The organism is Vibrio sp. 10N.237.312.B06 (assembly GCF_041464685.1).
GTDB lineage: Bacteria > Pseudomonadota > Gammaproteobacteria > Enterobacterales > Vibrionaceae > Vibrio > Vibrio tasmaniensis_A.
This window is the reverse complement of sequence record NZ_JBFSPI010000011.1, coordinates 1-57671: the sequence shown is the minus strand read 5'-3', so window position 1 is coordinate 57671 and position 57671 is coordinate 1. Positions and strand designations below refer to the sequence as shown.

The 57671-nt window shown below is 44.2% G+C and carries 51 protein-coding genes and 1 pseudogene (1 of these 52 running past the window's edge); 30 read left to right on the top strand and 22 right to left on the bottom strand.

Annotated features, from left to right (window positions below):
• The 9 genes in view from AB6C75_RS04965 to AB6C75_RS04925 are tightly spaced (at most 24 nt apart) and all read right to left on the bottom strand, a layout consistent with a single transcriptional unit that may run on beyond the window.
• A protein-coding gene (locus AB6C75_RS04965) for a type II secretion system F family protein (protein ID WP_017099664.1) crosses the window boundary here: on the bottom strand, window positions 1–125 show its start. 781 nt of this gene lie to the left of the window's left edge; 125 of the gene's 906 nt are visible here — the first part of the coding sequence; its start codon is at window positions 123–125; the stop codon falls past the left edge of the window.
• Window positions 125–1045 (bottom strand): type II secretion system F family protein, encoded by a 921-nt coding sequence (locus AB6C75_RS04960; RefSeq protein ID WP_371728283.1) that lies wholly within the window; start codon window positions 1043–1045, stop codon window positions 125–127. Before AB6C75_RS04960 ends, AB6C75_RS04965 begins: the two co-directional genes overlap by 1 nt.
• 9 nt (window positions 1046–1054) lie before the next feature.
• Complete coding sequence (locus AB6C75_RS04955) at window positions 1055–2338, bottom strand: CpaF family protein (RefSeq protein ID WP_372107116.1); 1284 nt, start codon at window positions 2336–2338, stop codon at window positions 1055–1057.
• A 9-nt stretch (window positions 2339–2347) separates the two neighbouring features.
• Entirely contained in the window at window positions 2348–3571 is a 1224-nt protein-coding gene (locus AB6C75_RS04950; RefSeq protein WP_372049845.1) for a P-loop NTPase, read from the bottom strand.
• A 24-nt stretch (window positions 3572–3595) separates the two neighbouring features.
• Entirely contained in the window at window positions 3596–4114 is a 519-nt protein-coding gene (locus tag AB6C75_RS04945) for a hypothetical protein (RefSeq protein WP_372107114.1), read from the bottom strand.
• A complete protein-coding gene (locus AB6C75_RS04940) occupies window positions 4111–5430 on the bottom strand; it encodes a type II and III secretion system protein family protein (RefSeq protein ID WP_009848145.1) in 1320 nt (439 codons plus the stop codon). Before AB6C75_RS04940 ends, AB6C75_RS04945 begins: the two co-directional genes overlap by 4 nt.
• Window positions 5431–5440: 10 nt before the next feature.
• Entirely contained in the window at window positions 5441–6229 is a 789-nt protein-coding gene (locus tag AB6C75_RS04935) for an RcpC/CpaB family pilus assembly protein (protein WP_017103126.1), read from the bottom strand.
• 7 nt (window positions 6230–6236) lie between these two features.
• Window positions 6237–6674 carry a prepilin peptidase gene (locus tag AB6C75_RS04930; RefSeq protein WP_372107112.1) on the bottom strand — a complete coding sequence of 146 codons (438 nt, stop codon included), beginning with the start codon at window positions 6672–6674 and terminating at the stop codon, window positions 6237–6239.
• Window positions 6675–6677: 3 nt separating this feature from the next.
• On the bottom strand, window positions 6678–6896 hold the full coding sequence (locus tag AB6C75_RS04925; RefSeq protein WP_009848142.1) for a Flp family type IVb pilin: 219 nt from the start codon (window positions 6894–6896) through the stop codon (window positions 6678–6680).
• 331 nt (window positions 6897–7227) lie between these two features.
• Between AB6C75_RS04925 and AB6C75_RS04920 the strand changes: the two genes are divergently transcribed.
• Window positions 7228–8478 carry a valine--pyruvate transaminase gene (locus tag AB6C75_RS04920; protein WP_372107110.1) on the top strand — a complete coding sequence of 417 codons (1251 nt, stop codon included), beginning with the start codon at window positions 7228–7230 and terminating at the stop codon, window positions 8476–8478.
• 119 nt (window positions 8479–8597) lie between these two features.
• Here the strand turns inward: AB6C75_RS04920 and AB6C75_RS04915 are convergent, their stop codons facing one another.
• The 5 genes from AB6C75_RS04915 to dnaA all read right to left on the bottom strand — a co-directional run bounded on the left by AB6C75_RS04915 (window position 8598) and on the right by dnaA (window position 15729).
• A complete protein-coding gene (locus AB6C75_RS04915; RefSeq protein WP_017107513.1) occupies window positions 8598–9032 on the bottom strand; it encodes an Hsp20 family protein in 435 nt (144 codons plus the stop codon).
• A 504-nt stretch (window positions 9033–9536) separates the two neighbouring features.
• Window positions 9537–11954: a DNA topoisomerase (ATP-hydrolyzing) subunit B gene (gyrB, locus tag AB6C75_RS04910; protein WP_009848139.1), complete on the bottom strand. Its 2418-nt coding sequence runs from the start codon at window positions 11952–11954 to the stop codon at window positions 9537–9539.
• Window positions 11955–11971: 17 nt separating this feature from the next.
• Window positions 11972–13051 (bottom strand): DNA replication/repair protein RecF, encoded by a 1080-nt coding sequence (gene recF, locus AB6C75_RS04905; protein WP_372107108.1) that lies wholly within the window; start codon window positions 13049–13051, stop codon window positions 11972–11974.
• Between the two features lie 74 nt (window positions 13052–13125).
• The gene (gene dnaN, locus AB6C75_RS04900; protein ID WP_372107107.1) at window positions 13126–14226 is read right to left on the bottom strand and encodes a DNA polymerase III subunit beta; all 1101 of its coding nucleotides are present in this window, start codon (window positions 14224–14226) and stop codon (window positions 13126–13128) included.
• Window positions 14227–14307: 81 nt separating this feature from the next.
• Complete coding sequence (gene dnaA / locus AB6C75_RS04895) at window positions 14308–15729, bottom strand: chromosomal replication initiator protein DnaA (protein WP_009848136.1); 1422 nt, start codon at window positions 15727–15729, stop codon at window positions 14308–14310.
• Window positions 15730–16038: 309 nt separating this feature from the next.
• On the opposite strand from dnaA, the gene AB6C75_RS04890 reads away from it, so the two are divergent.
• The 23 genes from AB6C75_RS04890 to glmU all read left to right on the top strand — a co-directional run bounded on the left by AB6C75_RS04890 (window position 16039) and on the right by glmU (window position 36228).
• On the top strand, window positions 16039–16788 hold the full coding sequence (locus AB6C75_RS04890; protein ID WP_029223762.1) for an amino acid ABC transporter substrate-binding protein: 750 nt from the start codon (window positions 16039–16041) through the stop codon (window positions 16786–16788).
• A 134-nt stretch (window positions 16789–16922) separates the two neighbouring features.
• Entirely contained in the window at window positions 16923–17594 is a 672-nt protein-coding gene (locus AB6C75_RS04885; protein ID WP_009848134.1) for an amino acid ABC transporter permease, read from the top strand.
• Entirely contained in the window at window positions 17591–18340 is a 750-nt protein-coding gene (locus tag AB6C75_RS04880; protein WP_135445416.1) for an amino acid ABC transporter ATP-binding protein, read from the top strand. Before AB6C75_RS04885 ends, AB6C75_RS04880 begins: the two co-directional genes overlap by 4 nt.
• A 194-nt stretch (window positions 18341–18534) precedes the next feature.
• A complete protein-coding gene (gene rpmH, locus AB6C75_RS04875) occupies window positions 18535–18669 on the top strand; it encodes a 50S ribosomal protein L34 (protein WP_004735800.1) in 135 nt (44 codons plus the stop codon).
• A 45-nt stretch (window positions 18670–18714) separates the two neighbouring features.
• Window positions 18715–19038 (top strand): ribonuclease P protein component, encoded by a 324-nt coding sequence (rnpA, locus tag AB6C75_RS04870; protein ID WP_029223763.1) that lies wholly within the window; start codon window positions 18715–18717, stop codon window positions 19036–19038.
• The gene (gene yidD, locus AB6C75_RS04865) at window positions 19005–19262 is read left to right on the top strand and encodes a membrane protein insertion efficiency factor YidD (RefSeq protein ID WP_004735802.1); all 258 of its coding nucleotides are present in this window, start codon (window positions 19005–19007) and stop codon (window positions 19260–19262) included. Before rnpA ends, yidD begins: the two co-directional genes overlap by 34 nt.
• Window positions 19263–19264: 2 nt before the next feature.
• Complete coding sequence (gene yidC / locus AB6C75_RS04860) at window positions 19265–20884, top strand: membrane protein insertase YidC (protein ID WP_009848131.1); 1620 nt, start codon at window positions 19265–19267, stop codon at window positions 20882–20884.
• A 129-nt stretch (window positions 20885–21013) separates the two neighbouring features.
• Window positions 21014–22375 carry a tRNA uridine-5-carboxymethylaminomethyl(34) synthesis GTPase MnmE gene (mnmE, locus tag AB6C75_RS04855; RefSeq protein WP_029222947.1) on the top strand — a complete coding sequence of 454 codons (1362 nt, stop codon included), beginning with the start codon at window positions 21014–21016 and terminating at the stop codon, window positions 22373–22375.
• A gap of 50 nt (window positions 22376–22425) precedes the next feature.
• The gene (gene mioC, locus AB6C75_RS04850) at window positions 22426–22860 is read left to right on the top strand and encodes an FMN-binding protein MioC (RefSeq protein ID WP_009848129.1); all 435 of its coding nucleotides are present in this window, start codon (window positions 22426–22428) and stop codon (window positions 22858–22860) included.
• A gap of 480 nt (window positions 22861–23340) precedes the next feature.
• A complete protein-coding gene (gene mnmG, locus AB6C75_RS04845; RefSeq protein WP_012605106.1) occupies window positions 23341–25236 on the top strand; it encodes a tRNA uridine-5-carboxymethylaminomethyl(34) synthesis enzyme MnmG in 1896 nt (631 codons plus the stop codon).
• Complete coding sequence (gene rsmG, locus AB6C75_RS04840; RefSeq protein WP_009848127.1) at window positions 25236–25868, top strand: 16S rRNA (guanine(527)-N(7))-methyltransferase RsmG; 633 nt, start codon at window positions 25236–25238, stop codon at window positions 25866–25868. Before mnmG ends, rsmG begins: the two co-directional genes overlap by 1 nt.
• A 14-nt stretch (window positions 25869–25882) precedes the next feature.
• Window positions 25883–26656: a ParA family protein gene (locus AB6C75_RS04835; RefSeq protein WP_009848126.1), complete on the top strand. Its 774-nt coding sequence runs from the start codon at window positions 25883–25885 to the stop codon at window positions 26654–26656.
• 23 nt (window positions 26657–26679) lie between these two features.
• The gene (locus AB6C75_RS04830) at window positions 26680–27561 is read left to right on the top strand and encodes a ParB/RepB/Spo0J family partition protein (protein WP_372107104.1); all 882 of its coding nucleotides are present in this window, start codon (window positions 26680–26682) and stop codon (window positions 27559–27561) included.
• Window positions 27562–27753: 192 nt separating this feature from the next.
• A complete protein-coding gene (locus AB6C75_RS04825; protein WP_008221392.1) occupies window positions 27754–28143 on the top strand; it encodes a F0F1 ATP synthase subunit I in 390 nt (129 codons plus the stop codon).
• A gap of 8 nt (window positions 28144–28151) precedes the next feature.
• Window positions 28152–28949, top strand: a complete 798-nt coding sequence (gene atpB / locus AB6C75_RS04820; protein ID WP_009848124.1) for a F0F1 ATP synthase subunit A — start codon at window positions 28152–28154, stop codon at window positions 28947–28949.
• Between the two features lie 49 nt (window positions 28950–28998).
• Window positions 28999–29256 (top strand): F0F1 ATP synthase subunit C, encoded by a 258-nt coding sequence (gene atpE / locus AB6C75_RS04815; RefSeq protein ID WP_004411110.1) that lies wholly within the window; start codon window positions 28999–29001, stop codon window positions 29254–29256.
• Window positions 29257–29315: 59 nt separating this feature from the next.
• On the top strand, window positions 29316–29786 hold the full coding sequence (atpF, locus tag AB6C75_RS04810) for a F0F1 ATP synthase subunit B (RefSeq protein WP_010433231.1): 471 nt from the start codon (window positions 29316–29318) through the stop codon (window positions 29784–29786).
• Window positions 29787–29801: 15 nt separating this feature from the next.
• Complete coding sequence (gene atpH, locus AB6C75_RS04805) at window positions 29802–30335, top strand: F0F1 ATP synthase subunit delta (RefSeq protein ID WP_009848122.1); 534 nt, start codon at window positions 29802–29804, stop codon at window positions 30333–30335.
• A 13-nt stretch (window positions 30336–30348) separates the two neighbouring features.
• Window positions 30349–31890, top strand: coding sequence for a F0F1 ATP synthase subunit alpha (gene atpA / locus AB6C75_RS04800; RefSeq protein WP_009848121.1), 1542 nt, complete (start codon window positions 30349–30351; stop codon window positions 31888–31890).
• A gap of 48 nt (window positions 31891–31938) precedes the next feature.
• Window positions 31939–32805: a F0F1 ATP synthase subunit gamma gene (atpG, locus tag AB6C75_RS04795; RefSeq protein ID WP_009848120.1), complete on the top strand. Its 867-nt coding sequence runs from the start codon at window positions 31939–31941 to the stop codon at window positions 32803–32805.
• Window positions 32806–32839: 34 nt separating this feature from the next.
• A complete protein-coding gene (gene atpD / locus AB6C75_RS04790) occupies window positions 32840–34243 on the top strand; it encodes a F0F1 ATP synthase subunit beta (RefSeq protein WP_009848119.1) in 1404 nt (467 codons plus the stop codon).
• A gap of 18 nt (window positions 34244–34261) precedes the next feature.
• Window positions 34262–34684 (top strand): F0F1 ATP synthase subunit epsilon, encoded by a 423-nt coding sequence (locus tag AB6C75_RS04785; protein ID WP_004735742.1) that lies wholly within the window; start codon window positions 34262–34264, stop codon window positions 34682–34684.
• A gap of 182 nt (window positions 34685–34866) precedes the next feature.
• A complete protein-coding gene (glmU, locus tag AB6C75_RS04780; protein ID WP_029223764.1) occupies window positions 34867–36228 on the top strand; it encodes a bifunctional UDP-N-acetylglucosamine diphosphorylase/glucosamine-1-phosphate N-acetyltransferase GlmU in 1362 nt (453 codons plus the stop codon).
• Window positions 36229–36351: 123 nt separating this feature from the next.
• Here the strand turns inward: glmU and punC are convergent, their stop codons facing one another.
• Window positions 36352–37563: a purine nucleoside transporter PunC gene (gene punC, locus AB6C75_RS04775; RefSeq protein WP_372107101.1), complete on the bottom strand. Its 1212-nt coding sequence runs from the start codon at window positions 37561–37563 to the stop codon at window positions 36352–36354.
• 163 nt (window positions 37564–37726) lie between these two features.
• On the opposite strand from punC, the gene punR reads away from it, so the two are divergent.
• A complete protein-coding gene (punR, locus tag AB6C75_RS04770; RefSeq protein ID WP_372107099.1) occupies window positions 37727–38641 on the top strand; it encodes a DNA-binding transcriptional activator PunR in 915 nt (304 codons plus the stop codon).
• Window positions 38642–38737: 96 nt separating this feature from the next.
• On the opposite strand, the gene ilvA is transcribed toward punR, so the two are convergent.
• From ilvA to ilvG, 5 genes are read right to left on the bottom strand one after another with little or no spacing between them, the layout of a single operon-like run.
• Window positions 38738–40282 carry a threonine ammonia-lyase, biosynthetic gene (gene ilvA / locus AB6C75_RS04765; RefSeq protein ID WP_372107097.1) on the bottom strand — a complete coding sequence of 515 codons (1545 nt, stop codon included), beginning with the start codon at window positions 40280–40282 and terminating at the stop codon, window positions 38738–38740.
• 2 nt (window positions 40283–40284) lie between these two features.
• Complete coding sequence (ilvD, locus tag AB6C75_RS04760) at window positions 40285–42126, bottom strand: dihydroxy-acid dehydratase (protein WP_009848114.1); 1842 nt, start codon at window positions 42124–42126, stop codon at window positions 40285–40287.
• A gap of 33 nt (window positions 42127–42159) precedes the next feature.
• A complete protein-coding gene (locus AB6C75_RS04755) occupies window positions 42160–43128 on the bottom strand; it encodes a branched-chain amino acid transaminase (protein WP_135382204.1) in 969 nt (322 codons plus the stop codon).
• A 12-nt stretch (window positions 43129–43140) separates the two neighbouring features.
• Window positions 43141–43425: an acetolactate synthase 2 small subunit gene (gene ilvM, locus AB6C75_RS04750; protein ID WP_009848112.1), complete on the bottom strand. Its 285-nt coding sequence runs from the start codon at window positions 43423–43425 to the stop codon at window positions 43141–43143.
• A 1-nt stretch (window position 43426) separates the two neighbouring features.
• Complete coding sequence (gene ilvG / locus AB6C75_RS04745) at window positions 43427–45073, bottom strand: acetolactate synthase 2 catalytic subunit (protein WP_017096608.1); 1647 nt, start codon at window positions 45071–45073, stop codon at window positions 43427–43429.
• Between the two features lie 471 nt (window positions 45074–45544).
• Here ilvG and AB6C75_RS04740 point away from each other — a divergent pair, with 471 nt between their 5' ends.
• The 5 genes from AB6C75_RS04740 (at window position 45545) to AB6C75_RS04720 (ending at window position 53261) form a co-directional block, all read left to right on the top strand.
• Window positions 45545–46492 (top strand): YifB family Mg chelatase-like AAA ATPase, encoded by a 948-nt coding sequence (locus AB6C75_RS04740; protein WP_372107094.1) that lies wholly within the window; start codon window positions 45545–45547, stop codon window positions 46490–46492.
• A 115-nt stretch (window positions 46493–46607) separates the two neighbouring features.
• On the top strand, window positions 46608–48950 hold the full coding sequence (locus tag AB6C75_RS04735) for a hypothetical protein (protein ID WP_372107092.1): 2343 nt from the start codon (window positions 46608–46610) through the stop codon (window positions 48948–48950).
• On the top strand, window positions 48944–51367 hold the full coding sequence (locus AB6C75_RS04730) for an integrase (RefSeq protein WP_372107090.1): 2424 nt from the start codon (window positions 48944–48946) through the stop codon (window positions 51365–51367). The genes AB6C75_RS04735 and AB6C75_RS04730 overlap by 7 nt, the downstream gene beginning before the upstream one ends.
• Entirely contained in the window at window positions 51364–51894 is a 531-nt protein-coding gene (locus AB6C75_RS04725) for a hypothetical protein (protein ID WP_372107088.1), read from the top strand. Before AB6C75_RS04730 ends, AB6C75_RS04725 begins: the two co-directional genes overlap by 4 nt.
• Window positions 51894–53261, top strand: coding sequence for a tyrosine-type recombinase/integrase (locus AB6C75_RS04720; protein WP_372107086.1), 1368 nt, complete (start codon window positions 51894–51896; stop codon window positions 53259–53261). Before AB6C75_RS04725 ends, AB6C75_RS04720 begins: the two co-directional genes overlap by 1 nt.
• Before the next feature lie 173 nt (window positions 53262–53434).
• Here AB6C75_RS04720 and AB6C75_RS04715 read toward each other — a convergent pair whose 3' ends face one another.
• Together AB6C75_RS04715 and AB6C75_RS04710 are read right to left on the bottom strand one after the other, a co-directional pair.
• Window positions 53435–55870, bottom strand: a complete 2436-nt coding sequence (locus tag AB6C75_RS04715) for an AAA family ATPase (RefSeq protein WP_372107134.1) — start codon at window positions 55868–55870, stop codon at window positions 53435–53437.
• A 1327-nt stretch (window positions 55871–57197) separates the two neighbouring features.
• Window positions 57198–57579, bottom strand: a pseudogene (locus AB6C75_RS04710) (hypothetical protein).
• Window positions 57580–57671 lie beyond the last annotated feature (92 nt).

The window sequence follows — 57671 nt, the reverse complement described above, 5'->3', positions numbered from 1 at the left end:
GCTGCTATACGGTGTTTTTTCTGAGTACACACGACTAACCAATAAAATATGAGCAACAAGCCAAATGCTACGCCGGCCCAGGCGAAAAATAGCCCAACGTTCGAGAAGTTTATTGAAGAAGCCATTACTTCACCTTTTTCATTAACGCCCAGATGATCAGCATGCCGATACTTTCACTGGTGATGAGGTAGTAAAGAATCGGTCTCCCTTCTGGGTGGTGCATTACGAACTCAAAATTTTCAGGACTAAGAAACTGCAAAATAAACAGAAAGAAGAATGGTGTTGCTCCTACAATTTTTGCGGAGATACGAGCCTCTGAAGTAAGAGCAAATTTTTTCCTTTCTACAGCTCTCGCTTCGAACATTTGTCGATTCAGACGTGACATCACCTCTTTTAATTGCCCCCCTCTTTGCATGTTAGCTCGTAAGGTAATGACAAAAAAATGAAACGACGGATACGGAAAGCGACGACAAGATTTACGAAACACATCATCAATCGGCTCTCCTAAATTGAGGCGCTCGCTCATCAGCTTAAACTCTTTACCTACCTCACCTTCAAGTTTCTTCCCTACATACCCAATGCCTCGCCCTATGCTTTCACCCGCACTAAGGGAACTTGCCAGCATGTTCAACGCATCAGGGAAGGTTTCTTCAAAGCGTTTTTTCTCTCGTTTCTGTAAATGGAGATAACCAAAAAACCAAGCGATAATGAGAGTCAAAGGCAAAATTTCAAACCAAGGTAAGCGCAGTGACATTTGATTAAGAGTGCCGATCGCAAGCAGTGCTACAACAGAAAAAATGACGACCTTACCTAATGCCATTTTTCCAAGTTGGCGCTGTAAGTTATCCCAACGTACACGAAGTTTCTGTTTGAAGTTACGATCAGAAAGACTGGCAAAATTAACCGCTTGTTGCGTAAAACTCAGATCGCTTTTCAGATTGCCTTTCGCTTGCTGTGATAAATACTCATCAACAGAAGGAGCTCTATTCGGCTTAAGCGCGACAATCATGAGTATTGCCCCACCCAAAATAATCAACCAATACATGTCTCACTCCTATTGATTGAGTGTCATAGACTCAATCACTTGAGTTAACTTCTGCTCAACACCAAAGAAACGGGCTTTTTCATAAAGCGCAGAACGAGCCATAACACCAGATGTCACATAACTACCTCGAATGCGACCATCAGGGCTGTGAGGTGAAGTTTGGAAAGAGAACAACTCTTCTAACACCACGTTACTTCCCTCAATACCGACCACTTCAGTGATATTCATGATCTTTCGAGAACCATCATGCAATCGGCTGACCTGAACGACTAAATCGACCGCGCTTACAATTGAGCGGCGGATCGCTTCTAAGGGCAAATTATTGGTCGCCATCATCACCATTGATTCGACACGAGCCAAAGCATCTCGTGGTGTATTGGCGTGCAGCGTAGACATTGAACCATCGTGCCCAGTATTCATGGCTTGCAGCATTTCAAACGCTTCACCACCACGGCATTCACCCACAATAATTCGGTCTGGGCGCATTCGCAGTGAATTAATCACTAAATCTCGAGCGGTAATAGCCCCCGTCCCTTCAATGCCCTCATGACGAGTTTCCATTCGAACAACATGTGACTGCTGAAGCCTTAACTCAGCGGTATCTTCAATAGTGACGGTTCGTTCACCCTCTGATATATGCTGTGATAAAGCATTAAGTAACGTTGTTTTTCCCGATCCCGTACCACCAGATACAAGAATATTGAGTCGGCAACGTGCAGCTAATTGAAGTAAACCTGCCATCTCGGAAGTAAGAGACCCAAATTCAACTAATTCTTCAAAACCAATACTTTGCTTTTGGAACTTACGAATCGAGATTGACGTCCCTTCCAATGTGATAGGAGGAATGACAATATTCACGCGGCTACCATCATCTAACCGGGCATCACAAGTAGGAGAAGACTCATCGACCCTGCGCCCAACCCGACTAGCGATGCGCTTAGCAATATCAAGCAACTGCTTCTCATCGATAAATAGAACAGGTGCTTTCTCGACTAAGCCATGACGCTCAATATAAACCTGTTGTGGGCCATTGATCATGATGTCGGTGATCGAGTCATCATCCATCAACACCTGCAAAGGCCCGAGGCCAACTAACTCATGTACCATGCTGGTGACATATTCTGATTTTGCCAGTGATGAAATAGATAACTGATCTCGACTCACTAGCATATCAACTGCGCTAGCTAACTGAGCTTCTAACTCTAGACGCGGTAAGCTTTCAATAACACTGGCATCAAGTGCATCAAATATCTGCTTACGCAGTTGTAAATAAATGCGCTGTGCATGTTCCATATCGTCCCCTTACCGTTTTAACCACTGGAAGAATGAAAATGCTGTTTTTTCCGCAACTTTCTCTCCCATCAATAAGGCAACTAACGTTTGCAGTCCGTATTTCATTTCAGAACGTGATTCACTAAGCAACTCACCTTGAAGTAGGTATTGATTAGCTTTGAAATCAAACACTAAATTCGCGTCTGCCTCTCGACCAAAATACTTAACTACATCCGCCTCACTAATTGACGCTGCGTTATGTGGCCGAGAGCGGTTCATTACCGTCAGTACGACAAGGTTGGGATAATGCACGTCGATTTCAGAACGAATTCGATTCAGCTCTCTTAATGACGATACTGTTGCATCAAATACCAAGACTAAAGCATCTAGTTTCCCCACCGCTTGTCTAAACTCTTCATTGGTTGTCGCAGTGTGAGAATAGTCTTCCACGACAAAAGCATGACTTGAAATCATCTGCTTCTTTAAAGACTGGGTGTATTGGAATAACTCATCACGGCCAAACTCATCTGATTCCACCGCAAGAAGTGACAAATTTTTTTCAATATTTTGTACCAAGCTTGTCGCGATATCATTATCCACTCCTGTAGTAAGGGTGCCTTTTTGAACACTGCGCTTAGTAAACTTCTTAAGCCCTAACATCACGTCAATATTGCTGCCAGTGTAGGTATAGTCGACTAGCAAAGTACTCGCATTTTGATGCTTGGCCAAACGGCGAGATATCTCACACGCGACTAGTGAAGTACCGACCCCACCTTTCACGCCCATGACTGCTATTTGCTTGGCTTTACGATTTGTACTCACGCCTTGTTGTGCTGCGTGGTTACGGGAAACGTTGTGATAAAAATCGATCGTTTCCGCTTCACCCGCTGGCCAAAACAAGTAATAGAAACCCAACTTTCTTAAGGCTCGAATGATGGATATGGTATCTTCACTGCCAATAATGATCACTGACACATGAGGAGGTAAGGTATGAGTCAATAACTGAGCATCAGCGACAATATCTTGGCTTTGATTTAATTCAACAAATACCACTTCAACATCTGGGTATTGCTCTAATCTAGTCACATTTGTGTCTTGGCTGGCGAACGAGCTAGGCTCAATCAACCCTTCAAATCTGAACGATTTTTGGATGAAGTCGCGGCATATCTCGGTTTGGAAAAGCATCGCACAACGATTCTGTTTCTCCGATTTTTTAGGTTCCGCACTGTTTAGTTTATTCACTAAATCAAACATCTGAAATTCTCTAACAGTTAGTAATTAGATTGCTTTGTGCGGGTTGACCATTGACTGCCAACGGCTCGTGTCCACATTGCACCCTAAGCTTCCATTCCCATACTCGCCGACCCGTTCCTGGCGGCAAATTTCTAGTTTGGTCTTATATGTTGTGACTGAAATACTTAAGTCAAAGCGACTCTCTAGTGGTAACGGATCTGATGTGTTTGAGTTATGCTCATTTGAGCTATAACCTATTTGACTGTATTCAATCTGACTCGACATCACACCAGCTTGGATTAACTGGCTCACAACCTCTTTATAAAGCGCCTGATTCCCGCTCCCTTTGGTGCGTATTTTCCATTGCGCCTCCTTTACATTTTTAGGGTAACCCAAGATAAACTCACTCACTTTTCTGGTCACCAACTGGGGTTGGTCAGAGCGAAGTTTAAGCTGATAAGTCACAGGAAAAACTTCAACTTCCGTTCCGCGAGGCTCCGATATACGGTCAACACACCCTGTAATAATGACGGCGGTAAACAAAGTAACCATCAATGATTTCATTGGCTAAACCCTCCAGCAGACAAAACTTCATCAGCCCACTTTTGTTGTGATTGTTCATAGCCACTACCTAGTCCAAAAAAGCGCTTGAGCGTGCTAGTCTTTTTCATCGTCGGTAATTGGATCTGCTCCGCTTTGACTGGTTGAACTAAATTAACGGTCGCTACAATGACTAACTCAGTTTTACTACGTTCGGTTCCTGTATGGCGAAACAAAGCACCGATAATAGGTATATCACCAATGTAGGGAATTCGAGTCAGTGACTCTTTCTCTTCACTGTTAAGCAACCCACCAAGAACGAAGCTTTGTCCATCCCCCAGTTCCACGGTTGTCTGGGCGCGTCGTGTTCTTAATGCTGGTAAATCAAAGTTGTCACTGCTGTAACTACCATCTAGGGAGCTAACCTCTGGTGTCAGTGCTAGCTTAATTTTGTCATCTCGAAGCACCTTAGCCAGTAATTCCAGTCGCACACCGAATTCCTTATATTCAACGTTGGTTGCACCATCTATAACCGTCACAACGGGCAATTCTCCACCCACTAAGAAACTCGCTTTCTCACCTGAAATCACCGACAAATTAGGTTCAGCTAGAACTTGACCAACGCTATCGGTACCTAAAGCTGAAATAACAGAGACAATATCGCTAGCACTAAAATGAGTAAGTTGATCCACAAAGATGCCGGGCGTACCATTGCTGCCCATCTTGATGCCGAAGTCTTGCATAAAAGAGTGCGATACCTCTGCAATGGTCAACTTAACGTTCACCTGCTTAGTCGCTGATATTTCGATATTATTCACGACGCCTGCGTAATTAAGTTGAGTCATAAAACCCACATCAATGTCGTCACTCTCTTCATCACTCATTTGAAAAGAGGTTGAGTTCGCTGTTTTCCCCAAAAGCTCACCCACCAACTGGTGAATGTTATCCTTTTCCTGTTCATTAGCGACGACACCACTCAGAACAACGTTCTCACCGATGCCTGCTACAAACACTTCCGCATCGGGAAATAACACATCAATTTGTTGCTCTATTTCGCGATAACTTTTATTCACCAACAATAAGCGGTTAAATAATTCACGCCCTTTCGCATCAAATGCGATAAACGAGGCAGATCCGATATTCTTCCCAAACACCACGACCTTATTACTATCAATCACTTGGTAATCTGCAATATTCTTCCCTGAGATAAAAACAGAAGCGATTTCCCCTCGAATCGAAAAGGTTTTAGCTTCTCCCTGAGCTAAATTAGTCGAGCCTTGAGCCAAAACCTCGAATGGAAGCAGCAGAACCAATACTAAAGTCAACATTGTTGTTTTCATGGTTAACGCCCTACTCAAAACGGTATTCACGAATTCCACCAGTGCCGCCACTGCTTGGAATGATGTCTGAAGAATCAGCTTCTAGATCATCAGAAAATTCCTTACCCAATGACTTGTGCACGGCCACTTCTGCAATCCGCTGTGCCACCGTGAGTTGTGCCAGTTGTTGATTCGTCACTTGTAAGATCAATGTCACCTGAGTCTCTTTTTCCAACGTTAACGTGCTCACTGCTTTTTCTGACGTCACCATGTCCAAAACCGGTATTTGGGCCAGTAATGGCACCATAGTGAGATGTTGAATATCTGACACCGTATCCTCACTTGATAAGTTCTGATCCGGCGTTGAAAGAACAGATATATCGACTAAATCTCCGACTGCGATGGTGCCACCTAGTACATCTCTTCCCGGTACCGTAACGTTATAAGGCACAAATCCAGGGCGGATCACCGCCTGTAAGTACTGACTGTCTCCGGGAGATGTCAACATATTCAAGTCCACCAGCTCATATGCGGCAATGTCATGCACTGCGAATTGAGGAGCATTCCAATCTAACTCAATGTTTCGATCGATTCCCAATAGCGCTGCACGAGCTTCAGGCAAGTACTCTATAACGAAGTCGCTACGCTTCAGCTGCTGACCTTTCACTGCCGGGTGAGTTAATTTCCATACCTTAAAAGTCACTTCTATAATTGGTTCTTCAGGCTGAACGGGGAAAGTATCCATCGGTACATTCACCACACCATAGAGGCCTATAGATATAGCGAGAAACGCTAAGCCAAGAATGATTTTGGAGTTCATGATTCACCTATAACGATGCAGCTATACCTAGTAGGCTTCCTAGACAAATAGGTACCCCATAAGGAACGCCTCTATTTATCCACTCAGAATTACCAGTTGTTTTTCCTAATACCCACTGAGTAATCGCTAGGGTTCCACCTGCAAATAAAATCACATTAACCGCCAACAACATCATATTGGGCGATACCATTAAACTGAATGCAGCCAATAATTTACTGTCTCCAGCAGCTATAACATTGAAATAAAATAAAACTGCGCCGACGGCTAACACTATGAAAAAATTATAAAACTGCTCAAACTTTTCGGTTTGACAGATATAAAAAACACCCATGAGAGCAACAGCTACCACCACTCCATTAGGTATTATTCGGTATCGGATATCTTGATAACTGACGATTGCAGCCATGGTGGCTAAGGGAATTAACCACCACAGTTTATGAGGCATTAATTAACCTACACTTGGCGACGAATTAGCGGCTTCAATATTATTAGTGATGGTTGTGATAGCACCTTCTAAAGCTTCACGAAGAGAGTCGTTAAATACAGCCAATACGATTGCTGACATACACACACCTAGGATTGCGTATTCAATCGCTGTAACACCACGTTGATCATTATTAAAAGATTGAATAAATAGCTGAGTTCTAACAAATAAATTAGTTAACATTCGTTTCTCCAAAAGATAGATAGGTTGTTTTTTCTTCGGAGGAAATAATATTCAGTGCGCTATTTTTGAGCAATCCAAGAGTGACCTTCCTCACATTGCTCTGACATTTGCCGTCGTTCTATTCAGTTTGAGTTCAGTTTAAAGTGAAAAAAGTGATTAAACGGGAGCGGTGAGAAGAGAAGTTTTTTCCGTGTGAGGGCAATTCGTGCTTTGCGCCGCAAAAACATTGCGGTATGTTCAAAGATTACCCACTGTAACCCGCCACGCTCGGGTTCATAAGATTGATCATAATCTACGAATAATAATCACAATGAATTAGGTATACGAAGCAATGCAATTCTCAAAGTTTGGTGAAAAGTTTAATCGATACTCTGGAATCACTCGTTTAATGGATGATTTGAATGATGGCCTGCGCACTCCTGGCGCAATCATGCTCGGTGGTGGTAACCCAGCCGCGATCCCAGCCATGCTCGATTACTTTAACCAAGCCAGTGCCGACATGCTCGCCAGTGGAGAACTCATCGCCGCCCTCGCCAACTACGATGGTCCGCAGGGCAAAGACAGCTTCATCAAATCGTTAGCGGCAATGCTGAAAGAGACCTATGGTTGGGACATCAGCGAGAAGAACATCAGCCTGACTAATGGCAGTCAGAGTGGCTTCTTTTACCTATTCAACCTATTAGCGGGTCAACAGCCAGACGGTTCTCACAAGAAAATCTTGTTGCCGATCGCACCGGAATACATCGGCTACGGCGATGCGGGCATTGATGACGATATTTTTATCTCTTACCACCCAGAGATCGAACTGCTTGAAAACAGGCAGTTCAAATACCACGTTGATTTTGAACAGCTAAAGGTTGATGACTCGGTTGCCGCTATCTGTGCTTCTCGCCCAACCAACCCAACCGGTAACGTACTGACCGACGAAGAAGTGCGTAAACTGGATAAACTGGCGCGCGAAAACAACATCCCACTACTGATCGATAATGCTTACGGCCTGCCGTTTCCAAACATCATCTTTGAAGATGTGGAACCGTTCTGGAATGAAAATACGATTCTGTGCATGAGCTTATCTAAGCTTGGTTTACCGGGTGTACGTTGCGGTATCGTGATTGCGAGCGTAGAAGTAACACAAGCTCTGACTAACATGAATGGCATTATCAGCTTAGCGCCGAGCAGTGTTGGGCCGGCAATTGCCAATCATATGATTGAAAAAGGCGATTTATTGCGTTTGAGCAGTGAAGTAATCAAACCTTTCTATAAAGAGAAATCTCTACATGCGGTTGAGCTTTTACAAGAAGCGATCGATGACCCTCGCTTCCGTATCCACAAGCCTGAAGGCGCTATTTTCTTATGGCTATGGTTTGATGAGCTGCCGATTACCACCATGGAGCTGTACGACCGCCTGAAAGCTCGTGGCGTATTGATTGTTCCGGGTGAATACTTCTTTATCGGCCAAGAAGACGAGTGGGATCATACCCATCAATGTCTACGTATGAACTACGTGCAAGATGATGAGACGATGCAGAAAGGCATTAATATTATTGCAGAAGAAGTGAAAAAAGCTTACTCAGAGCTGTAATAAAAGCTTTTAGCTTACTGTAGACCAAATACAAAAAAGAGCACCGACCTTCTTCAAGGTACTGGTGCTCTTTCACTTCTACTTCCCGAGATTTATTAGCTTAAATGAGCTAATAACGCTTAACCTTCTAGAAGACTATTACCATTAATAGCAATCTTACGCGGTTGCATCGCTTCTGGGATTTCGCGTTCTAGGTCGATGTGAAGAAGACCATTTTCCATGCTTGCACCTACCACTTTTACGTAGTCAGCCAGTTGGAATTTTCGCTCGAAATCGCGCTCTGCAATACCTTGGTATACGAAAGTTTTCTCGGCTTCTGCTTTACGCTCACCTTTAACAATTAGCATGTTCTCTTTTTGAGTAAGGTCTAATTGATCATCAGCAAAACCAGCAACGGCCATAGTAATACGGTAGTTGTTCTCGTCTTTTTGCTCGATGTTGTAAGGAGGGTAACCGCCAGAAGTATTTTTCGACGTGTTCGATTCCATCATATTGAATAGACGATCGAAGCCGATTGCGTTGCGGTAAAGTGGAGTGAAATCTACAGTTCTCATAATGCTATCCTTTTAGTAAGCAATAGTCTTAGCCGTGAATTTTACTGAGATCGAACCTGTGAGTGATCCAGTAAACAGCTAAGGGATTCAGTTCGCATTCCTCGGGTTTCACCTCTATTGGTGACAACTCTGGGACATGACAATGAATCAATTTTTAAATTGCGTGCTGCCAAAGTTATCCTCTATTGAGCGATACTTCGTCAGCGGTAATGAAGGTTCTGTTTCTTCTCTTGTAGAGCAAGACAGTCATCCTCTTCACAACTAGATATGTGGATTGAGCAAATCAGTTTCAAGCGTTTGTTTTCAATTATTTTTCCAATCCAATATTTTTCAATCACTTAAAAACAAAAAAGACCGTCATTTCTGACAGTCTTTTCAATAAGATATTGAGTTTTTTGAGACGAAGCTATTTCGTTTTAGTTCAAGGAAGAGGTGCGGAGCATACGAATGTATGTGAGCACCTCTGACACAGAAATTAAGCGAAAGAGCGAAGTATCAAAGATACTAAACGTCTAGGTTAGCTACTTTAAGTGCGTTTTCTTCGATGAAGTTACGACGCGGTTCTACTTGGTCGCCCATCAACGTTGTAAACAACAGGTCAGCACCAACAGCATCTTCAATCGTTACTTGCATCATACGACGAGTTTCAGGATCCATTGTCGTTTCCCAAAGCTGATCAGGGTTCATCTCACCTAGACCTTTGTATCGTTGTAGGCTCAGGCCACGACGAGACTCTTTCACTAACCAGTTCAGAGCTTCAACGAAGCTAGAAACTTCTTGAGTACGCTCACCACGCTTAATGTAAGCACCTTCTTCAATCAGGCCATCAAGTGCTTCAGAAAGATCCGCTAGCTTGCCAAACTCTTTCGAGTTAATCAGATCAATGCTCAGTACGTGCTCATGAGTTACACCATGAGTACGAACCACAATCTTAGGAACGCTTAAACCTAGCTCTTCGTGTTTTTCAACTTCAAGAGAGTATTGGCTCGCACCCGCTTCTTTACCGTTTAGCTGCTCTACAAGCTGCTTACCCCAAGCTTCAACCACCGCGTCATCATGACACTGCTCAGCGGTTAGGCGAGGAACGTAAATCAGTTCGTGAACCAATGCGCGTGGGTAGCGGCGGCTCATACGATCAACGAGCTTGATGCCCGCATTGTATTGCTGAACAAGCTTCTCTAAGCCTTCACCGGCAAACGCAGGAGCTTCAGGATTTACGTGCAGTTCTGCATTGTCTAAAGCCAAAGATACTTGATACTGGTTCATCGCATCTTCATCTTTGATGTACTGCTCTTGCTTACCCTTCTTCACTTTGTAAAGTGGCGGTTGAGCAATGTAGATGTAACCACGTTCAATCAGCTCAGGCATTTGACGGTAGAAGAACGTCAGTAGCAGTGTACGGATGTGAGAACCATCGACATCGGCATCGGTCATGATGATGATGTTGTGGTAACGCAGTTTATCTGGGTTGTATTCATCACGGCCAATACCACAACCAAGGGCTGTGATTAGCGTTGCGACTTCTTGAGAAGACAGCATTTTATCGAAACGCGCTTTCTCTACGTTAAGGATTTTACCTTTAAGCGGTAGGATTGCTTGGTTCTTACGGTTACGCCCCTGCTTGGCTGATCCGCCAGCAGAGTCTCCTTCCACAATGTATAGTTCAGACTGAGCAGGATCTTTTTCCTGACAGTCAGCTAGTTTACCTGGAAGACCCGCTAAATCTAATGCGCCTTTACGACGAGTCATCTCACGAGCTTTACGCGCTGCATCACGAGCACGCGCTGCATCGATAATTTTAGAACAAACGATTTTCGCTTCACCTGGGTTCTCAATTAGGAACTCAGATAGCTTCTCACCCATCGTAGACTCAACGGCAGACTTCACTTCTGAAGAAACCAGCTTGTCTTTCGTTTGGCTTGAGAACTTAGGATCTGGCACTTTCACCGAAACAATCGCCGTCAAACCTTCACGAGCATCATCACCTGATGTTGAAGTCTTCGCTTTCTTCGAGAAGCCTTCTTTATCCATGAAGCTGTTCAGAGTACGCGTTAGTGCAGCACGGAAACCCGCTAAGTGAGCACCACCATCGCGTTGAGGGATGTTGTTAGTGAAACAGTAGATGTTTTCTTGGTAACCATCGTTCCACTGCATTGCAACTTCAACGGTAATGCCGTCATCACGCTCTGAATCAAAGTGGAAAATCTTTTGGATGATTGGTGTTTTATTGGTATTAAGGTGTTCAACAAACGCTTGGATACCGCCTTCGTATTCGAAGTGATCCATTTTGTCTTCTTCACGCTTATCAATTAGCTTAATTGATACACCTGAGTTCAAGAATGATAGCTCACGTAGACGCTTAGCTAAAATGTCGTAATGGAACTCGATGTTAGTGAAGGTTTCTTCACTCGGCCAGAAACGAATCTCTGTACCGGTTTTATCCGTATCACCGATAACCGCGAGTGGCGCTTGAGGCTCACCGTGGCTGTAGGTTTGAGTGTGGATTTTGCCACCGCGGTGGATAGTAAGAGTAACTTGCTTAGAAAGTGCGTTAACTACTGAAACACCAACACCGTGCAGACCACCAGATACCTTGTACGAGTTATCATCGAACTTACCACCAGCGTGAAGAACCGTCATGATTACTTCTGCTGCTGATACTTTTTCTTCTGGGTGCAATTCTGTTGGAATACCACGGCCGTCATCGCTTACAGACACTGAGCTATCTTCATGGATAGTTACAATGATGTCATTACAGTGACCAGCTAGCGCTTCATCAATAGAGTTATCTACCACCTCAAAAACCATGTGGTGCAGACCGGTACCATCATCCGTGTCGCCAATGTACATTCCAGGACGCTTACGTACCGCATCCAGACCCTTCAGTACTTTAATACTCGATGAATCGTAATTATCTGACATAGTTACTCTCTGACTAATTATCCTTGCTCTATTTTGCCATGTTCCACATGAAACATCCTGCTATTTTCGTCATGCATATCTGCAATCTGATCAGCGGTAATAGAGCTTACAAAAACTTGAGCCTGGGTCGCCTTTAAACACTCAGCAAGACGTGCTCGGCGTTGGCTATCTAATTCGGAAGCAAAGTCATCTATCAAATAGATGCACTGCTTACCTGTCATTTGAGTGAGGTGTTGCCCTTGTGCTACTCGCAGCGCGCACACCATCAACTTCAATTGACCTCGTGACAAGACATCTTCCACTGGAGTGCCGTTCACTTTTATCTTCAGATCCGCTTTGTTTGGCCCACTAAAGGTGTAACCAAGCTGCTGATCCCTTTCAAAATTCTTTTCTAAAATCTCGGCATATGGGGTGTCTTTGTCCCAACCACGATAATAGTTAATCTTTATCTCAAACTCAGGAAGGAAGGTCGCACAGATTTCTTCGGCGACTTCTTTAAGCTGCTCAACGTAAGTGGCACGCCACTGGCTGATACTTTCTGCTAAACTGGCCAATTCTTGGTCCCAATAGCTCAGTTCTCGATAGTTTGTTGCCGTTTTCAATAAGGCGTTTCGCTGCTTATTGAGGCGCTTTACCCTGCCCCATGCATCATAAAAGCCGGACTCACTGTGGAAGACTCCCCAATCAATAAATGCGCGGCGATGCTTAGGTCCATCGGTTAGTAAATCAAACCCTTCCGGGTGAATCAACTGCAAAGGTAAAACCTGAGCTAACTGAGCCAATTTTTGCCCAGTTTGACCGCTTATTTTAACCTCTGTTGTGCCATCGCGCTGCTTATTAATGCCAATTGGCAGCTCAAATTGATCCGAGGTCATAAAACGGCCATGTACAAACAGCTCACTGCACTCGTTTTGTATGATACGGCCGGTGAGTGAACTCTTAAATGAGCGACCATGTCCGAGCAGATATACCGCTTCAAGGACACTGGTTTTTCCGCTCCCGTTAGCCCCTATAAGAAAGTTAAAGCCTGATGACGGTTGAATGTCACAGGCTTCTATATTTCTAAACTGCTTAACGATTAAGCGCGATAAAGGCATAACGTCTTCATATTAATCTTCAATCACGACTCGATAGGTAAACGTTGTTGATCAGTAAACATCACAAACAACGCTTATAAGCGAATAGGCATAACAACGTACATCGCGCTGTCGTCTTGTGCGTTCTCGATAAGAGCACTCGCATTGGCGTCTGACATTGAGATTCGAACTTGCTCACAACGTAGTGTGTTCAGAACATCCAATACGTAGCTTACGTTGAAGCCAATCTCTAGCGCGTCACCGTCGAAGTTAACATCTAACACTTCTTCCGCTTCTTCTTGTTCTGGGTTGTTCGCGGTAATGCGCATCTCGCTATCGACAAGATTAACGCGAACACCACGGAATTTTTCGTTCGACAGAATCGCCGCACGAGAAAATGCTGAACGTAATTCATCACAACCAGCTTCAAGTGTCTTGGTAGTATTTTGCGGCATTACGCGGCGATAATCAGGGAAACGACCATCAACCAGCTTAGAAGTGAATACATAGTTGTTCACTTCAGCACGCACATTAGAGTTACCAATTTGCAGCGTTACCGGTTGCTCTGGTGCATCCAGTAGCTTCACTAACTCTTGCACACCTTTACGAGGAACAATGATCTGCTTCTGAGCAAAATCGGCACCCAATTGTGCTTGAGATACCGCCATACGGTGACCATCAGTTGCGACACTTCGTAGGATTGAACCTTTAATCTCAAACAACATACCGTTGAGGTAGTAACGAACATCTTGGTTCGCCATTGAGAATTGGGTTTTCTCGATAAGACCGCGCAGCTCAGCTTGTGTCACTGACACTTCAACTTCACTGCTCCAGTCTTCAATGTTTGGAAAATCTGCCGCAGGTAATGTTGCTAATGAGAAGCGGCTACGACCAGAACGAACCTGAATACGGTCACCATCCAATACCACAGTGATCACTGAGCTGTCTGGTAAGCCACGACAGATATCTAGGAATTTACGTGAAGGTACAGTAATGCTGCCCGCTTCGAAATCACCTTCAAGCGTTACACGGCTGATCAGTTCAACTTCTAGATCCGTTGCTGTCATCGACAACACGTTATCTTCTACTTTAATCAGTAGATTTCCTAGAATTGGAAGCGTTGGCCTGCCACCTAGTGCGCCAGATACTTGTTGTAATGGCTTAATCAGGTGACTACGTTCAATGGTAAATTTCATATCTTGCTCTTACGGTCTAAATGGCACTGCGTAATAGTACGTGGCCAAGATTCTGCTTATTAAGGTTAAGAATACTGTGTATTAAGAAGAAAGGGTACGAATCAAGTTCGAATAATCTTCTTTAATGTCGTGGCTCTCTTCACGCAACTGAGCAATCTTACGACAAGCATGCAGTACGGTCGTGTGGTCACGGCCACCGAATGCATCGCCAATCTCAGGCAAGCTGTGGTTAGTTAACTCTTTAGCCAGTGCCATCGCCAGTTGGCGTGGACGAGCAACAGAACGAGAACGGCGTTTAGATAATAGATCAGCAACTTTGATTTTGTAGTATTCAGCGACTGTCTTTTGAATGTTATCAATGGTGACTAGTTTTTCTTGCAGAGCAAGTAAGTCACGCAGTGCTTCACGCACGAAATCGATCGTGATCGGACGGCCAGTGAAGTTTGCATTCGCAATAACACGGTTCAATGCGCCTTCTAGCTCACGAACGTTAGAGCGTAAACGCTTAGCAATAAAGAATGCCACTTCATCCGCAAGGTGAATTTGGTGGTCTTCGGCTTTCTTCATTAAGATCGCAACACGAGTCTCAAGCTCTGGTGGCTCAATCGCTACCGTCAAACCCCAGCCGAAGCGAGATTTAAGACGATCCTCTACCCCGTTGATCTCTTTTGGATAACGGTCAGAGGTTAGGATGATCTGTTGGTTGCCTTCAAGCAGCGCATTAAAGGTATGGAAGAACTCTTCTTGAGAGCGCTCTTTATTCGCGAAAAATTGGATATCATCGATAAGCAAAGCATCAACACTACGGTAGTAGCGCTTAAATTCTTCAATCGCGTTATTTTGTAGCGCCTTCACCATATCCTGAACAAAGCGCTCAGAATGCATGTAAACCACTTTCGCATTCGGTTTGTTGTCAACAATGGCATTACCCACCGCATGCAACAAGTGCGTCTTACCTAAACCAGTGCCACCGTATAAAAACAACGGGTTATAAGCTGTTCCTGGATTATCAGAAACCTGACGTGCCGCCGCCAAACCCAATTGGTTTGATTTACCCTCAACAAAGTTATTGAACTTATGTTTTGGGTTTACGTTTGAACGGTGGTTAAGATCAACCGCTACAGGCTCTTCATCACGCCAGATATTGTGAACAGGCTTACGAGCTTGTAACTGCGCAGGTGCTGACGATTCAGCAGCCACATCAGCGGCTGTACGGGTACGAGCAGGGGCGATAGTCTCAGATTTTGGAGCAGTAACTCGTTTGTTCCCAATTTCAAAATGAAGATGCGGGATATCATTACCACAATATTCTTGTAGCAAACGGTTAATGCTATTTAGGTACTTATCGCGCACCCAATCGAGTACAAATCGGTTTGGTGCAAATAGAGTTAGAGTATTACCATTGAGCTCCGCTTGTAACGGACGTACCCACATACTGAATTCTGTAGCTGGTAACTCTTCTTGAAGCTGTTGCAAGCATTGCAACCAAAGCGAAGATGACACGGTGCCCCACTCTATTTAAGTTATATGAAATGACCGTTAATTTTACCTGTTGATAAGTCAGATCACCAGCAATTGATCACAGATCCAGTGAATAAGATCCAAGTTATTCACAATAATTTTGTAAATAATCGGTGGATCCACACATCTTGCCCCTAATTTACTCACACAATGATCCACTTATGCCCGGATCCTTGCTAGTTATCCCCAAATCGAGAATGCGATCTGGTTATGGTTAATAACATCTGGTTATTTATTCTATTGAGCATTTTCCCAGTAACATCCAACCCTATAAATATAAGGAGTTACCAAATGAATAACTGGATTAAGGCTGCAATTGCGGCTATCGCACTCTCTGCTGCTACTGTTCAAGCCGCGACTGAAGTTAAAGTCGGCATGTCTGGTCGCTACTTCCCGTTTACGTTCGTTAAACAAGACCAACTACAAGGTTTTGAAGTGGATTTATGGGATGAGATCGGTAAGCGTAACGATTACAAGGTTGAATACGTAACGGCAAACTTCTCTGGTCTGTTTGGTCTTCTTGAAACGGGTCGTATCGATACCATTTCAAACCAAATTACAATGACGGATGCACGTAAAGCGAAATACCTATTCGCAGACCCATACGTAGTAGACGGTGCACAAATTACCGTTCGTAAAGGTAATGACAGCATTAAGGGTATCGAAGACCTTGATGGCAAGACGGTTGCGGTAAACCTAGGTTCAAACTTTGAACAACTGCTTCGCAGCTACGATAAAGATGGCAAGATCAATGTTAAAACCTACGATACAGGTATTGAGCATGATGTCGCTCTTGGTCGTGCCGATGCATTCGTAATGGATCGCCTATCAGCACTAGAGCTTATCAAGAAGACGGGGCTACCATTACAGCTAGCGGGTCAGCCATTCGAAACCATTGAAAACGCTTGGCCTTTCGTGGACAACGACAACGGTAAAAAACTGCAAGCAGAAGTAAACCAAGCATTAGCAGCAATGCGCGCAGATGGTACGCTAGAAAGTATCTCTCAGAAATGGTTTGGTGCGGACATTACTCAGAAGTAATCACTCACTATCTCCATTCGAGGCCCACTGCTTTACACGGCGGTGGGCTTTTTGCTTTTGTGCACTGATTAAAAGCCTGATAGAACAGTATTTCCAAATAGAACAACACTTCCAATATTAATACGAGATAGATTATGGGATTTGACTTTAATTACATGCTAGAGCTGTTGCCAATACTACTGAAGTATTTAGGCACCACGATGGAGATGGCGACTTGGGGCTTGTTCTTTGCTCTGATCCTGTCTCTGATACTGGCGAATATTCGTGTATTCAAAATCCCAGTACTCGACCAACTGAGCCAGCTGTACATTAGCTTCTTTCGAGGCACACCACTATTGGTACAGCTTTTCCTCCTTTATTACGGCTTACCACAAGTATTCCCGTGGATGGTTGGGTTGGATGCCTTCAGCGCCGCAGTGATTGGCTTAACCCTGCATTTTGCCGCGTATATGGCAGAAAGTATTCGTGCCGCGATTATCGGTATAGATCGCAGCCAGATGGAAGCCAGCCTGTCAGTCGGTATGACAACCAGCCAAGCGATGCGCCGAGTGATCTTGCCACAAGCAACCCGCGTGGCACTGCCTTCTTTAATGAACTATTTCATCGACATGATCAAGTCGACTTCCCTTGCATTCACATTAGGTGTCGCCGAAATCATGGCTAAAGCTCAGATGGAAGCTTCTTCAAGTTTCCGCTTCTTCGAGGCTTTCTTAGCAGTCGCGCTGATTTACTGGGGCGTAGTGGTTATCCTCACTCGTATTCAAATTTGGGCCGAAGTGAAACTGAATAAGGCGTATGTACGATGATCAAATTACAAAATATCCACAAGCAGTTTGGTGACACCGAAGTTTTGAAAGGGATCGACCTAGAAATCAAACAAGGTGAGATAATTGTCATCATAGGTTCAAGTGGTACGGGTAAGTCTACCCTGCTGCGTTGTGTGAATTTTCTAGAGCAAGCCGATCAAGGTATTATTTCGATTGATGATATTAAGGTTGATGCTCAGAAACACACCAAAGCAGAGGTGCTTGCACTGCGTCGTAAGACTGGTTTTGTATTCCAAAACTATGCACTATTTGCTCACCAAACCGCGAGACAGAATATAGCTGAAGGTTTGATTACCGTTCGTGGTTGGAAAAAGAAGCAAGCCCATGAAAAAGCACAACAAATACTCGACGACATTGGCTTAGGAGAGAAAGCTGATAGCTACCCAGCCGCGCTCTCTGGTGGCCAGCAGCAACGGGTTGGTATTGGCCGTGCAATGGCTCTACAACCAGAGCTTTTACTGTTTGATGAGCCGACTTCAGCGCTTGATCCTGAATGGGTTGGCGAAGTGCTTAACCTAATGAAAAAACTAGCAAATCAGCATCAAACCATGCTGGTGGTTACTCACGAAATGCAGTTCGCTAGAGAGGTCGCAGACCGAGTGATCTTCATGGCTGATGGCCACATTGTCGAACAGGGATCTCCACAGGATATTTTTGGTAATCCACAGGATCCTAAATTAAAGAAATTCTTAAATAAGGTCGGGATCGACGAAGGATCCTTGTGATTTTAGTTATTCTACGTATAATCCCCCGACCGGAATTTTAGTTAACCCAATCATTGACACTTTTTGTGACAGTGATTACAATTCCGCCTCTTTGTTGAGAGGCGTCGGTTTTCCTTTCTTATATAAAGAAGAGAAAAAATGCCCACGCCGGGTTTAACAAAAACCTAAAACTACTGATCAGTAAGGTAATTACAATGAAACGCACTTTTCAACCTACAGTTCTAAAGCGTAAGCGTACACACGGTTTCCGTGCTCGCATGGCTACTAAGAACGGTCGCGCAACAATCAATGCACGTCGTGCAAAAGGCCGTAAGCGTCTTTCTAAGTAATCTTTGATTATTTTGAATAAGCTAGCCTTCGGTCGGGAGTTACGCTTGTTAACTCCCGAACATTATCAGAATGTCTTCAAGCAAGCTCATCGAGCAGGCTCCCCTCATTTCACCATCATTGCCCGAAATAACTCTCTTTCAAATCCTCGCCTTGGATTAGCCGTTCCGAAAAAGCAGATTAAAACCGCCGTGGGTCGTAATCGATTCAAGCGTCTTACTCGTGAAAGTTTTCGTAACACTCAACACAAACTTCCTAACAAAGATTATGTTGTAATCGCTAAGAAGAGCGCGCAAGATTTAAGCAATGAAGAAATGTTCAAGCTACTCGACAAATTATGGCTTCGCCTGTCTCGCCCTTCGCGTGGATAGCGCTAATACCCATCTATTTTTATAGATGGTTTATTAGTCCACTCATCGGCCCACGCTGCCGATTTACTCCAACCTGCTCTTTATATGCGATAGAAGCGTTGAAAGCTCACGGTTTTGTAAAAGGGTGTTGGTTATCAGGCAAACGTCTATTAAAATGCCATCCTTTGAACGAAGGGGGCTTTGACCCCGTTCCACCAGTCCAAAAACAAGACAGAGATAAATAACGATGGATTCTCAACGTAATATCCTGTTAATCGCATTGGCTTTGGTTTCTTTCCTACTGTTCCAACAATGGAACGTAGCTCAGAACCCAGCTCCACAAGCGGTTGAGCAGGCACAATCTGGCAGCACCCTACCAGCGCCATCTTATGCAGATGATCTAGACCCGGCTCCTGGTCAAGTTGCTTCTGCTAAAACTATCACAGTAACAACTGATGTTCTGACTCTGTCAATTGATACGGTTGGTGGTGATGTCGTTACAGCAAACCTAAACGATTACTCTGCTGAGTTCGATTCTGAAGATACTTTTGTTCTTCTTAAAAACGAGCCTGGTCACCAATTTATCGCTCAAAGCGGTCTAGTGGGTCCTCAAGGTATCGATTTAAGCAGCACTAACCGCCCTAGCTACACGGTTTCAGCAGACAGCTTCACGTTGGCTGAAGGTCAAGATGAACTACGCATCCCAATGACTTACCAAGCGAACGGCCTGGATTACACAAAAACATTCGTCCTTAAGCGCGGCAGCTACGCGATTGACGTTGAATACGATGTAGTCAACAACTCTGGCAATAACGCAACATTCGGCATGTACGCTCACCTACGTCAAAACGTTATGGATGACGGTGGTAGCCTAACAATGCCAACTTACCGTGGTGGTGCTTACTCTACGGAAGATACGCGTTACAAAAAATACAGCTTCGACGACATGCAAGATCGCAACCTTTCTCTTAACCTAGCAAACGGTCAAGGTTGGGCAGCGATGATTCAACACTACTTTGCAAGTGCTTGGATTCCACGCGACGAAGCAGGCAGCAACCTTTACACTCGTGTAATTGGTAACCTTGGCGACATCGGTGTTCGCATGCCGAACAAAACCATCGCTACTGGCGACGAAGCAAGCTTCAAAGCAACGCTTTGGGTTGGTCCTAAACTTCAAGACCAAATGGCTGCTGTTGCACCAAACCTAGACCTAGTAGTTGACTACGGTTGGTTATGGTTCATTGCTAAACCACTTCATACTCTGCTTTCATTTATTCAAGGCATCGTTGTGAACTGGGGTCTGGCAATCATCTGTCTAACTTTCATCGTTCGTGGTGCTATGTACCCACTAACGAAAGCTCAGTACACGTCTATGGCGAAAATGCGTATGCTTCAGCCTAAGCTGACTGCAATGCGTGAGCGTATTGGCGACGACCGTCAACGCATGAGCCAAGAAATGATGGAGCTTTACAAGAAAGAGAAAGTAAACCCACTAGGTGGCTGTTTACCTATCCTTCTTCAAATGCCTATCTTCATTTCGCTATACTGGGCACTAATGGAGTCTGTTGAACTGCGTCACTCACCGTTCTTCGGTTGGATTACTGACCTTTCAGCACAAGACCCATACTACATTTTGCCACTTCTGATGGGTGCTTCAATGTTCCTAATCCAGAAGATGAGCCCGACAACTGTAACGGATCCAATGCAGCAGAAGATCATGACCTTTATGCCGGTTATGTTCACATTCTTCTTCCTGTTCTTCCCTTCAGGTCTGGTTCTTTACTGGCTAGTATCGAACATCGTAACTCTAATTCAGCAAACGCTTATCTACCGCGCACTGGAAAAGAAAGGCTTACATTCTAAGTAAGTTCGATAATAGAAAGAGATAAAGAAAGGCGACCAAAAGGTCGCCTTTTTGTTTTTAGCTGATTACAATTCAGCTAATTGATTAATCGTGAACGCCCTCTTTGGCTTTCACATGCTAGCAGGCACACCTATGACTACAGATACGATTGTTGCTCAAGCGACCGCGCCAGGCCGTGGTGGCGTCGGTATTATCCGCGTTTCCGGCCCATTGGCGACTCAGGTTGCCCTAGAAGTAACAGGAAAAACACTTAAGCCTCGCTACGCTGAGTACCTGCCGTTTAAATCTCACGATGGCATCGAACTCGACCAAGGTATCGCGCTTTTCTTCCCTAACCCGCATTCGTTTACTGGCGAAGACGTGTTAGAGCTGCAAGGCCACGGCGGTCCGGTGGTGATGGATATGCTAATCAAACGAATCCTCGCGATCTCAGGCGTGCGAGCTGCGCGTCCAGGTGAGTTTTCAGAGCGTGCCTTCTTAAACGACAAGATGGATTTAACTCAAGCCGAAGCGATTGCTGACCTGATTGACGCAAGCTCAGAAGAAGCGGCGAAATCTGCACTACAATCCCTGCAAGGTGAATTCTCTAAGCGTATTAATACACTGGTAGATTCCCTAATTTATCTAAGAATCTACGTTGAAGCGGCTATCGACTTCCCTGAAGAAGAAATTGATTTCCTTGCTGACGGTAAAGTAAGTGCTGACTTACAGGCTATCATCGACAATCTCGAAGCTGTGCGCCAAGAAGCCAATCAAGGTGCCATCATGCGTGAAGGTATGAAAGTCGTGATTGCAGGTCGCCCAAATGCGGGTAAATCGAGCCTATTAAATGCATTGTCAGGCAAAGAATCTGCTATTGTGACTGATATTGCCGGCACTACGCGTGATGTACTGCGTGAACATATCCATATTGATGGCATGCCACTGCATATTATTGATACCGCAGGCCTACGTGAGGCCTCTGATGAAGTAGAAAAAATCGGTATTGAACGTGCTTGGGAAGAAATAGCTCAGGCAGACCGAGTTTTATTTATGGTTGATGGCACAACAACAGACGCAACCGACCCGAAAGATATCTGGCCAGATTTCGTTGATCGTCTACCAGACAACATCGGAATGACGGTAATTCGTAATAAAGCGGATCAAACCAGTGAAGAGTTAGGCATTTGTCATGTTAACGATCCAACCCTGATTCGCTTATCAGCCAAAACCGGCCAAGGTGTCGATGCTCTGCGTAGTCATCTAAAGGATTGTATGGGCTTTGCTGGTGGTCATGAAGGTGGCTTTATGGCACGTCGTCGTCACTTAGATGCCCTAGAACGTGCATCAGAACACCTAGATATCGGCCAACAGCAGCTTGAAGGCTACATGGCAGGTGAGATTTTAGCGGAAGAACTTCGAATTACTCAGCAGCACCTCAATGAGATCACGGGTGAGTTCAGTTCAGACGATCTTTTAGGTCGCATCTTTTCTTCATTCTGTATTGGTAAATAACCTTAAAAGGCCGGCTCATGCTGGCCTTCTTCTTTAGTAAGGACAGCTTAATGATCCACATTATTACAGGCAGCACCTTAGGTGGTGCAGAGTACGTTGGCGATCACCTTAATGATCTTCTTGAAGAGCAAGGTCATGAAATAACCCTCCATAATCAGCCTGAATACGATGATATCCCCCAACAAGGCTTTTGGTTGTTGGTCACTTCAACTCATGGTGCCGGTGAATTTCCAGATAATATTAAGCCGTTTATCGACGCATTGACCCAGCAATCTCCAGATTTAAGCCAGGTTCGCTTTGCTGTAGTGGCGCTTGGAGATTCGAGCTACGATACCTTCTGTTTGGCAGGTAAATCAGTCCACAGCCAACTAAAAGAGCTCGGTGCTCAAGCGATTTCTGGCTGTTTTACCATCGATGTTCTTGAAACACCGGTCCCAGAAGATGCTGCAGAGGAATGGTTTAACGATCATAGTGACCAGTTTTAACACCTCAACATTCTAAAAAGCGGCTTATGCCGCTTTTTTTGTCTCTGAAAATCGTGATTGTGAATAACTTTTTTGAAAATAAATCGAAATACATGCCCTTTTTTTCAATTTCATCTGTGGATAAGATCATACATATACGGTGATCAACCTATAGTTATCCAAATAACAACTTTCTAGGTAATTTCCCCTTGTGTATAAGTAGCCATTTTGATCCCAGCTAATCCTCATTATGATCAAAGTTAGATCACACCCTTTGATCCAAAAAAGATCCATGATCTTGTTGATCATTTTCTACTTATCCACAGACACCCTCGGTCCTAATAATAGATCTAATAAAAGATCTATCTAAAGATCTTATCTATATTAATTAAAAACAGCTTTTTCGAAAAATTCCAAAAACGTTTTCTCAAGCTATGAAAACAGGTAGAATATCGCTCCTTTTTATCAATCTAGAAACGTTTGAGTACCTGAGGTCGGTTCATGCTTTATCACGAAAAATTTGACGTCATCGTTGTTGGTGGTGGCCATGCAGGAACGGAAGCCGCACTCGCATCTGCACGTACTGGTCAAAGTACGTTATTACTAACTCATAATATCGATACGTTGGGACAGATGTCTTGTAACCCAGCCATTGGCGGGATCGGTAAGGGCCACTTGGTAAAAGAGGTCGATGCTATGGGTGGATTAATGGCGCAAGCTATTGATCATGCAGGTATTCAGTTCAGAACATTAAACGCATCAAAAGGCCCTGCGGTACGTGCAACTCGTGCACAAGCTGACCGCGCACTTTACAAAGCCTTTGTCCGTAATGTTCTTGAAAACACACCAAACCTAACTCTGTTCCAACAGTCGGTTGATGACTTGATCGTTGAACAAGATCAAGTGGTGGGTGTGGTTACGCAAATGGGCCTCAAATTCCGCGCTAATGCTGTGGTCTTAACGGTAGGCACATTCCTAGGCGGTAAGATTCATATTGGTATGGAAAGTTCATCGGGTGGACGTGCGGGTGATCCACCATCGATCGCGCTCGCTGACCGTCTTCGTGATCTTCCATTTCGTGTTGATCGCCTGAAAACGGGTACACCTCCTCGCATCGATGCACGCAGCGTTGATTTTTCTGAGCTTGAGGTTCAACACGGCGATAATCCGACTCCGGTTTTCTCATTCATGGGTAACCGAGCTCAGCAGCCGCGTCAGATTCCATGTTACATCACGCACACTAACGAAAATACGCATGACGTTATTCGTGCCAACCTCGATCGCAGCCCTATGTACGCTGGTGTGATTGAAGGTATTGGCCCTCGTTACTGTCCGTCGATTGAAGACAAAGTGATGCGCTTTGCTGATAAAAACAGTCACCAAATTTTCATTGAGCCTGAAGGCCTAACGACGCACGAGTTATACCCGAATGGTATTTCAACCAGTTTACCGTTTGATGTTCAGGTAAAAATCGTTCACTCAATGAAAGGTTTTGAGAACGCACACATAGTTCGTCCTGGCTACGCGATAGAGTACGATTTCTTTGACCCTCGCGATCTTAAACTGACTTACGAGACCAAGTTTATTAAGGGGTTGTTCTTTGCGGGGCAAATCAATGGCACCACTGGCTACGAAGAAGCTGCAGCACAAGGCTTAATGGCCGGTTTGAATGCGAGTTTGTTTACGCAAGGCAAAGAGGGCTGGAGCCCACGCCGCGATCAAGCTTACATGGGTGTACTTATCGATGACTTGTCGACAATGGGTACCAAAGAACCGTACCGAATGTTTACATCTCGCGCGGAATACCGCTTGTTGCTTCGTGAAGACAACGCTGATATCCGTTTGACTGAAAAGTCACGTGAACTTGGCTTGGTCGACGATGCTCGTTGGACGCGATTCAACGAGAAGATGGAAAACATGGAGAAAGAGCGTCAACGTCTTAAAGAAACATGGATTAATCCAAAATCTGAAGATATTGATCAATTGAACCAGATCCTGAAAACACCAATGTCTCGAGAAGCGAGTGGTGAAGATCTTCTTCGCCGTCCTGAAATGACTTATTCACAGCTAACGTCGTTGGATCGTTTTGGTCCTGCACTGGAAGATCAACAAGCGTCTGAGCAAGTTGAGATCCAAGTGAAGTACGATGGCTATATCCAACGTCAACAAGATGAAATTGAAAAATCACTGCGTCATGAAAACACCAAACTGCCGGCTGACATCGATTACAGTAAGGTAAAAGGGCTTTCTAACGAAGTGGTTCTAAAACTAACTACCGCTAAACCAGACTCAATTGGTATTGCATCGCGAATCTCAGGTATCACACCTGCTGCAATTTCAATTCTGTTGGTTTACTTGAAAAAACACGGCCTGTTGAAAAAAGGTGAGGAAGCATAATGAGCGCATTACGCGAAAAACTGGATCACCTGATTGGCCAGACTGAACTTGAAGTATCTGAAAAGCAACGCAGCCAATTGGTTGGCTACGTTGAGTTACTAAACAAGTGGAACAAAGCATACAATCTGACGTCAGTTCGTGATCCGCAAGAAATGATGGTGAAACATATCTTAGATAGCATCATTGTTAGCACTCACTTACAAGGCAAGCGCTTTATTGACGTTGGCACAGGCCCTGGCCTTCCTGGGATTCCGCTCTCAATCATGAATCCTGACTGCGAGTTTTACTTGCTAGACAGCTTGGGTAAGCGTATTCGCTTTATCAAGCAAGTGATTCATGAGCTGGGGATCGACAACGTGGTGCCGATTCAAAGCCGCGTTGAAGAATTTCAACCAGAAGAAAAGTTTGATGCCGTGCTCAGTCGCGCATTTGCATCAATGACAGACATGGTAGAGTGGTGTCATCATTTACCTAAAGAGCAATCCGGTGTATTTTTGGCTCTTAAGGGACAACATCCTAGAGACGAAATCGACCTGTTACCTGAATGGTGTTCAGTGACAGACATTAAAGCTTTGCAAGTGCCAGAGCTTGATGGAGAGCGTCATCTAGTTACTTTATCGCGTCAGGGATAATCAGCGAGGCCATAGTGGGTAAAATCGTAGCAATTGCCAACCAGAAGGGTGGCGTAGGAAAAACAACAACTTGCATTAACTTGGCAGCATCAATGGCGGCAACAAAGCGCAAGATATTGGTTGTTGACCTCGATCCTCAAGGTAATGCCACGATGGCGAGCGGTGTTGACAAGTATCAGGTTGAAGCAACTGCTTACGATTTGCTGGTTGAAGACACCCCATTTGATGAGGTAGTTTGCCGAAGTACATCTGGCAATTATGACCTTATCGCCGCAAATGGTGATGTTACAGCGGCAGAAATCAAATTGATGGAAGTGTTTGCTCGTGAAGTTCGCCTAAAGAACGCGTTGGCATCCATTCGTAATAACTATGATTTCATCTTTATCGATTGCCCACCGTCATTAAATCTTCTTACAATTAATGCGATGGCTGCGGCCGATTCCGTATTGGTTCCTATGCAATGTGAATACTTTGCTCTGGAAGGTTTGACTGCGTTGATGGATACCATTAGCAAGCTCGCTGCAGTGGTAAATGAGAATCTGAAGATTGAAGGCCTTCTGCGTACTATGTACGATCCTCGTAACCGCTTATCGAACGAAGTATCTGATCAACTCAAAAAGCACTTCGGTAGCAAAGTCTATCGAACTGTGATCCCTAGAAATGTGCGTCTGGCAGAAGCGCCGAGTCATGGCAAGCCAGCAATGTACTACGACAAATATTCTGCAGGAGCTAAGGCATACCTTGCTCTTGCTGGCGAAATGTTACGTCGTGAAGAAGTCCCAGTATAGGTCCAACCAAAGGAATTCGCTCAATGTCTAAGCGTGGTTTAGGAAAGGGGCTAGATGCATTGCTTGCAACTAGCTCATTAGCTCGTGAAAAGCAGCAAGTTGCTTCTTATAGTCAGGCGTTGTCGGCTGATGGTGAGCTTATCGAATTGGCTGTTGGTTGCTTAAAGCCAGGTGTATATCAACCGCGTAAGGATATTGCGCCGGAAGCGCTAGAAGAGCTGGCAGCATCAATCCAATCTCAAGGTATTATTCAGCCAATCGTTGTACGCCCCTTAGCACACGACCAGTTTGAGATTATTGCTGGCGAACGTCGTTGGAGAGCTGCTCGTCAAGCTGGCCTTAAGCAAGTGCCATGTCTAATTAAGAGAGTCGAAGACAAGGCCGCGATTGCGATGGCATTGATCGAGAACATTCAGCGTGAAGACTTGAATGCTATCGAAGAAGCACAAGCGTTAGAGCGCTTGCAGAACGAATTTGAGCTGACACATCAAAAAGTTGCTGAAGTGATCGGTAAATCGAGAGCAACGGTTAGTAACTTATTGCGTCTAAATCAGCTCGAAAATGAAGTAAAAAGTTTAGTTTCCAACAAACTCCTGGAAATGGGGCATGCTAGAGCATTGCTTGCGCTCGAAGGCAATACCCAGGTTGAGGCAGCAAACACTGCGGCAGCCAAAAAAATGACCGTGCGTCAAACTGAGCAGCTTGTTAAAAAGTGCTTAAAGCCAGACGTTGAATCAGAATCGAAGCAAGAAGACACTGAAGCTATCGAACTTTCACGAAGACTCACGGAAAAATTGCAAGCAAACGTTTCAGTTACTCGTTCTGTTAGTGGGAAGTCAAAAGTGACAATTACTCTTGATGAGCCTCACAAATTAGATCAACTTATTGCTAAATTAGAGTACTAAGTGAGATAATTGATTTAGGTCAATTATGTAATGAACAAGTGATTTCGTACAAAAGTTGTCGGTTTGTATACAAAAATGTAAATGATTGCTGCATTCTTATTGCAATCAATTTGGCTGAACGTATAATTTTCGCCAATTTATCAGCACGCTTTTAAGCGAGTATCAAAGTAGGCTTAAAAGAGGAACGAATACATGGTAGCGGCGTTAGCAAGACCAGGACGAGTGCTTGCAAAGCAAATGTTATTGATCGAGCTTAGCGCGGTTATATTAGTGGCGATAGGGTTAGGTTTAGCTGTTAATCCTGATTGGGGTTTTGCTGCATTAATCGGTGGCGGTATTTTTGTCATCGCGAATGTAGTTTTTTGTGTGTGTGCTTTTCTATTTTGTGGAGCTCGCGCAACTAAGTTAGTTGCGGCGTCGTTCTATGCAGGTGAAGCGCTCAAAATCTTAATCACAGTTCTACTATTCTCTATCGTCTACATGTATATGCAGGTGGAATTAATTCCCCTCAAACTGACCTATTTACTGGTTCTAGGTATTAATATCTTTGCGCCAGTGCTTTTCATTAACAATAAAAAATAGGATGAGTTATGGCTGCGCCAACAGCATCCGGATACATTGAACACCATTTACAAAACCTTTCTTTAGCTAAGTTTGGTCTTGTAGAGGAGACAAGTTTCTGGAACGTACATATAGACAGTCTGTTTTTTTCGGTGTTGACAGGGATGTTATTCCTTTGGGTTTTTCGCTCAGTCGCTAAGAAAGCAACAGTAGGTGTACCTGGTAAGCTTCAGTGTTTTGTTGAAATGGTAGTGGAATTCGTTGGTGACAACGTTAAAGAAACTTTCCATGGCCGCAACCCTCTGATTGCCCCACTAGCACTGACTATATTCTGCTGGATTATCATTATGAACTTGATGGACTTAGTGCCTATCGATTTCTTACCATATCCTGCAGAGCATTGGCTAGGTATCCCTTACTTGAAAGTGGTTCCTACAGCTGATGTTAATATAACAATGGCAATGGCTTTAGGTGTTTTTGCTCTGATGATCTACTACAGCATCAAAGTGAAAGGTCTAGGCGGATTTGCTAAAGAATTGGCACTGCATCCATTTAATCACCCAATCATGATTCCATTTAACTTGGTACTTGAGGTAATTTCGTTATTAGCGAAGCCACTATCTCTAGGTATGCGTTTATTTGGTAATATGTTTGCGGGTGAGGTGGTGTTTATTCTTATCGCGGCAATGCTACCGTGGTACTTACAATGGGTAGGTGCACTACCTTGGGCTATCTTCCATATCTTGGTTATTTTGATTCAAGCGTTTGTTTTCATGATGTTGACAATCGTTTACTTATCAATGGCTCATGAAGATAGTGATCACTAAAAAATTTTTAAGCTTTATTCTAACTATTAATGTTAATCGGAGAACGTAAATGGAAACTGTACTAAGTTTTTCAGCAATCGCTGTTGCTATCATTGTTGGTCTTTGTGCCGTAGGTACTGCAATTGGTTTTGCTATTCTTGGTGGTAAATTCCTAGAAGGCGCTGCGCGTCAACCTGAAATGGCTCCAATGCTACAAGTTAAGATGTTCATCATCGCTGGTCTATTGGATGCTGTTCCAATGATCGGTATCGTAATCGCACTACTATTCACGTTTGCTAACCCATTTGTTGGTCAACTAGCAGGCTAATTAACTTCTAAATAGTTAATTAAATTTTTGTAGTTGATTCTTAACGAGGGGTAGCTGTTGTGAATATGAACGCAACTCTGCTAGGTCAAGCAATTGCTTTTTCACTGTTTGTTTGGTTCTGCATGAAATATGTATGGCCACCAATCATGCAAGCAATTGAAGAACGTCAGAAAAAAATTGCTGACGGTCTAGTAGCCGCTGAACGCGCTGCTAAAGACTTGAACCTGGCACAAGCCAACGCTTCTGAGCAAATGAAAGAAGCAAAGCGCACTGCAACTGAGGTTATTGATCAGGCAAACAAACGTAAAGCTCAAATTATTGATGAAGCACGCGAAGAGGCTCAGGCAGAACGCCAGAAGATCTTAGCGCAAGCTGAAGCAGAAATTGAAGCAGAGCGTACACGTGCCCGTGATGACCTGCGCAAACAAGTCGCAACTCTGGCTATAGCTGGTGCTGAGAAAATCCTTGAACGTACAATCGATAAAGATGTACACGATGATCTTCTTAACAACATTACTGCAAAACTTTAAAGCAAGGGGCTGTATATGTCTGATTTGACTACAATCGCACGCCCCTATGCTAAAGCAGCGTTTGACTTTGCGGTAGATAAAGGTGAGCTAGACCAATGGGGTCAAATGCTTACTTTTGCTGCCGAAGTGGCACAAAATGATGATGTTCACAATTTATTAAGCGGTTCTATGACTGCTGAAAAATTAGCTGAAGTATTCATTGTAATTTGTGGCGAACAATTTGATGAATTCGGTCAGAACTTAATTAAAGTGATGGCAGAGAATGGCCGCTTAATGGCTTTTCCTGATGTTTGTAAAGAGTTCTTTATACTCAAAAAAGAGTATGAGAAAGAGATCGACGTTGAAGTAACTTCAGCGGTAGAACTTTCTGAAGAGCAACGTGCAGAGATTAGCAGCAAATTGGAACAGCGCTTAGCGCGCAAAGTTCAGCTGAATTGCAGTATAGATGAGACTCTACTTAGTGGAGTTATTATTCGAGCCGGAGACCTAGTCATCGATAACTCAGCGCGCAGTCGTTTAGACCGCCTGAGCGATGCATTGCAGTCTTAATGGGGATTGGAGCATGCAACTTAATTCCACTGAAATTAGCGATCTAATTAAACAACGTATTGAATCTTTCGACGTTGTTAGTGAAGCTCGCAATGAAGGTACTATCGTTTCTGTAAGCGATGGCATCCTTAGCATCCACGGCCTAGCGGACGTGATGCAAGGTGAAATGATCGAACTACCGGGTGGCCGTTACGCTCTAGCACTAAACTTGAACCGTGATTCGGTTGGTGCTGTTGTAATGGGCCCGTATGCTGACCTACAGGAAGGCATGAAAGTTACAGGTACTGGTCGTATTCTAGAAGTACCAGTAGGTCCTGAAATGCTTGGTCGTGTTGTAAACACGCTAGGTGAGCCAATTGATGGTAAAGGTCCAATCGAAGCTAAATTGACTTCGCCTGTAGAAATTATCGCACCAGGTGTAATCGACCGTAAATCGGTAGATCAACCTGTTCAAACTGGTTACAAGTCTGTTGACTCAATGATCCCTATCGGTCGTGGTCAACGTGAGCTAGTAATCGGTGACCGTCAGACTGGTAAAACAGCAATGGCGATCGATGCGATTATTAACCAAAAAGATTCTGGTATTTTCTCTATCTATGTAGCTATCGGCCAAAAAGCGTCGACTATTGCTAACGTAGTTCGCAAACTAGAAGAGCACGGCGCACTAGCAAACACTGTTGTTGTTGTTGCATCGGCTTCTGAATCTGCAGCGCTGCAATACCTTGCACCGTATGCTGGTTGTGCGATGGGCGAATACTTCCGTGATCGCGGTGAAGATGCACTGATTGTTTATGATGATCTATCTAAGCAAGCTGTCGCTTACCGTCAAATCTCGCTACTACTTAAGCGTCCACCAGGTCGTGAAGCGTTCCCAGGTGATGTTTTCTACCTTCACTCTCGTCTACTAGAGCGTGCAGCTCGTGTAAGCGAAGCATACGTAGAAAAATTCACTAACGGCGAAGTGACAGGCAAGACTGGTTCTTTAACAGCTCTTCCTATCATCGAAACGCAAGCTGGTGACGTATCTGCATTCGTACCAACGAACGTAATCTCGATTACTGATGGTCAGATCTTCCTACAAACTGAGCTATTCAACGCGGGCGTACGTCCAGCTGTTGACCCAGGTATCTCAGTTTCTCGTGTAGGTGGTTCGGCGCAGACTAAAATCATCAAGAAGCTATCTGGCGGTATCCGTACTGCTCTAGCTCAATACCGTGAACTTGCAGCATTTGCTCAGTTCTCTTCGGATCTTGATGAAGCGACTAAGAAGCAGCTAGACCACGGTCAAAAAGTTACAGAACTGATGAAGCAGAAGCAATACGCTCCTATGTCTGTATTTGACCAAGCTCTAGTAATCTTCGCTGCAGAGCGTGGATACCTTCAAGACGTTGAACTTTCTAAAGTTCTAGACTTTGAAGCTGCTTTACTGTCGTTTGCTCGTGGTCAATACGCTGATCTAGTAACACAGATCGACGCAACGGGTGCTTTCAACAAAGAAATCGAAGCTGAGCTGAAGAAGCTTGTTGACGATTTCAAGGCAACCCAGACCTGGTAATTGGTAGGTGGTCTTAGGGCCACCTCATACCATTAACGGAGAGTAACGATGGCCGGCGCAAAAGAGATACGTAATAAAATCGGTAGTGTTAAAAGCACACAGAAGATTACGAAAGCAATGGAAATGGTAGCAGCTTCAAAAATGCGTCGTTCTCAAGACGCAATGGAAGCTACTCGTCCATATGCAGAAACAATGCGTAAAGTGATCGGTCATTTGGCTAATGGTAGCCTCGAGTATAAGCATCCTTATCTTGAGGAACGTGAAGCCAAACGTGTTGGTTACATCATCGTTTCTACAGACCGTGGTCTTTGTGGTGGTTTGAACATTAACTTGTTCAAGAAAGCCATGAACGACATGAAAGATTGGTCTGAGAAAGGTGCTGATGTTGAGCTTGCAATTGTAGGCTCTAAAGCAACAGCATTTTTCAACAACAGCGGCGCGAAAGTAGCAGCTCAAGTTTCTGGTCTGGGCGATCGTCCAAGCCTCGAAGACTTGATTGGCTCTGTGAGCGTTATGCTGAAGAAATATGATGAAGGCGAACTAGATCGCCTGTTCGTAGTGTTCAACAAGTTTGAAAACACTATGGTTCAAGAACCAACGATCGATCAATTACTTCCTTTGCCTAAATCAGACAGCGAAGAAATGAAACGCAGTCATTCTTGGGACTACATTTATGAGCCCGAGCCAAAGCCACTACTAGATGCACTATTGGTTCGCTATGTCGAATCTCAAGTGTACCAGGGTGTGGTCGAGAACCTTGCTTGTGAGCAAGCGGCTCGAATGATTGCAATGAAATCAGCAACAGATAATGCTGGTGACATTATTGATGACTTAGAACTTGTGTATAACAAAGCCCGTCAATCGGCGATTACACAAGAACTTTCTGAGATCGTTTCAGGCGCAGCTGCGGTTTAAGCTTAGGTAAAACTAAATAGTTAGAGGATTAACGATGGCTACAGGTAAGATCGTACAGATCATCGGTGCGGTAGTCGACGTAGAGTTCCCACAGGGCGAAGTACCTCGTGTATACGATGCTCTGAATGTTAATGAAGTGAAAGAGCGTCTAGTTCTTGAAGTTCAGCAACAACTTGGCGGTGGCGTAGTTCGCGCAATCGTAATGGGTAGCTCTGATGGTTTACGTCGTGGTTTGACAGTTGAAAATACTGGCGCTCCAATCTCAGTACCAGTAGGTACTAAGACATTGGGTCGTATCATGAATGTCCTAGGTGACGCGATTGATGAGTGTGGCGAGATTGGTGCTGAAGAGCATTACGCCATTCACCGTGAAGCTCCAAGCTACGAAGAGCAGTCTAACGAGACAGCTCTTCTAGAAACTGGTGTTAAAGTAATCGACTTGATTTGTCCATTCGCTAAGGGTGGTAAAATCGGTCTATTCGGTGGTGCTGGTGTAGGTAAGACCGTTAACATGATGGAACTTATCAACAACATCGCACTTCAACACTCAGGCCTATCTGTATTTGCAGGTGTAGGTGAGCGTACTCGTGAAGGTAACGATTTCTACTTTGAGATGCAGGAAGCAGGTGTTGTAAACATCGAAAAACCTGAAGAATCAAAAGTAGCGATGGTTTACGGCCAGATGAACGAGCCACCAGGTAACCGTCTACGTGTTGCACTGACTGGTCTAACAATGGCAGAGCGCTTCCGTGACGAAGGTCGTGACGTTCTACTGTTCGTTGATAACATCTACCGTTACACACTAGCAGGTACTGAAGTATCAGCGCTTCTAGGTCGTATGCCTTCTGCGGTAGGTTACCAACCTACACTAGCTGAAGAAATGGGTGTTCTACAAGAGCGTATCACGTCAACTAAAGCTGGTTCTATCACGTCTGTACAGGCGGTATACGTACCTGCGGATGACTTGACTGACCCGTCTCCAGCAACAACGTTCGCTCACTTGGATGCAACGGTTGTACTTAACCGTAACATCGCATCTATGGGTCTATACCCAGCGATCGACCCGCTAGATTCTACTTCACGTCAACTGGATCCATTGGTAGTTGGACAAGAACACTACGACATCGCTCGTGGCGTTCAGTCTACTCTTCAGCGCTATAAAGAGCTGAAAGATATCATTGCTATCCTAGGTATGGACGAGCTATCTGAAGAAGATAAGCAAGTTGTATCTCGTGCTCGTAAGATTGAGAAGTTCCTAACTCAGCCTTACCACGTAGCGGAAGTATTTACAGGTGACCCAGGCGTTTACGTACCTCTTAAAGAGACTCTACGTGGCTTCCAAGGTCTTCTATCTGGTGAATACGATGACATTCCAGAGCAAGCGTTCATGTACTGTGGTGCAATTGACGAAGCTATCGAGAATGCTAAGAAGCTATAAGGCTAACTAGGAGGCGATATGGCAGCAATAACCTTTCACCTAGACGTTGTAAGTGCCGAGAAACAAATTTTCTCTGGTCTTGTTGAGACGTTTCAGGTGACCGGTAGTGAGGGTGAGCTTGGTATTTTCCATGGTCACACTCCACTGCTGACCGCTATCAAGCCTGGTATGGTGCGTATTGTTAAGCAGCACGGCCACGAAGAAATTATTTATGTTTCTGGTGGTATGGTAGAAGTTCAGCCTGGTACAGCGACTGTACTGGCTGATACAGCTATCCGTGGTGAAGAGCTAGACGCAGCAAAGGCGGAAGAAGCTAAACGCAAGGCTGTGGAGAATATCCAAAATCAGCATGGCGACATAGACTTCGCACAAGCGGCCGGTGAACTGGCTAAAGCCATTGCTCAGTTACGAGTTATCGAACTGACAAAGCAGCGTCGTTAATCTTTTTAAGATTATAGACTCTGAGATAAAGGCGACCTAAGGGTCGCCTTTTTGCATTTTTAGGTTCTGAAAAATGCACCTTTTAAGCACCACTACTGGTTAAATGGTTATTGTGATTTAATTTTTTTGCCAAAAACGGTTACAATATCGGCTTAATAAAAATACTGTTGGATAGGTTTACAATGAAGTTTAGCGCAGTGATTCTCGCGGCGGGCAAAGGCACTCGCATGTATTCAAACACACCAAAGGTTCTGCACACGCTAGCGGGTAAGCCAATGGTGAAGCATGTTATCGATACATGTAATGGTTTAGGCGCTCAAAATATCAACCTGGTTTACGGCCACGGTGGTGATCAGATGAAGGCTACTCTAGCTGAAGAGTCTGTAAATTGGGCACTGCAAGCTGAGCAGCTAGGTACTGGTCACGCTGTAGATCAAGCATCTGCACATTTCGCTGATGATGAAAAAGTATTGGTGCTATACGGTGATGTTCCACTAATCTCTCCTGAAACTATTGAAAACCTATTAGACGCTCAACCAAACGGTGGTATCGCACTACTTACTGTCGTTCTAGATAACCCGATGGGCTACGGTCGTATCATTCGTCGCAATGGCCCGGTTGTCGCTATCGTTGAGCAAAAAGATGCAACCGATGAGCAGAAGCTTATCAAAGAGATTAATACTGGCGTTATGGTGGCTACTGGTGGCGATCTGAAACGTTGGTTGTCTGGCTTAAGCAACGATAACGCACAGGGTGAATATTACCTGACAGACGTTATTGCAGCTGCTCACGATGAAGGTCGTGCGGTTGAGGCTGTACATCCAGTAAGCCCAATTGAAGTTGAAGGCGTGAACGACCGCTCTCAACTGGCTCGTCTAGAGCGCGCTTACCAAGCTGAACAAGCAGACAAGTTATTAAAGCAAGGCGTAATGTTACGTGACCCAAGCCGCTTTGATCTACGTGGTGAATTGCAGTGTGGTATGGATGTTGAGATTGATACTAACGTTATCATCGAAGGCAGTGTAAGCATTGGCGATAATGTGGTTATCGGCACTGGTTGTGTATTGAAAGACTGTGAGATTGATGACAACACTATCGTTCGCCCATATAGCGTAATCGAAGGTGCGACAATTGGTGAAGACTGTACGGTTGGTCCATTTACTCGCTTACGTCCAGGTGCTGACATGCGCAACAATTCGCATGTAGGTAACTTTGTTGAAGTGAAGAACACTCGTCTTGGTGAGGGTTCTAAAGCGAATCACCTTACTTACCTAGGTGATGCTGAGATCGGTCAACGTGTAAATGTGGGTGCGGGTGCTATCACTTGTAATTACGATGGCGCGAACAAGTTTAAGACCATCATTGGCGATGACGTATTTGTTGGCTCAGACAGCCAATTAATCGCACCTGTTACTATTGGCAACGGCGCAACTGTCGGTGCGGGCTCAACGGTGACTCGTGATGTTGCTGAGAACGAGCTTGTTATTAGTCGTGCGAAAGAACGTAAAATTGCCAACTGGCAGCGTCCGACTAAGAAAAAGTAGCCTCAACTATAAAGCAGATGACTGCGATAGAGCTAATAGCACTGCTACTGGTTTTTCTTAGATATCTAGATATAAAAAAAAGAGCGATTAATCTCGCTCTTTTTGTTTTCTTTAACCTAGAAACTAGTCTTGTTTCTCGTCAGCGACCACTCGAGAGTTGTCTGGTGTCGCGAAGTGTTCAGAAAGCTCTTTGTTCGAAACAATATAGCCAACCCACAATGCACCCAAACAAATCACAACTGCAATACCCGTCGCGCTTAGTGCTTGGCTAGCCATTGCTGCGACCAATGCACTTGATAGGCCACTGATGCTGATTTGCAGGCTGTTTTGTAGGCCAGCAGCTGTTGCTGGGCTTTGTTTAGCGCTTGATAGGGCACGGTTTACTACGATTGGGTAAAGTGCGCCGTTTGCGACAGCAATCAAACAGAAAGGCGCAAGTAGAGGCCAGATTGACGTTAGTTCCCATTGTGATGCAATGAAAATCAGTAATGCGGCAACACTAAACAAACCAATAAGATTTCTTAGTACGACACCATCGCCATACTTCTTCACTGCCTGCTTACCGAAGTAACCACCCGCCATGAATGCAATTGTCTGTGGAATAAAGCTCAAGCCGATGTCTTTTGCTTCATAACCCAGTTGAGCCATGATCTCTGGCATACCGGTTAGGTAAGCGAAGAACGCTGCTGACGCTGAAGCAAACATCAACACATTACCCATGTAAGGCTTTGAATGAAGCAGTGCTTTGATATCGGTTTTGATCGACGTTTGTTTTACTTCTGGCACTTCTTTTGGTTGAGCCATGGTCGTTGCGATCAACAATGCGCCCATTAGCGTCAGTGTGATAAAGATACTGTGCCAACCAAAGCTGTCTGCTAGCAACACACCCAGTTGCGGTGCTAATGCTGGAGATAGCGCTACTAGAGGCATGATAGTCGCAAAAATTTGCTGGCTACTGCTCTGAGAGTAACGCTTGATTACCATTGCTTGCCAAATTACCGCAGGCGCACATACACCGATCGCTTGAATGAAGCGCAGTGTCAGTAGGTGCCATACTTCGGTACTGAATGCTAAGCCAAATGAAGCTGCAGTAAAGATAACAAGACCAACCGCCAACGTATTGCGGTGACCATACTTGTCACTCGCCAGACCCCAAAGAAGCTGACCCATTGCCATACCACCAAGGAATACAGTTAGAGACAGAGCAATTTGCTCTGGGCCGGTTGCGAAATCAACTTCCATTGCCTTAAATGCAGGAAGGTACATATCAGTTGCAATAAAGCCAAGCATTGAAAGAACTGCAAGGTAGACTAATTGAAATTTAGAAATATTCATAAGGTGCCATTAAACTAAAGGTAATGATGTTTTTATCATCAAAAAAATTGTTTGATATACAGAAGTGAGAGCCCCTGTTTATTTATGCTGACATTCTATTTTTCAGAGCTGATAAAATAAAACGCTAAAATATGTAGTTATCAATCAAAAAATTTGAAGGCTTATGTTCTCTAAATCCTCGTTAGAAATGCTCGACACTGTGGCGCGCTTGGGTAGTTTTACCGCAGCTGCTGAACAGTTGCACAAAGTGCCCTCAGCGATCAGCTATGGGGTTAGGCAGGTAGAGCAAGAGCTTGATGTTCTACTTTTCAGACGCTTACCAAGAAAAGTAGAGCTGACACCTGCAGGAGAGCTGTTTATTGAAGAGGCTCGTCAACTGCTGAGACAGATGGAAGAACTCAGTGCCCAGACTCGCCGAGCAGCGCGTGGTTGGAAGAAAACCTTGCGCCTAACGCTTGATAACGTGGTTAAGCTCGACAAGATGAAGCCTATGATTGAAGAGTTTTATCAAACCTTTGAGTTCGCTGAGCTGCAGATTAACATGGAAGTGTTTAACGGCTCTTGGGAAGCCATTGCACAGGGCAGGGCGGATGTCGTGATTGGTGCAACCTCGGCGATTCCGGTTGGTGGTGACTTTGAAGTTAAGGATATGGGGCGGTTAGATTGGGCATTTGTGATGTCACCCAGTCACCCGTGTGTGCGAGAGCAAAACCTTAATGAAGCCTTTGTCAGTCAATACCCAACAATATGTTTGGATGATACCTCCAGCGTGCTGCCTAAGCGTCACACTGGCCATTATGCAAGTCAGAGACGTCTACTATTGCCTAATTGGTACAGCGCAATAGAATGCCTTAAAAATGGTGTAGGGGTGGGTTACATGCCAAGGCATATCGCCGCACCTATTATTGAGCAAGGTTTGCTGGTAGAAAAAATATTACCTGAGCCAAGCCCGCAGAGTCATTGCTGCTTAGTGTGGCGTAAAGACGACAACCATAAGTTGATCGAGTGGATGGTTAAGTATTTAGGATCGAGTGAACAGCTTCACCAAGATTGGTTGGATCATCGCAAAGCGATCTAATGATGTGATCCGTTGAAGATCATTCGGGTTAGGTTTTAGTCTCGCCCATAAAAAGAGCGAGTAAATACTCGCTCTTTTTGATTCGGTCGTTAACTCTTATGACAAGAAGAACTTGTAGGAAGGGTTATCGGTTTCATCTTTGCATTGGTAGCCGAGTTCTTCTAAGTGCGTAGAGAACTGAGCCAAATCGTCATCACCAAGCTCAAAACCACACAGCACGCGACCGTAATCAGCACCATGGTTACGATAGTTGAACAAGCTGATATTCCAGTGAGTCCCTAAGGTATCAAGGAATTTAATCAATGCCCCTGGGTATTCAGGGAACTCAAAGCTGTAAAGACGTTCTTTCAATGGCTTCGATGGTTTACCGCCAATCATGTAACGAATGTGCAGCTTTGCCATCTCGTCATCAGACAAGTCGACAACTGGGTAGCCGCCCTCACGTAGGTCATTGATGATGTGTTCGAGTTCTTCTTGTCCACCTTGTAGACGTACACCAACGAAGATATTCGCCAGGCTTTCGTCGTTGTGGCGGTAGTTAAACTCAGTCACCGCTCGACCACCAATAATGTTACAGAACTCTAGGAACGCACCTTGTCGCTCTGGAATAGTCACCGCAAGTAGACCTTCTCGCTTCTCACCCAATTCACAACGTTCAGAGACATAACGCAGACCGTGGAAGTTGGTGTTCGCACCAGACAATACCGTTGCTAGTTGCTTATTTTGCAGTTGGTTTTGTTCTGAAAACTTCTTAAGGCCTGCCAGAGCAAGCGCTCCTGAAGGCTCAGCAATTGCACGGGTGTCTTCAAAGATGTCCTTTACCGCAGAGCAGATTTCATCGCTAGAGACTGTAATATGACCATCAATGTACTGTTGGCAAAGACGGAAGGTTTCTTCACCAATGCGTTTAACCGCAACACCATCAGCAAACATGCTGACCTGATCCAGTACCACTGGTTCACCCGCATCCAGTGCTGCTTTCAAGCAAGCTGAGTCTTCAGGCTCTACCGCAATCACTTTAATCTCTGGCATCAGTTGTTTGATAAGCACTGCAACACCAGCGGCTAAGCCACCACCACCAACTGGCACAAAGATATAATCCATGTGACCGTTTTGCTGCAGCATCTCCATGCCCATAGTACCTTGCCCTGCAATCACCAGTGGGTGATCGAAAGGAGGAACAAAGGTGAAGCCATGTTCAGCCGATAGGCGTTCCGCTTCCGCTTTTGCTTCATCGAAATTACTGCCGTGCAGAACCACATTACCACCAAATCCGCGTACCGCATCAACCTTGATATCCGGCGTCGTTTTTGGCATCACGATCGTGGTTTGAATACCCAACTTAGAGCCAGACAGTGCCATACCTTGAGCATGATTACCCGCCGATGCCGCAATCACACCTGCGGCTTTTTGCTGCTCAGAAAGGCTTGATACCATGTTGTAGGCACCACGTAGCTTGAACGAGTGCACCGGCTGACGGTCTTCTCGTTTAAGCTGAACCTGATTACCAATGCGCGCGCTTAAACGTGGCATATCCTGCAGAGGTGTCACGATAGCTGCTTCGTAAACCGGTGCTCTCAGGATCTGACGCAGATAATCTGCGCCAGTTTGTTTTTGGGGGCTGGAGGTGTCATCACTCATAGTTAGCCCTCAAGTTTAGACTTATCACGTACAGCGCCTTTGTCGGCACTGGTCGCCATGCTTGCATAAGCTTTCAGTGCGAAAGACACTTCACGCTGACGGTTTTCTGGTTTCCAGCCTAGTGCATCTTGTTTAACGCGACGTGCTTCAAGCTCTGCTTCTGGCACATCAAGTGTGATTGAGCGGCTAGGGATGTCGATAGTGATGATATCGCCAGTGTTTACTAGACCTATCACACCGCCACTTGCAGCTTCTGGAGATGCGTGACCGATAGACAGGCCTGATGTACCACCAGAGAAACGTCCGTCAGTTAGAAGCGCACACGACTTTCCTAGCCCCATCGATTTTAGGTAAGTCGTTGGGTAAAGCATCTCTTGCATGCCCGGACCACCTTTAGGACCTTCGTAACGAATAACAACCACTTCGCCGGCTTTTACTTTACCCGCTAAGATGCCGTCTACTGCCGTATCTTGGCTTTCGAATACGATTGCAGGGCCTTGGAATTTAAGGTTTTCTTCATCAACACCCGCGGTCTTAACGATACAACCATCAACCGCGATGTTACCTGAAAGTACCGCTAGACCACCTTCTTGGCTGAATGCGTTTTCTTTAGTACGAATACAACCTTCTTTACGGTCGTCATCAAGACGATCCCAACGGCAATCTTGTGAGAATGCTTTGGTTGTTCGGATGCCCGCAGGGCCAGCACGGAAGAACTTAAGCACGGCTTCGTCTTCTGTCTGCATGATGTCGTACTGTGCAAGTTGCTCTTGCATGCTTAGACCAAGCACGGTGCGAGTTTGGTTATTGAGTAGACCTGCACGGTCAAGTTCACCTAGGATAGCCATTACGCCACCAGCACGGTGAACGTCTTCCATGTGGTATTTAGGCGTCGAAGGAGCAACTTTACATAGGTGTGGAACACGGCGAGACATCGCATCGATATCATCCATATCGAAATCAATATCGCCTTCTTGAGCGGCTGCTAAAAGGTGAAGAACGGTGTTACTAGAACCACCCATTGCGATATCAAGCGCCATCGCATTATCAAATGCTGCGCGGTTTGCGATGTTGCGTGGTAGTGCTGATTCGTCGTCTTGCTCGTAGTAACGCTTAGTTAGATCAACGATGCGCTTACCGGCATTGATGAACAGTTCTTCACGGTCTGCGTGTGTCGCCAGCATAGAGCCGTTACCAGGCTGAGATAGGCCAAGTGCTTCTGTTAGACAGTTCATTGAGTTGGCTGTGAACATACCTGAACATGAACCACAGGTTGGGCATGCAGAACGTTCTACTTGCTCACTTTGCTCATCTGAAATCGTTGGATCGGCACCTTGGATCATTGCATCAACAAGGTCGAGCTTGATGATTTGATCTGAAAGCTTGGTTTTACCTGCTTCCATTGGGCCGCCAGATACAAAGATCACTGGGATGTTTAGGCGCATAGCTGCCATCATCATTCCCGGAGTGATTTTGTCACAGTTAGAGATACACACCATCGCATCTGCACAGTGTGCATTGACCATGTACTCTACCGAGTCTGCGATAAGCTCACGTGATGGCAGTGAGTACAGCATACCGCCGTGGCCCATTGCGATACCATCATCGACTGCGATGGTGTTGAATTCTTTAGCGATACCGCCGGCTTTCTCGATTTCACCCGCAACCAGTTGACCCATGTCTTTAAGGTGAACGTGGCCTGGTACAAATTGAGTGAACGAGTTTACAACCGCGATGATCGGCTTACCGAAGTCATCATCTTTAACGCCAGTTGCACGCCATAAAGCGCGCGCACCAGCCATGTTGCGTCCGTGGGTAGTCGTTGCTGAACGATAGATTGGCATTGCTTAAATCCTTATAAAATATTTGGCTGTTGCTTACTTAGTTGTTTGCGTTTGGTTTGCTGAAGTTTGGTCTGCTGGGTAAACATAATCTAACCAGCCCCACTTATCTTCAGTCGTGCCATTGAATAAACCAAAGTAAGCCGCTTGAACTTTTTCAGTGATAGGACCGCGTTTGCCTTCACCTACTGTAATTTTGTCTACGCTGCGAACCGGAACGATTTCGGCAGCTGTGCCTGTCATGAATACTTCATCGGCAAGGTATAGTGCTTCACGAGCAATGTTCTCCTCACGGATCTCATAACCCATGTCTTTTGCTAGTGTCATGATCGAATCACGAGTGATACCCGGCAGAATTGCGCTGGTCGCTGGTGGCGTTGATAGTACGCCGTTACGTACCACAAAGATGTTCTCACCTGCACCCTCTGAAAGGTAACCATCAACACTCAGTGCGATGCCTTCATCGTAACCATGACGGCGAGCTTCACCACCAACCAGTAGTGAAGATAGGTAGTTACCACCGGCTTTTGCTGCGGTTGGGATAGTGTTTGGAGCGGCACGGTTCCAGCTAGAAATCATCGCATCAACGCCGTTTTCTAGCGCTTCTTCGCCTAGGTAAGAACCCCAAGGGAAAGCAGCGATGATCAGATCCATCTCTGTGTTTTCAGGCGGGCAAACACCTAAGCCAACGTTACCGACAAAGCCGAGAGGGCGGATGTACGCTGACTCTAGCTTATTTTGGCGTAGCGTTTCGCGAGTCGCTTCCATAATTTCTTCCTCAGTGTAAGGAATAGGGAAGCGGTAGATTTTTGCTGAGTCTTTTAGGCGCTTAGCATGCTCTGGGTGACGGAAGATAACCGGACCCTTTGGTGTGTTGTAGCAACGAACACCTTCAAACACAGAAGTACCGTAGTGCATTGCGTGAGTCAGGACGTGAACGTTCGCCTCTGCCCAAGGAACCATCTCACCATTAAACCAAATATAGTCTGCTGTTTTAGCTGTCATGTTAGCGGTTCCTTATGCGTTTATCTTTTGTTGTAAGTTGTTGTTTGGCAATTCATTACGGCTGATCGAGATAACGTCAACGGTACGCACATCCCACAGTTTTTCGATTTGGTTTACCAAGAAAGAGATCGGACGCTCACTGTCGACAATGATCTCAACACTCGCCACTTTGCTTTCGTGGTTTTGAGTGCCAGCTACTTGCTTAACAATAAAGCCACGGTGGCGGATAACACGAAGAACACGCTCTAGTAGTACAGGCTTATCATCGGCTTTGATGTCTAATAGGTATCTTTTCATGTTATGTGTTCTCCAACATCTCACTGTTTGAAGCACCTGGCGGTACTAGTGGCCATACGTTCTCTTCTTCATCGATAAGAACATGAAGTAGGTAAGCGGTTTTGCTCTCTAGCATCTCTTTCAGTGCTGGTTCTACTTCTTCTTTACGCGTGATGGTTTTGCCCGGGATATCAAATGCTTTCGCTAGCATGACGAAATCCGGGTTGTCATCCAAGATGGTTTCACTGTGTCGGCCATCAAAGAACAGCGATTGCCATTGGCGAACCATGCCTAAGCGCGAGTTGTTAAGCAGCACCATTTTTACTGGGATTTGGCGACGCTTCAGCGTACCAAGCTCTTGAATGTTCATCATGAACGAGCCGTCACCTGAGATAAGTATAGATTGGTCATTAGGACGACCAACCGATGCACCCATGGCTGCAGGTAGGCCAAAGCCCATAGTGCCTAAGCCCGCTGAAGTGATGAAGTTTTGTGGATCGCGTGGCTGAATGTGTTGAGCTGCCCACATCTGATGTTGGCCAACATCGGTCGAAACCATAGAACTCGCAGGCATCATGTCTGACAGTTGTTTCAACAACAGAGGTGCGAAGATAAGGTCGCCAGGGTGGTCGTAACGCCATTTGAATGAGCTACGAAGGCCTTCGGAGTGATGAACCCAAGAAGAGATGTCTTGGCTTAGCTCCAGTTGAGGCATGATCTTGTTGATGTCACCACGAATTGGTGCATCGGCAAGACGTAGTTTGCTGAACTCAGCCGCATCGATATCAATATGGATAACTTTAGCGTGCGGTGCAAAGGTGTCGAGCTTACCAGTAACTCGGTCATCAAAACGAGCGCCCACAACAATCAACAGGTCACTTTCTTGAACCACTAGGTTAGCGGCTTTAGTGCCGTGCATACCAAGCATGCCAAGATAGTGTGGGTCGTCACGCTCGATAGTGCCTAAGCCTTTCAGTGTGCTTACGGCCGGCATTGGGTTAAGGCGTAAAAACTCACGAACTGCATCGGTTGCTTTCGCCAGTTGAACGCCACCACCTACGTATAAAACAGGACGAGTCGCTTGAGATAAGAAGTACTGAGCTTGCTCAATAGCATCCGTTGTCACAACAGGAATTGCTGGTGGTGTAAATTCAGGAAGAATTTTTACAGGGGATTCGGCTAGTTGAACATCTTTAGCGATATCGACAATAACCGGACCGGGACGCCCTGCTTTTGCAACGATAAATGCTTCAGCCAATGTTGGCGCAAGATCTTCAATATCGGTAACAAGGTAGCTGTGTTTAGTACATGACAGAGACATACCAATCACATCCATTTCTTGGAATGCATCGGTACCAATGTGGGAACTAGCAACTTGACCAGTGATAGCTACGAGTGGGATGGAATCCATAAAAGCATCAGCAAGACCTGTGACTAGGTTAGTTGCACCCGGGCCTGAGGTTGCCATACAAACAGCGACGTCTTGCGTTGCTCGAGCCATACCGATAGCGGCCATTGCAGCGCCTTGCTCATGGCGACATAGGATATGTTCAACCCCGCCGTCATAGAGTGCATCGTAGATTGGCATGATGGCACCGCCAGGGTAACCAAATACGGTCTCAATGCCTTGTTGCTTGAGTGCGGATACGACCAGTTCTGCGCCTTTCATCGTAATTCCTCCGTATTACCTTTGTTTTGGTAATTGTTTCCATTGTCTCTGCACATCTTGTGCTCCCATTCTTCCTGTAAATCGGCAAAGCCGAAAATGTTTCAAAATATAAAATCGAATGTCTAAATTAGAAAAAACCCCCGGACTTTTCAGTGCGGGGGTTTTTTCTAATTCGTGGTTACTTTTTTCCCACTCGCCCCCGCGCAGTCTCAATAATGACTACGATAATCAGGTTAATCAGTGCGTAAATGCGAGCGTTAAATGTCATAAAGTTCGAGTTTTCTCGTTTATTGTCTTAAGTAAATGTCTACATCTCTAGTGTTATCACACAAATCTGCTGCATGACAAGGAAAATGTCATTCTTTTTTCACATTAAAACACCATTCCACCACGCTATATAACAACCTTATCGCTTTGGTGAGCAATGAATATCCAGAGTGAATACTTTTAAATCAAAGACAAAGGAAAGTTATGGGACTCGCAATAATTCATAGCCGAGCTAGTGTGGGTGTAGAGGCACCAGAAGTGACTGTGGAAGTGCATATTAGCAACGGAATGCCCGGTTTTACGCTGGTGGGTCTACCTGAAACGACGGTCAAGGAATCTAAAGATCGAGTAAGGAGTGCCATCATCAATTCTCGCTTTGAATTTCCATCGAAAAGAATCACGGTCAACCTTGCACCTGCAGATTTACCCAAAGAGGGAGGACGTTTCGATCTGCCAATTGCGCTTGGGATTTTGGTGGCGTCAGATCAGCTTCCTACATCAAAAATAGCTCAACATGAATTTATCGGTGAGTTGGCGTTGTCTGGAGAGTTGCGCTCAGTAAAGGGCGTGTTGCCAGCGACGTTAGCCGCCGATAGTGTCGAACGATGCTTAGTGGTTCCACACCACAATGGTGATCAGGCAGCCTTAGTCGGCAAGGGGGCCCATAAATCAGCGCAAACCTTGCTGGAGGTTTGCGCTGACATGTGTGGTCAGGCTCTGCTTGGCTTGTATCGAACCGAGCATCATCAGCCTGATGTTTCAGAGCTCCGCGATCTACAAGATATTATCGGTCAGCAACAAGGTAAGCGCGCACTGGAGATCGCCGCAGCGGGCAACCATAACCTGCTTTTTCTCGGCCCGCCCGGAACTGGAAAAACCATGTTGGCGTCTCGATTGCGCGATTTGTTACCTGAGATGAGTGACGACGAGGCGATGGAAACCGCTTCGGTGGCTTCTTTAACGCAACAAGAAATCAATCAATACAACTGGAAACAACGACCTTTCCGTTCTCCACACCATTCGAGTTCGATGGCAGCATTGGTCGGTGGTGGCTCGATACCTCGCCCCGGAGAGATCTCTTTGGCGCATAACGGATTATTGTTTCTCGATGAGATGAGCGTAATCCCAATAATAAAAAAATATCAAAATTAACACTGTAAGTTGATTTATATGGTTTTTTTTGTGTTTCCACATTTCTATTTTATATTGATAATAATTACTCAGATAACTAGAGTGGTTGTTAGTTGTCAATTTGTGGGATGCGATTGTGAACGTCAAAACACTAAATGAGCTTTCTTTATTAAATACGGCACTGTCAGTCGAATACTCTAACTACCTAACACTTGCTGCTGAATCCTCAGTCTCAAAAACACGAATACAGCAAGTATTGAATATTTATGCGGCCTACTGCTACTTGGTTGAACAAGGTAACTACACTGCATTGGAAATATTGAATGACTCAAACTCACTTAATGCACACTTCCAGTCGCTCATTGGTTTTATTTATGGCAGTGATGATATCACTATCCATCGCAGATATAGCCTATGCAGCGAATTAAAAAATATTTTTCGCCACATTGCACAAGATAAGCAACTAACTCTCGATGAAGTGCATTTGTCTACCTTGAAAATGACAGAAGGAGCTTCGAGCTGTCTAGCACAGTTTCGAAAGCTTAATATAGATAAAAGAAAAGCTGACTACCTAAATGGCTGGCAAGTGGTATCAAAAGAAGGGAAAAGCTTTGAGGTTCACCTAGATATGCTTTATGTGAATTTTGGTGAAGCGTTTACAAACAAGATTCATCTCGCTCTAAAAAACTATGCTTATACACAAAAATCAACATCTCTAGCTCAGGGGTTAGTCACACTCAAAACCCTTTTTGCCGGTATATCCACAGTCTATAACGAAAGGGACGAATTAAAAATAGAAGCCCTCCTGAGCCGCAACCATGTGCAGCCCTTTTTCCACAAAGTGTTTAAGGTGCTATTTGTTCGTTCCCAAGCCGCCCAGAACTGCCCAAGGAGTTTCCACACTAAGTGGCGAAATATCATTAACTTTTATACAGAGTGCTTTATAAATACTGGTGTTTTAGCTGAACCCCACAAACCATTCATCGTTCCAGCTTGGAAAGACCCGAAAGGTGCAGCGCCCACTTTTTCAATTGGTGGTAATGCAACGCAGTCAGAAAGCAGCAGGTGGTTTGCTAATATACCAATCAAAATTAAAGATGAAGAGGCTGTTTCAATTATTCAACAACGTGTAGATAGAGATATGGCGCACATTAGGCATATATGCATCCTGAAGTTGGAGGAGTTTCTAGAGCGAGAAGGTAGAAATAAAGCTTTTCAGAGCACAGGTTCAGTTAAGCCACTGAGTGACACTTTAGGCAACCTTCAATATTACAGCTTTGTCGGTGAAGATAAGTTAGATAATACGGTTGCAACATTTTATGAACACGGTATAGCGCCTAAAAGCTCAAACTATCAATCATTTTTGGGGTTTGCTGGTAATGCTAGCCAACTTCAAACTGAGTTAAATTTACCTACCAAATCAACACTAAATGCTCTTTTAACCCTTCTTGTGATGGAGCACCCTCTGATAACGCCTTCTTGGTTAGCTAAATGGGACTTATTTGATGCAAGTGGCAATATGGTGGGCTACAAGAAAGTGGGTAACCAGTACATTGCGGTGAGTTACAAATCACGAAAAGGAACTACCAATGCACAACAAGAAATTGTGCTTAATGCGCTTTCTAAATCCATAGTAGAGTTCTTGATACAACACACTCGCATGAGTCGTGAATACTTAAAGGATAAGGGGGATGTTAATTGGCGAAAGATGATTTTGACCGCTACCGTTTCCAACGCGGTGCGCCCAAGTAGCCTCAATAACACTCTTTCCTCGGCAAATGATTTTTATGATTGGCTTCAAGACAACTCGCTTTTTGATAAGAGCAGTAATATCACTCTAGCAGATGCCCAATCAATTTCTGAGATTCACTCATTGCGCTCGATTAGACGACACCGAGGTTTTCAAATTTACTTGGCAACGCGCTCGATGGATGCCGTTGCGGAGGCGCTTGGCCATAAAAAGAAAGATGTAAATCTACTGACCTCTTATCTTCCAAACCCACTGATGGACTTCTTTAATGCACGTTGGATACGTCAGTTTCAGAACGCTATTTTACTTGAAGCCATGAAATATTCGGTGTACCGACTTGATGCTGTGAACATGAGTGCTCAAGACATCGAAGAGTTCTTAAATAACCATGGTATCAGCAATATTCCAGAGCATTTCGATCATGGTTTTGTTCAGCAGGCCACTATTGATAATGAAACCTCAAAGTATTTAGTATTCGACCAATTAACCTACACAATATCTGCCTCTCTTTTGCAGTTATTAATGGCAATACGCCTTGTTGTTGAAAGTAGCGACGATGAGGATTCTTTTTTAGACATTGTTTATCACTGGTATCAATCAGCAGTGTTTGTCTTAGACACTTTAAGTTCAGGCAGGCATGACGCTGATGATAATTTGATGGAAGCGCTTGATATTGCAACCAATAACGCACTGGATGCTGACTCAATTAAAGGGGCGCTGCTATGTTAAGTGTTGCTATCGACAATTCCTCTATTGCAAATCTCATTGAAGGCATAGTGCTAGACCATTCGCTCTTGAATGGTCTAAGTGCAGAGGCTCTTGAGCAAATCATAAATTTTTCAGTAGCAAATGATGACTATCGAGCATTAGATATCATCACGAATATCCATGCAGGCATCTACGGCTATGATGACAGACAGCCTGAATGGTTAGAGTCCAGCTTTCCTGCAAACAAATGGGTCCTAACATTTAGCAAAACCCAAAAAATGATACATTGGGACAAAGTTTACTTGGACGATGGTAAGAAGCTCACGGATACGAAGCATCAAAAACTATTAAACAGTTTTAAATACTGGATCACAGCAGCAGATAACCCATTAGAAAATGGTGGAAAAATTAATAGCCCTATAACGGCTTATAAAAAAGTTACCAAAGTTATCGTTCTCATCAATGCTATTTTGCTGCACTCGAAAGGACTAAAACTGGCAAAATACCACCTCCTGAATGTGAATGATGATTATTGGCTGAACATATTGACGAACTACGCCGAGAACGGAATTTTCCAAGGCGTGTACGAGATTGATAAGCGCACTCAAGTATTACTGGATAATGTGTCTCAGAGTATTTCAGATGCAGATGCTCAAGCGTTTAAAGATAAGTATCCCTACATTTCACGAAACATTATTCAAGATGAAATTGCCTTATCTCTAGCTGAGAGAGAAAAGGTGTGTGCGTGGCTTTTTGAGCAAGGTTATTACCAATCTGGAGAAGCCATTAGATACACTGGCAATAGCGCTGTGCTCGTTGAACTATTGTTTGATGGCAAGATGCTTCATCAAAACATTAAGTTACCCAGTTACCCAGAGCTTTACCTCAAAGAGGCAAAACGAGGGGCAGAGTATCGTGCAGTTGATAATAAAGATACTTCATCAGGCACGAATCGAAGAACAATCTCGACATGGATTGAAGCTATTCGATTGATTCATACCAACCTTGAGCGTGAAGATGCAGCAAGCTCCTCAATTCTGTCTGAGCGTGTCAGTGCAGATCACATTAGTAGGTTAGTTAGCTTAAAAAAAGCAGGACGTACTCGCACTTTACCGCCTAAATTTGTGTTTAATTTAATTTGTCAGTGCTATGAGTTTGCCAAAGAACATCTACCTACAGAGGAAGGCTCTGTTACTTTGCTGGATGAAACGTTAACTCTGCTATCTAAAGCAAGAAGCAAATCTGCTGCAAAACATTCCAATACACTTCGACCATCACAAGGGAGCTTAGCTTGGAATGAAGAATTGCATCGAGATATGTCTGGTTCGCATCGTGCTCACTGGCTTGAAACGGAAGCGATCGATTGCTTGAGTTGTGAATACCTGAAAAAAGGAATAAAACAGGTTCAAAGCTTTACTGAAAGCATTGAAAAGCGACACGAACGTATTCGAGCCAACGAAAGCTTGTTTGATTTGTTCTCAGTACTGCAAGGCTCTATACAGGTCTTGGTGGGTGTAATCATGGCTCGAAGGCAAGATGAATTAATCAAAATGAAATCACATGGCAACCTATCACCTAATGTTAATCCTTTTTCAGAGGGTGAAAAAGCAGAGTACAGTCTGAAATTTAAGGTAAAAAAAACAGGCTCAAAAGGGGTAAATGCCACAATAGAAAGACCGATTCCTTTATCTATCGCAAGGTTCGTTTGGCAACTAGAGCAATTTAACATCAAAGCGAGCGAGTTAAATCTATCCAAAGGAAATTTGTCTCTGTTTAACAATTTAAACTCAAAATATTGCCAGTTAAGTCATGTAGTACCCGCATCCTTTAATGCACACCTTGATGATTTGTGTGATTACTTAGAAACGGACTTAGTAGAGTACGATAACGGTGAATACCGCCGTAATTATGTTCGTCAACACCAATTAAGACGCTTCTTTGCTATAGCGTTCTTCTGGTCTGGGGGATTTGATGGTATGGATGCTTTGCGTTGGATGTTTGGACATTCAGATATGGAACATCTATACCACTACATCTCAGAGTCGGAGACAGGGGCAGTACTAAACGGGGTTAAAGCCAGTGTAATTGTCCGTGGTGTTGTCGATTCCACCTCTGAACTTGCCAAACTCGAAGGAATAGAAGGTGTTCGCAAAATGATTGCAGAGCGAATGACTGGTGATAGCTCAATACCACTCACAATAGAGTCGGTGAGTGAAGCGGTAGAAGATTACGATGATGAATCTTATCTAACCGTACCTCACATTAGTCAACTTCAAAAAGAGCAGGACATTGAAACGGAGGTTATCCACCTTCTAGAAGAGGGGATAATCACGCTTGAGCCAGAATTCTTTACCGTCGAAGATTGCGATGGGAACACCACTCAAACCTTTAATCTAATTTTAAAAATCAAAGACCTTGATAGAGGGTTGGGACAATGAGAGTTTTAGAGAAAAACCAAACCAAGGTACTTGAAACAGAAAAGCTACTGAAAGAAATCCTCGCAACTCCTGCTGAGTTTAAAAATGATGAAGAACTACAAAAAGCGCTAAAGTCACAATCGGCCATAGCTAAATATCAGAACCAAGAGCGGAATATCACTTCGTGTTCGCTAAACACGATCAAAAGTATCTCAGAAGCACTCTTAGATAGAGGGTTCTTATCATTAGATGAACTGCGAATTAATGCAAAGTTGGCGATAGAAGCTGCGCATCACGCTGAGAAAGCTTCCAAAGGCAACAAGCAAACCGCAGTGGGTTTAAAGCATAAAGTCGCAGAGCTTGAATCGAAACTGGATGCAGCGCAGCGCAGCAATTTTTTACTGACCGTTATTGTTTCAGAATTGCGCTCCAAGCTAAAACAACTCGCAGTGCATGAAGGAACAGTGGAAGAGCGAAAGGAACTTTACCGAGTTCATAATAAGAAGATTGAAGCGGAGCTAAATTACACGTTGAATGGGGAGGTTTAATGGCGGTTCGCAAGCTTAAAGACTTTGAACAGTGGAGTCATCTTGGGTTTGATGGCAAGCTTATCTTTCGTGAGCTCCTAGACATCCCTTTTGTTACTTACAGTAATCATGCACCTTGCTATGAAGCCAATGCTTATATTCACCAGATGATGCTGAGAGGCCATAAAAGAGACACAATTCGTGGGTTTACACACCATATAATTCATTTGGTACATTTTCTTGAAAAACAGCCAATGCTGAGTCGATTTAGCCAACTGACCGACGCAACATTCACACTGTTTATTCAGTCGTTACAAGCAGAGAAAACGCCTCTAGGTGAACTTGTTCGCAGTAACAACACGGTTAGAACTATTGCTCGTACCTGTCTTGAGTTTTTGAATTTTGTCCAAGATTTTCACGATTTGAGTGCTTTTATAGGCAAGGATAAAGGTAACTCAATTCAGATTATTGAAAAGCCATATAAGCGCAAACAGGAGGGCTATAAAGGGTTTGTTGAGGGTGTTAAAGTCACCCATACCGCCGTGCCAACAAAAAGTGAGATCAAGAAACGCCACCCAGTTTCAGAAGATGCGGCCTTGCGTGTGTGGGAGTTTATCAAGACTCAGAAAAACAAAGATAAACGCAGAAGAGACATGGCGTTATACACCGCAATGGAGCAATTAGGTGCTCGTGTAACGGAGCTTAGCTTAATTAAAGTGACCGATTATCAGGAAGCAAGACGCACAGGTATGATTACCCTTACCACCTTAAAGCGTAAGGACGATAACACCACTCGAAAGATTCCCGTACCACACATTTTGCTATCAGTGATTGCGGATTACATCAAAGTGCGTAAAAAGGTAATGAGGAAGAAGAAAGTTCAGCATGATTACCTATTTATTAGCCTAAAAACAGGGCGATGCTTATCTGCTGACTCATGGACAACTTACTTGAACTTATGGAAAAAAGAGCTTGCCATTGAGGGTGAGTTGCATCCTCATTTATGGAGGCATGCATTCATTACAGATAAGCTCAAAGGGCTTATTCTGGCTTCTAAAGAAGTGAATGATAAAGATGATTTCCGAAAGCATTTGCTGCATACGCAAACATTTAAAATGCAGCTTCAGCAGTGGACTGGTCATACAAATCTTAGTTCTTTAGATATCTATATTGACCTCGCCTTTACTGATATCAACGGCTACACAGAGGTTTATAATGCTGTTTTTCTAAAGTCGAGTGTTGACCTAGTAAAACGTCAGATTGAGTTGTTAGAAGAACAGATTGCAAGGAAGGTGCTAACACCTACCGCAGCGCTCGGTGAGATGAAGAGACTGTTAGGGGATTTTCAGTCTGATATAGATAAAAGTATTGTCTCTTCGTCACAGTAAAGTTCATCAGCAAGCGGTCACACAACACGTTTTTGGATAGAAGCGTGTTAGAAATTTCCGCCTAACACGCTGTCATCAGATTAGATAAATTAGCTTAAGGTCATAGCCGTTTACTCAAAAAGCTAGTCCGAAACTTCGAAAACAGTATGCCAACAAGTTTTATCTGCAACCTACTAACCAACCAGTGCTTCATCAAGAGCATTCAAAGCTGAAACTATGGTTTCAACAGTCCCGTATTCAAATTCATCTCTGTCGGCTTCTTCGTGAGTCCCCTTATTCAAATAAAGCCAATGAGGGTCTTGTCCGCTGACACCTAGCAGAGTTTCGAATGCACTTACAATTTCTATTTTATTCGGGATCTCCGCTTTAGAGCGATTAATTTTAGCTTTCAAATTTTCAGCAAGAGCCCTTAAATCATGTGGTAAATGTGGAGCCCTCTTTGAAACACTAATCAGTCCATCGCTTTTATCACAGTGTCTGCTGTAATGCCCCCATGCTTTTTCGCTTAAATGCTCTAAAGCACGTCGAGAGGAAGCCAGAGCATTGCGATATTCTGCACTTTCCAAGTGAGTAGTTGCGGCAAGCACATAATTAGGTGGGCAAGTGAAGGATGCTACCTGGATGTGTGATTCCCCACGTTGCGGTAAGAACTTGTATGTTGCCGACTCTCTTGCCGCTTTCTTTCCAATATCTTGATGAATATTTTTGAGGAATTCCTCACCATGACAGGCCAAAATGATCTGTTTTTCCTTGAAAAAATCATCCTTGTACAGCGTTTCTCGAATAGCTTTACGGTGCTCGTCGTCAATAGCGTTAACTGGATCATCAAAGATGAGAAGTGGACTATCTGTTTTCAGGTTTTTAGCCAGCAGAATTGATAGACCAATACAACGAATATGTCCTTCACTCAACACGTGCAGCGCATCGAAGAACTTTGCTGGTTCAGACTGATAAGAAATTTCAATGCGCTCTCCAGAAGCCAGCGGCAGCTTTATTGCTGCTAATTGATCTTTAGGTGCATCATAACGGTTAAAGGCATTGTATAACTGCGTAACAAGCTCGCCTAAATCAGCAACAAGCTTACTGGGTAGCTTCTCTTTGTATTCAAAGAGCATATCGACGAATTGTTTGTAGCTGTCAGCTATTTGTCTATTCGCTGCTACAACTGCTTTCTCTGCTTCAGCTTCCGTAATTAGTTCTTTATTTTTTTCATCAAAAGCCTCAATCGCTTGCTGTGCTTTTTTTATAGCATCATCATAAGTGGTGCGCTGGGTCTGTAACTTTGTTGCTTGCTCTTTAAGCTCACGAAGTTTCTTTAGCTTTTCCTGTTTAGGTTTTCGTTCTTCGTTAGCTTGTTTAACTTCAACATCACGTTGCTCAAGTAGCTTAACTTGCTCAACTAACAATGCCCATGGCGTTACCTGATCTCCCTCTTGGTTTAGGCTTTGCCACCAAGTCCAACCTAATGTTGTACTATCGTCGACAATGTGAGGAATTAGAAGATTTTCACCTTCTTTATTATATTTTACACAAGTAGAAACTATAGTATGAACCGACTGAATTGCTTTAGAAAACTCAGCTTTAGCCTGAGTTTGCTTCGTTTCTAATTTCGCTAAATGACCAAGCTTTTCCAATTCGGTTGTAGCTAATACAAATGGATTCTGTGTGACCTGCTCTAAAGGCGTTTTACAAGCTGGACACTGCTCTTCACTCGTACCTTGCAAGTCAAGCACGGCACCATATAGCTGCTTGAATGATAGACCCTCACTTGCTTTCGCGAGTTCATCTGATACTTCGTTCAAGCTTTGATGTGTTGCTTCAACTTTCGCTTTACTCTCCTCCAATTTTTTAACAGAGAGGTCAGTAATGTCTGGTTGTTTTTTCTGTAATTCTGCATCTAAGGTCTGAATTTCACCTGGTTTTTCCTCGCTACCCAAAGTCACAAGCATTTGCTGAAAACTAATTTCAGGGGCAAGTTTTTTTGCCAGATCTAGTTCATTAACAGTGGCTACTTTTAGATATTCTTGATTGTCTACAGTTGTTTGATGATGAACAGCAAGTTGCTGTCGTTTTTCTTTTAGCTGGAGTCCTTTTTTCCCGACCAAATCAATATGACGTTCATCCAGTTCACGGCTAAAATTTTTGACAAAGCTGTTAAAACTTTCCAGACCGAACAGACTTGAAATCAACTCTGTTTGTTTAGCTGGTGCTTGCGCTGCAATGCGAGAAAAGCTATCAATGCGGTTCTTTTCTACAAAACAGAAGCGATATAGAGACTCGTTTGGTGAAACAAAAACAGTTTCACCTTTACTATTCACTCCTTCGATGACAGGAGCGGCATAGCGATTAACATGGGCATTTTTTAGATATTGCGCGGAAGTAAGACGTTTACTCTGAGCTTCTTCGACAGCACCCAGTAAACCAAACTCTAGCGCCTCGCAAAAACTTGACTTACCAGCACCATTCGGGCCATAAATCAACACAAGAAGATTATAGAGGTTTAATGTCTCTTCTTTAGCAAATCCACGGAAGGGGCCGACGCTAATTGACTTAAGCAACTTAATGATATTTTCGCTGCTGCCATCCTCAGTAGCAGCTTCCGCTACCACATCAGATAGTTTATCCCAATTGCCAGAAGTTAAATCTACAACCTTCTTCGCACGACGGCTTTGTGCTGTGCCTAAAGGCTCCAACGTATCTAAATGGTCAAGAACGAGGTTTCCGATTTTTCGTATTCCTATCGCTGAATCATCACCAGTTAACGTTTGTATAAATCGTATCAGTTCATTCTTAATCAATATTACTGCCCTTATTTTTTAACGTTTCCAACTTGTTCATGAGCATTGAAAGCTACCGTTCCTCTCAAAATGGCATGGATACGTTGCTAGAGTTACAAATCTTTGCTGAAACGAAGCTCAATACATCATAAATGTCTAAAATCCCAAGTGATAATTTACCATAAAGTAATCAGAGTAAAACTTGAGTTAGGTCGCGAGTATATGCAAACACTTAACTCTTACAATGGTTTGAGACGATGTCGTTTCATGATAAACACGTTGCGCTTATATGATTAGCTTTACTAGACGAAACTCGTATCTTTTTACGCCCATTAGCGCTCTCCCTAACAATGGGGCACAAACGAGTCAGACAAGCTTGAAGCTACAGTTATCACGTAAAATAGAAAATTGAGAATAATGTTTGCTGTCGGAAAGCCGCTTAGTAAAGCTTCCAACCCTGTTGGTTACCTGTCAATTTCACCGTGAAATCCGACAATAAAAAGCAACCTAAGCGTATGTTTTGTAATAATTAATTGCAGGTGCAAAAGTTGTCGTTTTTTTAGAAAACGCATTCCGAACTGAAGGCGGTCAATACCAGCTACTATTGACCGCTGGTCGCGCGTAATAGAGCTACTTTTTGTAGTTATGGTCGTGTCTGTGTTTTAGACAAGCTAAGCTAGATCCCTTTAGATTTACCACGTAATTGCATGGTTTATAAGTACTTTAAGGGGAAGAGAAGCTCATTCCGCAGGTTGCGATTCGCACACTGCGAAATGAGCGTCTAACTAGAAAAGGGGCAGATATGAGTTGTTGCAGAATCTGCAATCACTGAGCTTTCTCGTTGCTCGGGCAATTATTGCAACAGTTCAACTACCGAGGAATCCTCGATAGTTGCTTGATAAGCAATGTGCATATTTTGCACATTAGTTAGTTCTATTGCCAAAGCGACGAGATCAGAACCGGGTTGGAGCAGAGGTGATTTACGAAACAACCTGTTGCACAATTAGAAGATTGGAGTTGTTGCAGAATTTGCAACAACTGAGGTTTTACTCGAAACCTTAGTAATTGATACTAGAAAAGGATGTAGCCGAGTGTTAAGCCCACAACCATTATGATGATACTGGTTAATGTCATATTGTTGTCGACCCATTCATCAACCTTACTCATTCGAAGTTCCTCTTTCTTTGCTAATCATGTCAAAACCATGTTCAACACCATAAATTACTTCACGTAAGAGCGTCTCATTTGGTGAGTTCAAATTAGCAATTACTCGACCAATTTCATTGCCCAAGTCACAAAGTTCAATATCACCATCTGGAAGGCTATCAAGCGCTAACTTGAGGTTTGAAAGAAAAATATCAGGGTTCAGCAAATCTGAACTAGGGTTATCTAAAACCTCATTTCGATCAGCCATGAAATCATCTGTAACCCGTTCTACCTCATCGGCGAAGGATAGCCAATCAGGCTTTGTTTTCACTGTGCGCATTATAAGGATTCACCCCTTTCAACAGCTCTTTTTCGGTCAACTTTTTTTTGCTCATCGGATACAACCTGACAGGATATTTAGATTAGTTGGAGGGCTCTTCTCCGCTTAGATGAGTCTATAAATTAACAATAAAACCGGTAACACATT

Coding starts and splice junctions, on each gene's coding strand:
- AB6C75_RS04930 (WP_372107112.1), bottom strand. CDS start 6,674: ATGCCTCATAAACTGTGGTGGTTAATTCCCTTAGCCACCATGGCTGCA.
- AB6C75_RS04740 (WP_372107094.1), top strand. CDS start 45,545: ATGGGACTCGCAATAATTCATAGCCGAGCTAGTGTGGGTGTAGAGGCA.
- AB6C75_RS04730 (WP_372107090.1), top strand. CDS start 48,944: ATGTTAAGTGTTGCTATCGACAATTCCTCTATTGCAAATCTCATTGAA.
- ilvD (WP_009848114.1), bottom strand. CDS start 42,126: ATGCCAATCTATCGTTCAGCAACGACTACCCACGGACGCAACATGGCT.
- punC (WP_372107101.1), bottom strand. CDS start 37,563: ATGAATATTTCTAAATTTCAATTAGTCTACCTTGCAGTTCTTTCAATG.
- atpG (WP_009848120.1), top strand. CDS start 31,939: ATGGCCGGCGCAAAAGAGATACGTAATAAAATCGGTAGTGTTAAAAGC.
- atpD (WP_009848119.1), top strand. CDS start 32,840: ATGGCTACAGGTAAGATCGTACAGATCATCGGTGCGGTAGTCGACGTA.
- AB6C75_RS04940 (WP_009848145.1), bottom strand. CDS start 5,430: ATGAAAACAACAATGTTGACTTTAGTATTGGTTCTGCTGCTTCCATTC.
- mnmE (WP_029222947.1), top strand. CDS start 21,014: ATGACTACAGATACGATTGTTGCTCAAGCGACCGCGCCAGGCCGTGGT.
- atpE (WP_004411110.1), top strand. CDS start 28,999: ATGGAAACTGTACTAAGTTTTTCAGCAATCGCTGTTGCTATCATTGTT.
- AB6C75_RS04755 (WP_135382204.1), bottom strand. CDS start 43,128: ATGACAGCTAAAACAGCAGACTATATTTGGTTTAATGGTGAGATGGTT.
- punR (WP_372107099.1), top strand. CDS start 37,727: ATGTTCTCTAAATCCTCGTTAGAAATGCTCGACACTGTGGCGCGCTTG.
- AB6C75_RS04720 (WP_372107086.1), top strand. CDS start 51,894: ATGGCGGTTCGCAAGCTTAAAGACTTTGAACAGTGGAGTCATCTTGGG.
- atpB (WP_009848124.1), top strand. CDS start 28,152: ATGGCTGCGCCAACAGCATCCGGATACATTGAACACCATTTACAAAAC.
- atpA (WP_009848121.1), top strand. CDS start 30,349: ATGCAACTTAATTCCACTGAAATTAGCGATCTAATTAAACAACGTATT.
- ilvM (WP_009848112.1), bottom strand. CDS start 43,425: ATGAAAAGATACCTATTAGACATCAAAGCCGATGATAAGCCTGTACTA.
- rsmG (WP_009848127.1), top strand. CDS start 25,236: ATGAGCGCATTACGCGAAAAACTGGATCACCTGATTGGCCAGACTGAA.
- atpH (WP_009848122.1), top strand. CDS start 29,802: ATGTCTGATTTGACTACAATCGCACGCCCCTATGCTAAAGCAGCGTTT.
- AB6C75_RS04945 (WP_372107114.1), bottom strand. CDS start 4,114: ATGAAATCATTGATGGTTACTTTGTTTACCGCCGTCATTATTACAGGG.
- mioC (WP_009848129.1), top strand. CDS start 22,426: ATGATCCACATTATTACAGGCAGCACCTTAGGTGGTGCAGAGTACGTT.
- AB6C75_RS04725 (WP_372107088.1), top strand. CDS start 51,364: ATGAGAGTTTTAGAGAAAAACCAAACCAAGGTACTTGAAACAGAAAAG.
- AB6C75_RS04830 (WP_372107104.1), top strand. CDS start 26,680: ATGTCTAAGCGTGGTTTAGGAAAGGGGCTAGATGCATTGCTTGCAACT.
- AB6C75_RS04915 (WP_017107513.1), bottom strand. CDS start 9,032: ATGAGAACTGTAGATTTCACTCCACTTTACCGCAACGCAATCGGCTTC.
- AB6C75_RS04880 (WP_135445416.1), top strand. CDS start 17,591: ATGATCAAATTACAAAATATCCACAAGCAGTTTGGTGACACCGAAGTT.
- glmU (WP_029223764.1), top strand. CDS start 34,867: ATGAAGTTTAGCGCAGTGATTCTCGCGGCGGGCAAAGGCACTCGCATG.
- AB6C75_RS04935 (WP_017103126.1), bottom strand. CDS start 6,229: ATGAACTCCAAAATCATTCTTGGCTTAGCGTTTCTCGCTATATCTATA.
- recF (WP_372107108.1), bottom strand. CDS start 13,051: ATGCCTTTATCGCGCTTAATCGTTAAGCAGTTTAGAAATATAGAAGCC.
- rpmH (WP_004735800.1), top strand. CDS start 18,535: ATGAAACGCACTTTTCAACCTACAGTTCTAAAGCGTAAGCGTACACAC.
- AB6C75_RS04890 (WP_029223762.1), top strand. CDS start 16,039: ATGAATAACTGGATTAAGGCTGCAATTGCGGCTATCGCACTCTCTGCT.
- yidC (WP_009848131.1), top strand. CDS start 19,265: ATGGATTCTCAACGTAATATCCTGTTAATCGCATTGGCTTTGGTTTCT.
- dnaN (WP_372107107.1), bottom strand. CDS start 14,226: ATGAAATTTACCATTGAACGTAGTCACCTGATTAAGCCATTACAACAA.
- gyrB (WP_009848139.1), bottom strand. CDS start 11,954: ATGTCAGATAATTACGATTCATCGAGTATTAAAGTACTGAAGGGTCTG.
- AB6C75_RS04825 (WP_008221392.1), top strand. CDS start 27,754: ATGGTAGCGGCGTTAGCAAGACCAGGACGAGTGCTTGCAAAGCAAATG.
- AB6C75_RS04950 (WP_372049845.1), bottom strand. CDS start 3,571: ATGTTTGATTTAGTGAATAAACTAAACAGTGCGGAACCTAAAAAATCG.
- AB6C75_RS04785 (WP_004735742.1), top strand. CDS start 34,262: ATGGCAGCAATAACCTTTCACCTAGACGTTGTAAGTGCCGAGAAACAA.
- AB6C75_RS04960 (WP_371728283.1), bottom strand. CDS start 1,045: ATGTATTGGTTGATTATTTTGGGTGGGGCAATACTCATGATTGTCGCG.
- AB6C75_RS04920 (WP_372107110.1), top strand. CDS start 7,228: ATGCAATTCTCAAAGTTTGGTGAAAAGTTTAATCGATACTCTGGAATC.
- ilvG (WP_017096608.1), bottom strand. CDS start 45,073: ATGAAAGGCGCAGAACTGGTCGTATCCGCACTCAAGCAACAAGGCATT.
- AB6C75_RS04925 (WP_009848142.1), bottom strand. CDS start 6,896: ATGTTAACTAATTTATTTGTTAGAACTCAGCTATTTATTCAATCTTTT.
- AB6C75_RS04955 (WP_372107116.1), bottom strand. CDS start 2,338: ATGGAACATGCACAGCGCATTTATTTACAACTGCGTAAGCAGATATTT.
- AB6C75_RS04885 (WP_009848134.1), top strand. CDS start 16,923: ATGGGATTTGACTTTAATTACATGCTAGAGCTGTTGCCAATACTACTG.
- mnmG (WP_012605106.1), top strand. CDS start 23,341: ATGCTTTATCACGAAAAATTTGACGTCATCGTTGTTGGTGGTGGCCAT.
- ilvA (WP_372107097.1), bottom strand. CDS start 40,282: ATGAGTGATGACACCTCCAGCCCCCAAAAACAAACTGGCGCAGATTAT.
- yidD (WP_004735802.1), top strand. CDS start 19,005: ATGGCTTCGCCTGTCTCGCCCTTCGCGTGGATAGCGCTAATACCCATC.